Annotated in this window: 38 protein-coding genes and 4 pseudogenes; 28 read left to right on the top strand and 14 right to left on the bottom strand. The window is 60.6% G+C overall.

What is annotated here, in order from left to right; all coding sequences use genetic code 11:
* Window positions 1-309, top strand: a pseudogene (locus AC0L3L_RS32980) (hypothetical protein); the annotation flags it as partial.
* A gap of 249 nt (window positions 310-558) precedes the next feature.
* Window positions 559-1,047: a cupin domain-containing protein gene (locus AC0L3L_RS32975; RefSeq protein ID WP_473641403.1), complete on the top strand. Its 489-nt coding sequence runs from the start codon at window positions 559-561 to the stop codon at window positions 1,045-1,047.
* A 562-nt stretch (window positions 1,048-1,609) separates the two neighbouring features.
* Here the strand turns inward: AC0L3L_RS32975 and AC0L3L_RS32970 are convergent.
* The 3 genes and pseudogenes from AC0L3L_RS32970 to AC0L3L_RS32960 form a co-directional block, all read right to left on the bottom strand.
* A complete protein-coding gene (locus tag AC0L3L_RS32970) occupies window positions 1,610-4,102 on the bottom strand; it encodes a WD40 repeat domain-containing protein (RefSeq protein WP_473641401.1) in 2,493 nt (830 codons plus the stop codon).
* A 348-nt stretch (window positions 4,103-4,450) separates the two neighbouring features.
* The gene (locus AC0L3L_RS32965; protein WP_473641399.1) at window positions 4,451-6,205 is read right to left on the bottom strand and encodes an adenylate/guanylate cyclase domain-containing protein; all 1,755 of its coding nucleotides are present in this window, start codon (window positions 6,203-6,205) and stop codon (window positions 4,451-4,453) included.
* Window positions 6,206-6,441: 236 nt separating this feature from the next.
* Window positions 6,442-6,611, bottom strand: a pseudogene (locus AC0L3L_RS32960) (IS5/IS1182 family transposase); the annotation flags it as partial.
* A 297-nt stretch (window positions 6,612-6,908) separates the two neighbouring features.
* Between AC0L3L_RS32960 and ccoN the strand changes: the two are divergent.
* The 10 genes from ccoN (at window position 6,909) to AC0L3L_RS32910 (ending at window position 15,980) form a co-directional block, all read left to right on the top strand.
* Window positions 6,909-8,546 (top strand): cytochrome-c oxidase, cbb3-type subunit I, encoded by a 1,638-nt coding sequence (gene ccoN / locus AC0L3L_RS32955; protein ID WP_473641409.1) that lies wholly within the window; start codon window positions 6,909-6,911, stop codon window positions 8,544-8,546.
* Window positions 8,547-8,549: 3 nt separating this feature from the next.
* Window positions 8,550-9,302 carry a cytochrome-c oxidase, cbb3-type subunit II gene (gene ccoO / locus AC0L3L_RS32950; protein WP_473641397.1) on the top strand — a complete coding sequence of 251 codons (753 nt, stop codon included), beginning with the start codon at window positions 8,550-8,552 and terminating at the stop codon, window positions 9,300-9,302.
* 16 nt (window positions 9,303-9,318) lie between these two features.
* Window positions 9,319-9,489: a cbb3-type cytochrome c oxidase subunit 3 gene (locus AC0L3L_RS32945; RefSeq protein ID WP_123148490.1), complete on the top strand. Its 171-nt coding sequence runs from the start codon at window positions 9,319-9,321 to the stop codon at window positions 9,487-9,489.
* Window positions 9,480-10,361 carry a cytochrome-c oxidase, cbb3-type subunit III gene (gene ccoP, locus AC0L3L_RS32940; RefSeq protein ID WP_473641395.1) on the top strand — a complete coding sequence of 294 codons (882 nt, stop codon included), beginning with the start codon at window positions 9,480-9,482 and terminating at the stop codon, window positions 10,359-10,361. The genes AC0L3L_RS32945 and ccoP overlap by 10 nt, the downstream gene beginning before the upstream one ends.
* Window positions 10,358-10,546, top strand: a complete 189-nt coding sequence (locus tag AC0L3L_RS32935) for a hypothetical protein (protein ID WP_123148492.1) — start codon at window positions 10,358-10,360, stop codon at window positions 10,544-10,546. Before ccoP ends, AC0L3L_RS32935 begins: the two co-directional genes overlap by 4 nt.
* Window positions 10,547-10,557: 11 nt before the next feature.
* Window positions 10,558-11,376, top strand: coding sequence for a DUF2189 domain-containing protein (locus AC0L3L_RS32930; RefSeq protein WP_473641393.1), 819 nt, complete (start codon window positions 10,558-10,560; stop codon window positions 11,374-11,376).
* Window positions 11,377-11,380: 4 nt separating this feature from the next.
* Window positions 11,381-13,627, top strand: a complete 2,247-nt coding sequence (locus AC0L3L_RS32925) for a heavy metal translocating P-type ATPase (RefSeq protein WP_473641391.1) — start codon at window positions 11,381-11,383, stop codon at window positions 13,625-13,627.
* Complete coding sequence (gene ccoS, locus AC0L3L_RS32920) at window positions 13,624-13,890, top strand: cbb3-type cytochrome oxidase assembly protein CcoS (protein ID WP_258117722.1); 267 nt, start codon at window positions 13,624-13,626, stop codon at window positions 13,888-13,890. The genes AC0L3L_RS32925 and ccoS overlap by 4 nt, the downstream gene beginning before the upstream one ends.
* Before the next feature lie 309 nt (window positions 13,891-14,199).
* Entirely contained in the window at window positions 14,200-14,748 is a 549-nt protein-coding gene (locus tag AC0L3L_RS32915; protein ID WP_473486783.1) for a hypothetical protein, read from the top strand.
* Complete coding sequence (locus tag AC0L3L_RS32910) at window positions 14,745-15,980, top strand: HlyD family secretion protein (protein WP_473641389.1); 1,236 nt, start codon at window positions 14,745-14,747, stop codon at window positions 15,978-15,980. The genes AC0L3L_RS32915 and AC0L3L_RS32910 overlap by 4 nt, the downstream gene beginning before the upstream one ends.
* Window positions 15,981-16,121: 141 nt before the next feature.
* On the opposite strand, the gene AC0L3L_RS32905 is transcribed toward AC0L3L_RS32910, so the two are convergent.
* The 5 genes from AC0L3L_RS32905 to AC0L3L_RS32885 all read right to left on the bottom strand — a co-directional run bounded on the left by AC0L3L_RS32905 (window position 16,122) and on the right by AC0L3L_RS32885 (window position 20,416).
* Window positions 16,122-16,460, bottom strand: coding sequence for a hypothetical protein (locus AC0L3L_RS32905; RefSeq protein WP_473641387.1), 339 nt, complete (start codon window positions 16,458-16,460; stop codon window positions 16,122-16,124).
* A 103-nt stretch (window positions 16,461-16,563) separates the two neighbouring features.
* The gene (locus AC0L3L_RS32900) at window positions 16,564-17,400 is read right to left on the bottom strand and encodes a universal stress protein (protein ID WP_473641386.1); all 837 of its coding nucleotides are present in this window, start codon (window positions 17,398-17,400) and stop codon (window positions 16,564-16,566) included.
* Window positions 17,401-17,479: 79 nt separating this feature from the next.
* Window positions 17,480-18,430 (bottom strand): DUF2950 domain-containing protein, encoded by a 951-nt coding sequence (locus AC0L3L_RS32895; RefSeq protein ID WP_473641384.1) that lies wholly within the window; start codon window positions 18,428-18,430, stop codon window positions 17,480-17,482.
* A gap of 48 nt (window positions 18,431-18,478) precedes the next feature.
* The gene (locus tag AC0L3L_RS32890; RefSeq protein ID WP_473641382.1) at window positions 18,479-19,879 is read right to left on the bottom strand and encodes a DUF3300 domain-containing protein; all 1,401 of its coding nucleotides are present in this window, start codon (window positions 19,877-19,879) and stop codon (window positions 18,479-18,481) included.
* 30 nt (window positions 19,880-19,909) lie between these two features.
* A complete protein-coding gene (locus AC0L3L_RS32885; RefSeq protein WP_473641380.1) occupies window positions 19,910-20,416 on the bottom strand; it encodes a hypothetical protein in 507 nt (168 codons plus the stop codon).
* 428 nt (window positions 20,417-20,844) lie between these two features.
* Here AC0L3L_RS32885 and AC0L3L_RS32880 point away from each other — a divergent pair.
* The 11 genes and pseudogenes from AC0L3L_RS32880 (at window position 20,845) to AC0L3L_RS32830 (ending at window position 30,339) form a co-directional block, all read left to right on the top strand.
* Window positions 20,845-21,253: pseudogene (locus AC0L3L_RS32880) on the top strand (aspartate-alanine antiporter-like transporter).
* Between the two features lie 64 nt (window positions 21,254-21,317).
* Window positions 21,318-21,665 carry a potassium channel family protein gene (locus AC0L3L_RS32875; protein WP_473641378.1) on the top strand — a complete coding sequence of 116 codons (348 nt, stop codon included), beginning with the start codon at window positions 21,318-21,320 and terminating at the stop codon, window positions 21,663-21,665.
* Window positions 21,637-22,725: a calcium/proton exchanger gene (gene cax / locus AC0L3L_RS32870; RefSeq protein ID WP_473486791.1), complete on the top strand. Its 1,089-nt coding sequence runs from the start codon at window positions 21,637-21,639 to the stop codon at window positions 22,723-22,725. The genes AC0L3L_RS32875 and cax overlap by 29 nt, the downstream gene beginning before the upstream one ends.
* A 145-nt stretch (window positions 22,726-22,870) precedes the next feature.
* Window positions 22,871-23,971 (top strand): AI-2E family transporter YdiK, encoded by a 1,101-nt coding sequence (gene ydiK, locus AC0L3L_RS32865; protein ID WP_473641376.1) that lies wholly within the window; start codon window positions 22,871-22,873, stop codon window positions 23,969-23,971.
* Window positions 23,972-24,755: 784 nt separating this feature from the next.
* Complete coding sequence (locus tag AC0L3L_RS32860; protein ID WP_123149399.1) at window positions 24,756-25,328, top strand: hypothetical protein; 573 nt, start codon at window positions 24,756-24,758, stop codon at window positions 25,326-25,328.
* Window positions 25,329-25,343: 15 nt separating this feature from the next.
* Window positions 25,344-26,681 (top strand): Dyp-type peroxidase, encoded by a 1,338-nt coding sequence (locus AC0L3L_RS32855; protein WP_473641374.1) that lies wholly within the window; start codon window positions 25,344-25,346, stop codon window positions 26,679-26,681.
* A 16-nt stretch (window positions 26,682-26,697) separates the two neighbouring features.
* Window positions 26,698-27,714 carry a hypothetical protein gene (locus AC0L3L_RS32850; RefSeq protein ID WP_473641372.1) on the top strand — a complete coding sequence of 339 codons (1,017 nt, stop codon included), beginning with the start codon at window positions 26,698-26,700 and terminating at the stop codon, window positions 27,712-27,714.
* 61 nt (window positions 27,715-27,775) lie between these two features.
* On the top strand, window positions 27,776-28,612 hold the full coding sequence (locus AC0L3L_RS32845) for a bile acid:sodium symporter family protein (protein ID WP_473641370.1): 837 nt from the start codon (window positions 27,776-27,778) through the stop codon (window positions 28,610-28,612).
* A 237-nt stretch (window positions 28,613-28,849) separates the two neighbouring features.
* A complete protein-coding gene (locus AC0L3L_RS32840) occupies window positions 28,850-29,170 on the top strand; it encodes a hypothetical protein (RefSeq protein WP_473641368.1) in 321 nt (106 codons plus the stop codon).
* A 165-nt stretch (window positions 29,171-29,335) separates the two neighbouring features.
* Window positions 29,336-30,133: a DUF2092 domain-containing protein gene (locus tag AC0L3L_RS32835; RefSeq protein ID WP_473641366.1), complete on the top strand. Its 798-nt coding sequence runs from the start codon at window positions 29,336-29,338 to the stop codon at window positions 30,131-30,133.
* Window positions 30,130-30,339, top strand: a complete 210-nt coding sequence (locus AC0L3L_RS32830; protein ID WP_473641364.1) for a hypothetical protein — start codon at window positions 30,130-30,132, stop codon at window positions 30,337-30,339. Before AC0L3L_RS32835 ends, AC0L3L_RS32830 begins: the two co-directional genes overlap by 4 nt.
* Before the next feature lie 831 nt (window positions 30,340-31,170).
* On the opposite strand, the gene AC0L3L_RS32825 is transcribed toward AC0L3L_RS32830, so the two are convergent.
* Together AC0L3L_RS32825 and AC0L3L_RS32820 are read right to left on the bottom strand one after the other, a co-directional pair.
* Complete coding sequence (locus tag AC0L3L_RS32825; protein WP_258116371.1) at window positions 31,171-31,614, bottom strand: potassium channel family protein; 444 nt, start codon at window positions 31,612-31,614, stop codon at window positions 31,171-31,173.
* On the bottom strand, window positions 31,611-32,711 hold the full coding sequence (locus AC0L3L_RS32820) for an AI-2E family transporter (RefSeq protein ID WP_473641362.1): 1,101 nt from the start codon (window positions 32,709-32,711) through the stop codon (window positions 31,611-31,613). The genes AC0L3L_RS32825 and AC0L3L_RS32820 overlap by 4 nt, the downstream gene beginning before the upstream one ends.
* Window positions 32,712-33,014: 303 nt before the next feature.
* Here AC0L3L_RS32820 and AC0L3L_RS32815 point away from each other — a divergent pair, with 303 nt between their 5' ends.
* The 3 genes from AC0L3L_RS32815 (at window position 33,015) to AC0L3L_RS32805 (ending at window position 37,396) form a co-directional block, all read left to right on the top strand.
* Window positions 33,015-34,139 (top strand): HlyD family secretion protein, encoded by a 1,125-nt coding sequence (locus tag AC0L3L_RS32815; protein ID WP_473641360.1) that lies wholly within the window; start codon window positions 33,015-33,017, stop codon window positions 34,137-34,139.
* Window positions 34,129-35,178 carry a DUF2955 domain-containing protein gene (locus tag AC0L3L_RS32810; protein ID WP_473641358.1) on the top strand — a complete coding sequence of 350 codons (1,050 nt, stop codon included), beginning with the start codon at window positions 34,129-34,131 and terminating at the stop codon, window positions 35,176-35,178. The genes AC0L3L_RS32815 and AC0L3L_RS32810 overlap by 11 nt, the downstream gene beginning before the upstream one ends.
* Window positions 35,179-35,521: 343 nt before the next feature.
* Window positions 35,522-37,396 (top strand): adenylate/guanylate cyclase domain-containing protein, encoded by a 1,875-nt coding sequence (locus AC0L3L_RS32805; protein ID WP_473641407.1) that lies wholly within the window; start codon window positions 35,522-35,524, stop codon window positions 37,394-37,396.
* 327 nt (window positions 37,397-37,723) lie between these two features.
* On the opposite strand, the gene AC0L3L_RS32800 is transcribed toward AC0L3L_RS32805, so the two are convergent.
* Entirely contained in the window at window positions 37,724-39,274 is a 1,551-nt protein-coding gene (locus AC0L3L_RS32800) for a CYTH and CHAD domain-containing protein (protein WP_473641356.1), read from the bottom strand.
* Window positions 39,275-39,546: 272 nt separating this feature from the next.
* Here AC0L3L_RS32800 and AC0L3L_RS32795 point away from each other — a divergent pair, with 272 nt between their 5' ends.
* Both AC0L3L_RS32795 and ppk2 read left to right on the top strand, forming a co-directional pair.
* A complete protein-coding gene (locus tag AC0L3L_RS32795) occupies window positions 39,547-41,253 on the top strand; it encodes a SulP family inorganic anion transporter (protein WP_473641355.1) in 1,707 nt (568 codons plus the stop codon).
* Between the two features lie 72 nt (window positions 41,254-41,325).
* Window positions 41,326-42,159 carry a polyphosphate kinase 2 gene (gene ppk2, locus AC0L3L_RS32790; RefSeq protein WP_473641405.1) on the top strand — a complete coding sequence of 278 codons (834 nt, stop codon included), beginning with the start codon at window positions 41,326-41,328 and terminating at the stop codon, window positions 42,157-42,159.
* Between the two features lie 37 nt (window positions 42,160-42,196).
* Here ppk2 and AC0L3L_RS32785 read toward each other — a convergent pair whose 3' ends face one another.
* The 3 genes and pseudogenes from AC0L3L_RS32785 to AC0L3L_RS32775 form a co-directional block, all read right to left on the bottom strand.
* Complete coding sequence (locus AC0L3L_RS32785; protein WP_473641353.1) at window positions 42,197-42,673, bottom strand: histidine kinase; 477 nt, start codon at window positions 42,671-42,673, stop codon at window positions 42,197-42,199.
* Between the two features lie 275 nt (window positions 42,674-42,948).
* A complete protein-coding gene (locus AC0L3L_RS32780; protein ID WP_473641351.1) occupies window positions 42,949-43,581 on the bottom strand; it encodes a hypothetical protein in 633 nt (210 codons plus the stop codon).
* Window positions 43,582-43,730: 149 nt separating this feature from the next.
* Window positions 43,731-43,969, bottom strand: a pseudogene (locus AC0L3L_RS32775) (calcium/proton exchanger); the annotation flags it as partial.
* Window positions 43,970-44,183: the final 214 nt, after the last annotated feature.

The following is a 44,183-nucleotide window of genomic DNA, read 5'->3' as shown; positions in this document are numbered from 1 at the left end:
CGCTTCGGCATCCGCAGCTTCCGGCTGAGCCTGCGCCAGGCGGCGGACAGGCTCGAGACCATCCGCACGGCGGAGGGGACGCCGCTGCCGGACAACACCCGCGCCGAGCTCTACCGCTTCCTTGAGCGGCTCAGCCTGGTGCGCTGCGCGATGGGCCCCCGGCCCATCCTTGACCGTCACTGCGCGCGGCGGCCAATTCGAAGCCAAGGTCGGGACGAGGAGATGGTCACCAACTGGCCGAACAAGGAGATGAGGAAACGAAGCAAGATCAAGCTTGACAATCATCGCCCCATACAGGTGAAAATCTGACGCTTGGTACCCGAGGTTAGACAACCGCTTTGGGTGGGAGATCGCCATTCGGCGGGGATCGGCCGAACGGCTTAGGAGCGCCATATCCTGACCTACACAGCGGGAACAGGTAAGGTCGCCTCACGCCCCGATTCCCGACGGTGGGGGTTGGCTGTGGCGACCACCGATTAGTTGATTTGACAATTGGTCGGGTCGGGCTCTGGGATGATTTGTTCGTGCGCACCACGCACATGCTAAAAGGAGGAAGCGATGAAATCTATGAATCGCAGATCCACACTTGCCTTCGGTATTACAGTTGCAGCAGTTTTGACCGTATGTGGAGGTTCGGCATTCGCGGACGATATGGATGTGACCCTGCTTACGCCTGACAAGCTGGTATGGAAGGATAATCCGGGCCTGCCGAAAGGGGCTCAAACCGCCATCTTGGTGGGCGATCCGGCGAAAGCTGGCGACGTGGTCGTCCTGCGCGCCAAGTTTCCGGCCAACTATCAGGTTCCGCCCCATACTCACCCGTATGCCGAGACCATTACTGTGATCAGCGGTAGCGTCGGCTTTGGTGTTGGGGAAAAGGTCGAAAAGAATGGTGACTTGCTCAAACCGGGCACCTTCTACGCGCAACCAGCAAATCACGCGCATTACGTCTGGACAGCAGGGGAAGAGGGTATCATCGAAGTTCATTTTGTCGGTCCGGGAGGGATCAGCTACATCAACCCGGCTGACGATCCGCGCAAGAAGTGAAATGCGGCTCAGCCGGCTACTTTGCACCTCGCACACCCTTGTTGCCCGGAATAGAAGCGCGAGCTTTACCTGGCGCGGATAAATGCAAACCGCATCAACGGAAGCGGAGCGCTCGGCAGCTCAGGCTCCCTCTCTCCTTCTGCCAAAAATCGTGGCCCATTGGCGATATTAAGAAAGCTGGTCCCGGAGACGTTGGAATTTGCCACTGGGGCATGACCGCCTCGGGTCATTCCGAACGGGAAGGTCGCTCCAAGAGCGGTCTTTCGATGCTCTGCCGCTGTGATTTCGGCTGTCGTGATTGGGTCATTCCTTCCGGTTTGAGAACGGGAAGGTTGCGCCCATCTCGGCCATTGCGCCGGCCCCTCCCATATTCCAAAAGCGGACATCGCTAGTGTCGACATCACGGCCAAGGTTGCGCCACTGCAGTCGGCTGCGAACGGCTCAGCATTGACCGCTATGAGATCCAATACGCGCCTTTGAGACAACGGCGATGGGCTACGGCGTGGCCGTCGAGGTAACGTTACCAGCCATGGGCGTTGGACGACTTCAGCTTGGACAATCGCTAACGTCGCCTTCTACGGGAAGGAAGAAGCGACGCCGTTCGCACGCGGTCAGCTCGCGTGGAACAGTTTGCTTCGCGAAATCGATGAGATCCTGGGGGTGTCGGAAAAACGCGAATGACTCGAGGATCTTGCTTATAGGACACGATCACGATCCTCGTTCCATCCGAATTAAAGGCCGCGCGCGTCAGTGCTGGTCGCTTGTTCTCCTCGTCCGGACTGACAAGTACTGCCATCTGGCGCCCCGATTGAGCTGCCCAAAGACGGACCGTGCGATCCTGGAATGAAGCCGTCACGACATAAAGGCCATTGCCACTGAATTGCGCACTATTCACTCCGCCACTGTGTCCCCTTAGAACTGTTCTTTCCGTTCCTTCCGGGACGCCCCATGTTCGTACGGTGCCGTCGCGTGAGGCAGTCAGCACGGACCGGCCGTCCTGGCTGAAGGACACTGTTGTCAGCTCGTTGCTGTGCCCTTTCAGGATCGCGACGGTGCGTCCGTCTTTGACCGACCAGATCCGCGCCGTGTGGTCGAGCGAAGCCGTGGCAACCAGTTGACCATCCGGACTGAATGCCGCGCCGGTTATTGAGCGCTCGTGCCCGACCAGTTTCTTCAGTTCGGTCCCGTCGGGCTTCACCAGGTGTCCCGCGCTGCCGGTCGCAGCGAAGACGAGATCGCCATCCCGGTTGAAAACAACCTGCGGTAACGTCTCGCTTGAAGGGATGGTGGCGACTTTGGCGCCGCTCGCCGCGTCCCACACCAGGGCGGTACCGCGACCCGAACCCGCCGCCAGAAGGCTTCCCGCCGGGCTGAACTGAATATGACGCAGTCCAATGGGCGATTTGATGGTCGCGAGCTGACGTTTACTCGCAACATCCCAGACCAGAACTCGGCCCGCGCGAGATACGGTTGCGACCCGAGTTCCGTCCGGGCTGAACGTCGCACTGTGGAAGATCTCGCCTGTGTCGAACTTGGCAATCTCGCGTTCGGTCGTGACATCCCAAAGGTGTACTTTGGCGTCCCCGCCTCCAGTCAGAAGATGCACGCTATCGGGACTGAAGACCGCAAAGGTCGGTGGATATTCATGCAGCAGATCCGTCGTCAGAATCCCGTTGACGTCCCAGAGCCGGGCGGTGCCATCGTGCGAAGCCGTGACAAGAGTATTACTGTCGACCGGATTGAACTCCAGGTGCTCAATCAAGCCATCATGGCCAGTAATGGTTGTGAACAGTGACGCTCGACCGACGTCCCAGATTCGTATCGGACCGTCGATGGAAGCGGTGGCAAGAAGGCGATCGTCGGGGCTGAACGCGCTGTTCATTTCCCTGTCAGGGTTATAGGGACCGATTTCAACCAGTTTCAAGTTCGGCGTCTCTTGGCCGAGCACATCAAGCAAGATTCCCGACTTGCCGTCCCAGATCCGTGCGCTGCCATCGAGCGAGGCCGTTGCAATCCGGCGGCCATCGTGACTGAAGATGACACCCTGCGGTTGGGTGTCGCTCTTGTGGCCGGTCAGCCTGGCGATCTCGGTTCCGTTCCCTACGTCCCAGAGGGCGGGGAAACTGCCGTATTCAGCTGTGCTCCACGAGCCTGCCAGCAGTCGGCTTCCGTCCGGGCTGAATGTCAGCGTGGATGGCCAAGTGCCAACGTTCCATTCATGGATCAGAGTGCCATCCGTGGCGTTCCAGACGAAGACCTTCCGCGCTTGTGAAGTCGCAAAGCTGCGACCCTCCGAATTGAAGCCGGCCAATGTATTAGTATCGGCCCATGCATTCTGTCCGGTGCTGGTTACGCTCAGGAGTTTCGTTCCCGTTCGGGCGTCCCAGAGTGACGTGGGACTGTTTTGCCCTGCCGTCAACACCCGATCGCCTTTCGGATCGAACACAGCCGTTGGGTAAAGCCCGACCGGTTCAAGCACAGCACGCTGCTCACCGGACGCGGCATCCCAGATGCGCGCGGTGCCGTCCCTTGCAGCCGTAATGACCCGGCGTCCGTCCGGACTGAATCCGGCTCTCTCCACGGGTCCCTGGTGGCCCTCCAAAATTGCAATACCTCTAGCCTTCGAGACGTCCCAAATGCGTGCCGTCTTGTCGTGGGACGCAGTGACAATGCGATCGCCCGTCCGATTGAAGACGGCCTGCGTCACTTCGGCGTCATGTTTGAACACCATCGTCTGGCGGTGTGCCAGCAGAGCGTTGAAAAGTGCGGCCTCCGCTTCAAAGAGATGTGGTCGCGCAGGCTTCGCACCGCTCTTCGGCAACGCCTCCAGCGCCAACAGGATCGCGGTCTCCGTATCGCCGCTCGCTGCGGTTTGCTTTGAGAGAAGCGAGAGCGAAAGAGACTGGTTGCGGAGCGCCTGGTCTCGTGCTGCGAGGGCGTCCTTTTCGGCCGATCTCGCCTTGTCCGCGCTCTGTTCCGCCAACTCCGCTTGCCACGTTGCTTCCTGTTGTCCTTTAAACCCGAAGAACGCGCCCGCGCAGGCTATGAGAGCCAATACGGTTGCCACGATCGCAGCATAGCGCGTGCGTCGCGCGAGCCGGCCCGCTGCCGTGGCTGCGAGAGTACGGCGTTCGGCCTCGCGCTCCAGACGTTCAGCCTCGCGCTCCAGACGTTCAGCCTCTCGCTCGAGGCGTTCGCGCTTTGCTGCTTCAGCGGCCTCAATCAGTGCCCGCTCCGCTTGCCGGTCCTTCTCCTCCCGCTCGTTCTGGGCACGCGAAGAGGCTTCGATGTATTCGATGACCTGATCGTCGACTTCTTCCCGTCTCGACTGCAGCAGTTCCTCGCCTTCGGCCAGACGCTTGCCGGATGGCAGGAGGAGTTCCTGGTTCCTGTTATCCGAGTGTCAGCGTTGGGCATCGGCCATGAGCCGAGCCCGCGCCTCGAGGAATCTCCTGTTTGCATTAACAATGTTGCCAGCGCGCGGCCACCGGCTCAACAAGGCTTCGTGGGCCACGCGGACGAAGACGTGGCCTGCGGCATCCTCGTCGCTGACGAGCAGGCGAGCGGCGACCAGTGCTTCAACGAGAGCCAATCGTTGAGGTGTGCCCGTGACTTCGGCGCGCAAGGCCGGACGTGCCGCAACGGCTTCATCACCCGGGCGCACCGTGGTAAGGGCACGCAACACGACTGGCAGCTCCTCCTGGATGTCGGGCGGGAGCGCGTCAACGACTTCGTCGGCGCGGCGCGCGATCGCCCCTTCGAAACCGCCAAGTGCCTGATACGCAGCAAAGGTCAAAATGCGCTGCTCCCGCCCCGCCTCGTAGAGAGCGTCGAGCACAAATTCGAGAAGCGGCAAGGATCTGGGATCAGCAGATGCCGCACCCCGCAGCACATCGTCGAGCCGCCCGCGATCAGGACTTTCCTCGAAGCGGAGCCCGGCGGCGCGGGCCGGCTCGCGGATGATCTGGGCGATCTCAGGGCCGGACGGCGGCAAGAGCTCGTAGCTGCCAAGCCCATCTTTCAGCCCCGAGAAACCGGGGACTTCGCCGCAACGGTGAAAGAAATCCGATCGGATCGTCGCAGTCACCCAAGCCAGTCCACTGCCGGCGAGTGCCGCGAGGAGCCGCACCAGCGCTTCGCGCGATGCCGGCTTCTCCTCGGTCGTGAACAACTCCTCCATCTGATCGACGGCAACGATCAGTCGCAGTTGGGTGGGGACCGAAGCTGCGGCGGCCGCCGCTTTGGCGTGGGCCAGGCGCATGAGCGCCAGAGCTCGATCAGGTGAGTTCCAACAGAGTTGAGCCAGCGCTGCCGGTTCGCAACCCAGCTCAGGGAGGGCGCCTTCGCGAAGCAGCCCTGCAGCCAGTGACGTGACCGGATCAGGACCCTCCGACGGGCGGACCAGACAGCGGCGCCAAAAATTGATGCCAGCCACTGCGCCAGGCCGAGTGATGGAAGGCAGTAGCCCTGCTCGCAGGAGAGAGGACTTGCCCGAGCCGCTCATACCATAGATGAGCAGGAATGCCTTGCCATTGGCAGCTTGCTGCCTCAGGCGTTCCATGCACTCGGCAATCGCGCGGGCTCGTCCGAAGAAGAGGTCAGCGTTTTCGAACTCGAAGGGGTTGAGACCTCGAAAGGGCGACGTGACCTGCTCCTCCGAGGCGAGCGGCACGCGGTAAGCGTGTACAGGCCGAGCGATGTTCTTCACCCTGTGCTCGCCAAGATCGATGAATTCGAGGGCGAGCCGATCGCGGGCCTGTGCGTAGACCGCTTCCGAAATGCATATTCCACCGGGGTGTGACAGCGCCTCCAGGCGGGCGGCGACGTTCACACCGTCGCCCATGAGATTGTCGCCCTCTACGACGACATCGCCGAGATTTATGCCGATGCGAAAGCGCAGCCGGCTCGCCTCGGAAAGCTCGGCATTTTGTTTGTCGACCTCGAATTGGATTTCGGTCGCGCACCGAACCGCTTCGACAGGGCTCGCGAACTCGGCGATGACGCTGTCCCCAGCGCTCCCGAATATCCGCCCCTCATGTTTCTCGATCAGCCGGTCGATGGTCTGGCGATGCGCCCGCAGCGTCGCAAGCGTCCCTTCCTCGTCTCTGCCTGTCAGACGGCTATAGCCAACTGCGTCGGCAGCGAGGATGGTAGCCATTCTGCGATGAACGCGATCCAAGCCGGAACCCTCCCGCGATCTCGCAACATCCTAGTGGAAATGGTGCCTTTTGGGGAGGGGCGCCGACCTAACCGCAAGGGGTCCGCTTCCGCCGTGCAACCAGACATCCCGCCTGTGTGGCGGCAATGACTGCGTTGGGTGAACTTATTCCGTAGCGCGAGCGCCTTTCTTCTTCCAAGCATGGCGTCGACCTGCTCCATCCGCTTGCCGACTTAGGCCACGGTGAAGTTCTTGTCGCGGTTGTTCACCGCTTGAACTTGCTGCCGTCGATCGCTACAATGGCACGCGTGAAGAGCTTCAACCGGCGGCACAGTTCGATGAACTGCCCGCACACCGCTCTGATCGCGGCTCCGTTGTCACGCCGGAAGTTAGCGATCGTCTCAAAGATGACTTTCCCAATCGTAGCCCAAAACGACAAAGCGCGAGCAAGACCCGAAGACGTGAAACGCGGTGGCAAGGCAAAAGAAGACAAATTTCTGTTGCACGCTGAACGATGAGCACACATCAAGTTCCCCGCGGCCACAAGCGAAAGATTTGGCAAGAAGCGCTAAAGGCATTTCCATCTTCGTTGAACGGCTGTACCTTAGCCGATGCCGTAGGGCCGTACTCATGAAACTGCTCCCCATCTTACGCAGTTTTGGTCCGTGATGGTCCTGTGCGTGAAGGCAGAGGAGCGGACATGATCCGGCAGCTTACGTCCTCGGAACGCCAGCGCGGCGCAGCTATCGCGCTCGCCGTGGTGATCACTGGAGCGGCGATGGCAGCCTTGGGACGTTCGGACACGCTTGGTGTCCAGGGCGTTATCGTAATGCTGTTCGCAGGCGGATTGCTCTACGGAGTGCTGTCCTCGTTCTACGAGCCGGAGCCGACGGAGGACCGGGAGACGTCGTATTACGACGATCCGATCAAAGTCGGCATTGTGCTTTCGATGGCCTGGGCTGTATTCGGCATGTTCATGGGCGTTTGGGTGGCCGCACAGCTCGCGTGGCCCGACCTTGCCTTCGATGCGGCGTGGTCCAGCTTCGGGCGGCTGAGGCCTGCGCACACCTCCGGCGTCATCTTCGGGTTCGGCGGAAATGCCTTAATCGCGACCTCGTTCCACGTCGTCCAGCGCACGTCTCGTGCACGGCTTGCTGGGCAGATCAGCCCGTGGTTCGTGCTTCTCGGCTTCAATCTGTTCTGCGTTCTGGCCATTTCCGGCTATCTGCTAGGCGTCACCCAGTCGAAGGAATACGCGGAAGCCGAGTGGTATGCCGACTTGTGGCTGGTGATCGTGTGGGTGACCTACTTCATCCTCTACATCGCTACGATCGCGCGACGGAAGGAGCCGCACATCTACGTCGCCAACTGGTACTTCATGGCGTTCATCCTGGTCGTCGCGATCCTCCACATCGTGAACAACCTCGCCGTTCCCGTCTCATGGGGGCACGCCAAGAGCTACACGATCTGGCCGGGCGTCCAGGATGCGATGGTCCAGTGGTGGTATGGCCACAACGCGGTCGCCTTCTTCCTGACTGCGGGCTTCCTCGGCATGCTCTACTACTACCTGCCCGTCAGGGCGCAGCGACCGATCTTCTCCTATCGCCTGTCGATCCTGAGCTTCTGGGGCATCACCTTCTTCTACATGTGGGCGGGTTCGCACCACCTGCACTACACCGCGCTTCCGCACTGGGTGCAGACGCTCGGCATGACGTTCTCGGTGATGCTGCTCGTGCCGTCCTGGGCTTCAGCAGGCAACGCGCTTCTGACCCTCAATGGCGCATGGCACAAGGTGCGCGACGACGCTACGCTGCGCTTCATGATGGCCGCCGTGGTATTCTATGGCCTTTCGACCTTCGAAGGCTCGTTCCTCGCCATCCGGCCGGTGAACTCGCTGTCTCACTATACCGACTGGACCGTCGGGCACGTTCACGCAGGCGCCCTTGGCTGGGTCGCGCTGATCACCTTCGGCTCGCTTTATACGCTCGTGCCCAGCCTCTGGAAGCGCGAGCGCATGTACTCGGCGACCCTCGTCGAGGTGCACTTCTGGCTGGCGATTGCCGGAACGCTGATTTACGCCTTCGCGATGTGGAATTCAGGCATCATCCAGGGGCTGATGTGGCGGACCTACACGGAAGACGGCGCGCTCGCCTATTCCTTCGTCGACTCGCTGGTGGCGATGTACCCCTATTACATCGCCCGCGCCTTCGGTGGGCTGCTCTTCCTGCTGGGCGCGGTAGTGGGCTGCTATAATATGTGGATGACGGTCCAATCCGCGCCGCTCGCTGCGCCGCGCGAAGCAGACGTGCCCGTAGTCCCGGCGACCATTCCGGGGGAATGACGGATGCCTGAACTCTTCCACCGCAAGCTCGAGCGTTCTGCCATCTGGTTCGTTATCGCAATCATCGCGGCGGCGAGTGTCGGCGGCATCGTCGAGATCGCGCCCCTGTTCACCATCGATGAGACGGTGGAAGAAGCTCCGGACATGCGGATGTACACCCCGCTGGAGCTCGCCGGGCGCAACATCTATATCCGCGAGGGCTGCTACGCCTGCCATAGCCAGATGATCCGGACACTCCGGGACGAGGTGGAGCGCTATGGGCCCTACTCGCTCGCCGTAGAGTCCCGGTATGACCGCCCGATGCTCTGGGGGTCCAAGCGGACGGGACCGGATCTCGCCCGTGTCGGCGGCAAGTATTCCGACTTCTGGCACGTCGCGCACCTGACGAACCCTCGTGACGTGGTCCCGGAGTCGAACATGCCCGCCTACCGCTGGTTGGCCCGTACGTCTCTGAAGATTGAAGACCTGCCCTTGCACCTGGCGGCGCAGCGGGCGCTCGGCGTACCCTACACGGACGCGATGCTGGAGAACGCGGCGCGCGACGCCTATGGCCAGGCGACGCCGGACACGGACTTCGCCGCAGGCGTCACTGAGCGTTACGGCGAGGAGACCCAGGTAAGCGCGTTCGACGGAGTGACGACCGACGTCACCGAGATGGACGCACTGGTGGCCTATCTCCAGGTCCTGGGGCGACTGACGGCAGCAGCGTACGGGAATACCGCGGCCCCTGAAGAAGAGCCGGACCCGGAAGGCTAATGGCGGAGGCTATCGGATGGACCTGGATTATAACGCCGTTGTCGCATTCTCGAAGAGTTGGGGCCTTTTTTACCTGATCGCGTTCGCACTCGGCGTGCTCGTCTATACCTTCTGGCCTTCGAACAGGAAGCGTTTCGACAGGGCCAAGCACAGCATCCTCGACGAGGACGACAAGCCATGGAAGTGAATGAACGGGACCCCGTCACCGGCCGCGCGACCACCGGTCACGAGTGGAACGGCATCAAGGAGTTGGATACCCCGGTCCCGCGCGGCGTGCTCATGTTCCTGATCGTAACCCACGTCTGGGCGATCGCCTGGTGGTTTCTCGTTCCATCCTGGCCGCTGGGAACGACCTATACGAGGGGCCTTCTCGGAATTGACCAAAGACAGACGGTCGAGGCGCGCCTCGTCGAGGCGCGGCGCGATCGGGTGAACTGGATGAATCGCATCGAGACGGAAGGCTACGATGTGATCCTCGCCGACGAGGCGCTGATGCAAACGGTTCGCAGCACCGGACGGCAGCTGTTCGGCGACAACTGCGCGGCATGCCACGGCAGGGACGGCAAAGGCGGAGCGAACTATCCCGACCTTACGGACGACGATTGGCTGTGGGGCGGCGGCCCCGAACTCATCGAGCAGACGATGCGCGTGGGCATCAACACGCGGCACCCGGAAAGCCGGATCGGACAGATGCCGGCTTTCGGGCGCGATGAGATGCTCGACCGCGAACAGGTCCGGACCGTGGCCGCCTACGTCTATTCGCTGACGCACCCCGACTACTCTACCCATGAAAACATCAAGCAGATAGAAGCAGGGCGGGAGGTATTCGTCACGACCTGCGCGACCTGCCACGAGGAGAATGCCAAGGGGAACCGGGATGTCGGCGCTCCAAATCTCACGGACTCGCACTGGATTTATGGTGAAGATCTGGACACGATCATCGCGTCCGTGCACGGCGGACGGCAGGGTCACATGCCGACCTGGGACGAGAGGCTGACGACGGCCGAGATCAAGACGCTCGCGCTCTATGTCCACGATCTTGGAACGCAGCAGCCATGACCACAAAGATATCCCACAGCAAAGCATGGATAGCCTGGGTGCTGGTTCCAGCCGGGTTGCTGATTTTTGCCGGGGCGAACGCGCACCTTGTCTATGTGGCGGTTCAGTCGCAACCGGACTGCGTGGAGCACTTGAAGGCCGGGGGCGAAGGCGAAGGCTACCGCGCGGCGAAGTCAGCGTGCTGAGGAGGAGTGAGATGAGCGAGACCGACAAGTCGTATTGGCTGCTCAGCGAGACCTCGGGCATTGGCGAAACGCGCGACCGGCGCCTCGAGCGGGGACTGCCGCTTTTCGAGGGACTCCGCTGGCTCTCTGCGGGCTGGCGGGATTTCTGGATCCGGCCCGCGTCGAGCCTGGCCTATGGGATTGTCGTCTTTCTCCTATCCGTCGCCTTCGTTTGGACGCTTGTCGGATTCGGTCGTGACTACATTCTGTTTCCGGCGCTTGCCGGGTTCATGATCGTGGCCCCCTTTTTGGCGCTAGGCCTGTATGAAAAGAGCCGGGCAATAGAGGAAGGACGCGCCATCGGCCTCGCCTCGATGCTCCTGGTGCGCCCCACCGGCGGCGCACAGGTCTTCTTCACGGGCCTACTACTGTGTTTGCTCCTGCTTCTGTGGACGCGTGCGGCGGTGCTCCTCTGGGCGCTCTTCTTCGGCGTGACGCCCTTTCCCGGATTCGACCGCATAGTCGGAGTGCTCTTCGGCACCGCATATGGGTGGGCGATGATTGCGATCGGGACGGCGATAGGAGGCCTCTTCGCGGCCTTCGCTTTCGCCATCAGCGTCTTTGCAGTGCCGATGCTGCTCGACCGGCGCGTGGACGCGCTGACGGCTATGGCTATCAGCGCGAAACTGGTGTGGAACAACCTTCCGCCGATGCTGGCCTGGGGCGCCTTGGTGCTCCTGCTCTTCGCAGTCTGCGTGGTCACAGGGCTTATCGGGATGATCGTCATCTTTCCTCTGCTGGGGCACGCCACCTGGCATGCGTACAGGGCGGTCGCACGTCCAGAGGGGTGAGACCATGAGTTGTTGCGCGCCGGGAGCCGAAGCCGCATTGCTGCTGGCGCCAGGGCGGGAGATTGCCGAGCGCGAAATCGTGCTCGCCAGCCGCGACATGGGGGATGGCGCTTTCCAGACCCAGTTTTCGGTACCGCAAGCGCATTGCGCTGCCTGCATAGCTGCGATCGAAGGCGCGCTGCTAAGTCTCGACGGAATCATCGCGGCACGCGTGAATCTCACGTCCCGACGCGTCGCCGTGAAGTGGAGGAATGAAGGTCGTGTCCCTCCGATGTTCGACGCCCTGAAGGCTGTCGGATACGATGCCTGCCTCGCGGAGACGGAAGACGGCGCATGCGATGCCGAGTTGTCGCGGCTGCTGCGGGCCACAGCCGTGGCGGGATTCGCCGCCATGAACATCATGTTGCTGTCGGTGTCCGTCTGGTCTGGCGCAGATCAGGGAACTCGAAATGCATTTCACTTGATCTCGGCGCTGCTGGCCGTCCCCACCGTCGCCTATTCCGGGCGGATATTCTTCGTTTCGGCGTGGAATTTGGCGATGAAGCGCACCGCCAGCATGGACTTTCCCATCTCAGTCGGAATCCTGCTGGCTCTGGGCTTGAGCCTCTACGACACGTCTGTCGGAGGACCTCACGCCTATTTCGATGCAGTAACGTCGTTGATCTTCTTTCTGCTTGTCGGGCGCACGCTTGACCATGCGATGAGGCGGAAGGCGCGGAACGCCGTCATCGGTCTTGCCCGCTTGATGCCGAGGGGGGCGGCGGTGGTCGGGGCGGACGGAAGCCGCGAGTTCCGCGACCTGACAGAAATCGAGCCGGGCGACATGATATTGGTAGCCCCCGGAGAACGCATTCCGGTGGACGGGACGGTTGTCATGGGCGCGGGCAGCCTCGACGTTTCGGTGGTGAGCGGTGAGTCCAAGCCCGAACGCGCGCAGCCGGGCAGCGCCGTTCTTTCGGGAGCGCTAAGTCTTGATGGCGCGCTTACTGTCCGTGCCGAGCGGCGTGCACGGGATTCCTTCCTCGCCGACGTGGTCAGGCTGATGGAGGCGGCTGAGCACGGCCGCGCCCGCTATCGCCGCATCGCCGACCGCGCGGCCGCGCTCTATTCCCCTGTCATCCATCTGCTGGCGCTTGCGACTTGCGCCGCCTGGATACTGCTTACAGGCGACTGGCATCGATCGGTTACGATTGCGATTTCCGTCCTCATCATCACCTGCCCGTGCGCGCTCGGCCTTGCCGTGCCGATGGTCCAGGTCGTGGCGGCGCGCCGGCTGTTCGATCTCGGCGTCACCCTCAAGGATGGCAGCGCGCTAGAGCGCCTTGCCGTGACCGACACCGTGGTCTTCGACAAGACGGGCACGCTCACGACGGGCGCCGCCCGCGTCGAACGGCACACGGTAGCTCCGCAAGATGTTGTGGCCGCCGCAGCACTCGCCTCCTTTTCCAGGCACCCGGTGGGGCGCGCGGTGGCCGCGATGACAGTCGCAAGAGTGGCTATCGAAGGGTTCCGCGAAGTTGCCGGGTACGGGATCGAAGGGCGCGTTGGCGAAGCGTTTTACAGGCTAGGAAGGAAGGATTGGGTCTCCGCAAGCGTGGCCAACGTCCCGAGTGAAGCCTCCACGTGGCTTTCGAAAGACGGAAAGCTTGCGGGTTCATTTGCGATTGCCGACGAAATCCGTCCTGGCGCGACGCGTGCCATCCGAAAGCTAGCTGACCTCGGGTTGGCGACAGAGGTGCTGTCCGGCGATCGAGTGGAGGAGGCTTGCAGGGTGGCGGCTGCGTTGGGAATCCCGGAAATCCGCCACGGTGCGCTTCCCGAGGACAAGGTCGAGCGTCTGGAGGAGCTGGCGCGGTCCGGCCGCCGCATCCTTATGGTTGGAGACGGGCTGAACGATGCCCCCGCGCTCGCCACCGCGCATGTCTCAATGGCGCCCTCGTCGGCGGCAGACATCGGGCGGAATGCTGCCGACCTTGTCTTCCTGGGCACGAGCCTGGAGGCCGTACCACATGCCATAAGAGTCGCCCGGAACGCATCCCGGCTGGTGCGGCAGAACCTCGCCCTTGCCATCGCCTACAACGTTCTGGTCGTGCCCCTCGCTGTGATGGGCCATGTTACGCCCCTTATGGCCGCTGTCGCCATGTCGACGTCATCGATTCTCGTGGTCGGCAACGCATTGCGCCTTCCGGGCGAGCCTCCGCCCGCAGGATCTCCGGCTCTTCGCAGGCTCGACTTGGCGGAGGCGGCATGAACTATCTTGTCTGGCTTGTTCCAATTGCCTTGGGCATGGGCGTCGCGGGTCTCGCGGCGTTCCTGTGGTCGATGCGCAGCGGCCAATATGAAGATCTCGACGGAGCCGCCGAAAGGGTGCTGCTTTCAGACGCCGCGGACGTTCCCCTTCGTCAGTATGGGTGGAAAAGCGAGGCGGCCGCTCATGAGGCTCGCCCCAAGGGCGGGAAGGCGCCGACCGCCGACGGCGTTTTCTCAAGGAGCAGAACGGACGGAAGGGTTTGACAATGTCTCAAGCTGGTGACAGGCCGTACGACTGGGTGGCGGCGTTGGCTTTCTACTCGGGAGCCGCCGTGCTTGTCCCAAGCCTCGCCGCCTTGGTCGTTAGCCTTTTGGCGGTCGCCTTGGCATTGTTATAGCAACGAGATGGCTGTCCTGCGTAGCGCGGCGGCTCCGCGACTGCTGGCCTCTTCAACTGCTGGCCTCTTCAGTTGCATTCGGATGCGGACGGAGTATCCTTAAGTTTGGGCGCTGGATGTTGCTGCGCCTAGTGCTCGGGCGTCCTCGCACGAGCGAAATTGGGGAGTGGCAGGCATGTCCGAGGCAATGCATCCGGCGGCGCCTCATTATCTTCCGCCCTTCATAACGGCCCCTGGCGAGACCGATGTGTTGCTCACAGGGACTGTCATCTTCCTTGTATTGGCCGTTATGGGGATCGGAAGTTTGTACTTCTGGCTCCACTCCTTGCCGGAGCGCATGTCCCACGGCGCCAGCCAGCATCAGTTCCAGTTCGTGGCGGTGCTGTCGCTGCTTGCGCTGTTCACCCACATTCACGCGTTCTGGATTGCCGCACTGTTTCTGGCGCTGATTCCTGTGCCCGACTTCTGGACCCCCCTGGCCAGCATGGCCGACTCGCTCGCCAGAATGGCGACGGGGCGGTCTCGTTCTCCGGCTGCCGCAGCGCCATCGGAGCAAGCGCCCGAGGTGGTTTATCCATTGCCCGTTAGAGTCGAGATCGCACGTCCGCCGGAGCCGAAGGAGACAGCCAGAAACGGTCCTTTTGACGAAGCTGCCAAGGCGCACGCGCCGGCCCCATCCGAACATCAGCGTCAGGGCGTGTCGACGGGAGGACCTGAGCGATGATCGAAGTTATGCTTTGTTCGGTGCTGACCATCCTGCCCGACTTTCTCGTCCGGCGGTTTGTACAGGGAAAGAGGATCGGCCAAGAGATCACGCTCTATTCGATATGGTATGAGCTGCGATACGGAATAACGGCGTGCATAGGTCTGACCATAGTCCTGCTGACGCTCATTCTTTACTATCATCCGTCGACGTCCAGCGCGGTTTCGTTCTTTCGCACCATCCCCATTCTCCCCGAAGGCTCCGGCCGCGTCGAGGAAGTCTATGTGGGCATAAGGGACAAGGTCGAGGCTGGCCAGCGCATCTTCAGGCTTGACAGCTCGGAGCAGGAAGCGGCGCTCGAGACCGCGCGACGGCGCATATCGGAGATAGACGCGGCGCTCGAATTGGCAAAAACCGAGCTGGTAGGGGCCGACGCCCGCATTCAGGAAGCGCAAAGCTCGTACAAGCAGGCCTTGGACGAACTCGAAACCAAGACCGAACTTCAACGGCGAAACGCCAGCACGGTCGCGCAGCGCGAGATCGAAAAGCTCGCCAACATCGTGGAAGGGCGGCAGGCCGCCATTTCCGCGGTCATGGCGAGCAAGCAGTCCGTCGAATCGCAGATTTCGTCCGTGCTGCCGGCGCAGAAGAAAAGCGCCGAGGCGGCGCTTGCCCAGGCCCAGGTCGAACTGGACAAGACCGTCGTCTACGCCGGGGTCGCCGGCACTTTGGAGCAATTCACCCTGCGCAAGGGAGACATCGTCAATCCCTTTATGCGGCCCGCCGGCGTTCTCATACCGGCGGAAGCCGGAAGGAAGGCGCTTATAGGGGGCTTCAGCCAGCTCGAAGCCCAGGTCATGAAGGTCGGCATGGTTGCCGAAGCGACTTGTATTTCGATGCCTCTGACGATCATTCCGATGGTGGTCACCGAGGTTCAGGATCTCATCGCGACCGGTCAGGTTCGGGCGTCGGATCAGTTGATCGACGCCCAACAGGTGGTCCGGCCCGGAACAATCACCGTCTTTCTGGAGCCGCTGTTCGCGGGAGGGTTCGATGGCGTGCCTCCAGGCAGCAGTTGCATCGCCAACGCCTACACCAACAATCACGACCGACTTGCCGAGGAAGATTTGGGCACAGCGCACAGGCTGTTCCTGCACGTCATAGATACGGTCGGGCTGGTGCATGCGATCATATTGAGATTCCAGGCGCTCCTTCTTCCGGTGCAAACACTCGTCTTTTCGGGCGGGCATTGAGGAACCGACGCGCCGTCGAACATGCGGCCAAAGGAAAAATTTGCACCAAAGTGCGATCTTAAGCTCGCTATGGCCGTTCGTGCTTAAATGGAACGGGATTTGAACCGACATAACGCGGAGCAACAACGACGTCTCAAGGGATCAATGCGGCAAGTCATACGCTTGGCCCGCCGACCTTAGTTGCTCAAGTGTTTTTCCGGCGCAACTTCCCGACCAATCTCCGCCAACTGGCTCGGCCTTGCCTCGCATGGTGATTGTGCCGGCCTGATTGTCGGGGGTTATATAAACGGCAACCCCGTCTGGACCAATTTTGGACAAGTAGTAAGCACGAACGATGCCGCTTAATTCACAACGCACCAAGAAAGGAAAGTCCTCGAACGATCCCTCTTGGGCATGTGCTTCAGGGCTATACATGCAGGCAAGCGACGATTGCGCAATGACAGCGAAAACTGTTCCTGTAAATAGCCGACGAGCCTTCATGCGAATATCCTTCCTAGGCCAAATATACACCATTGATTGCCGTTCCTTGACCACCCGGTTCCGAATAAGCTCGATGGCGCTTCGCCACTCGTCACCGACACGATCAATGCGAAAGCATTATCGGCAGCCGGACGTCCGACAGGATGCCTTTCGTAGCCCCACCGAGCACGAAATCCCTCAGTCTGGTGTGACCGAACGCTCCCATGATCATCAGGTCGGCGCCGATTTCGATCGCTCGCTCCTGAAGCGACACCTCGACCGGGCAATCCTCGGATACGAATGGCATGGCCTCGGCTGACAGCCCGCGTAGGTTCAGCCCTTGAGCCAAGCGTTGGGCGGCGTCCGTCTCCTGCAGGGACTTCTCGCCCGTCACGGTGAGCACCGTAATCCTGGAAGCGCGGCGCAACACCTGATGTGCATCCGCCACGGCGCGAGCCGCAACACGGCTGCCGTCCCAGGCAATAGCAACGCTGTGCAGCTTCGTGACAGGCTCGACCTCTGGCAGAAGGATCGTCGGCCTTCCCGACCCGAAGATAATGGCCTGCGCGGTCGTCCTGCTCGTGGGGTTGTTCGCCTCGCAGGCGCAGAGAACGAGATCATAGTAACGCGCTTGAATTGCAGCGGTGTCATTCAGCAAGGGAGCGTTCGACGCGACCGCGTCTGTGGTTGAGTCCACGCCTGCCCGTTTCGCTTCCAGCACAACCTTTGCTAGAAACGCTTCGCCGCGATCCCGGCACAGCGCTTCGGCCTCCCGCGTCATTTTGGGGACGTCGACCAGCCTCCGCGACAGCGCATTCGAGACGTTTCGGATCTCTACGTTGATGGCCAACGCATGCAGTTGCGCGCCGAGGGCCGCCGCCATCGCGACCGCCCTGGGCACTACCATTTCAGGGTTGGGTTCGGGATAGGTGATAACAGGAAGCAGGGCTATCGTTTTCACTAGGGGCCTCCCTCTGAATGCAGAGTACGCGACAGCCATCTAGTCCCAAAACACTCATCCGGGATGTGCATGGGTCCGCTCACTCGCCCGGATCGTTGACCACGGCCCAACCGTCATCGGGATTGAACGCCGTGATCTTTTCGGCGAGCGCCGCCGTATCGGGCCCGAGATCCTTTTCGTAGACTGTGCCGTACTGGTTTACGACGAAGGTCATGATGCCTGTGCGGTCGTATTCGGCAGGCATCGCGATCAGCCCAAAGCCGGCGATCATGTTGCCGTTGATGACGTAGTCGTACTGGCCGCCGGCGACGTTAGCGCCTTGGCCGTTCAATATGCGGTAGCGGTATCCGAAATAGCCGTCCTCGGCGGCCGTCGCCAACTCGGCCTGGCTGATCAGCGAACCGAACGGGCTTTCCGGCACGCCGTCGCCGGGTTGCCAATAGAGCCCGTCATATTTCCCGGGCGTGCTGATCAGCTTCTGAGCATATTCGCCGACGCCATCCTCGTCCCAGTCGGTTTCCTTGTAATCCTCCTGGGCGTCGACGTAGGCGCGCAGGTTGGCGACGGTGGTCAGCTCGTTCTCGCCGATCCTGCGGTTGATGACTTCTTCCAGCCCGGCGATGGTATCGAACGCCCATTTGCCCTCTGTCTGCACGATAGGGAATGGAAACGGCCATACCTGGTTACCAAGAAGAAGCGAGCGGCGGTCGGTTGCCAGTTCCTTGACGGCGATGGCCTTCGCCGCCTCTTCGCGGATTTCCGGAAAGCTCGCCTCCACTTCCTTCGACTTCAGCACTTCGCTGGGCGACAGTCCGAGAAGCGAGGCGACGGCCTCCTTGTCATCTTCCTCCAGCGCTTTGCGGAACGCCTCGACGAGTTCGTCGACTGTTGCGAACGGCGTGGGCGTCTCGCCGATGAAGGCATCGAAATCCTGCGTGGTGCTGGTCTGTGCTTCCTGGGCGCCGCCGGCCGAAAGTGCGGGAACGGCGAGCGAAAGTGCGAGAGTTGCGGTAATGAGGTATCGGATCATGATCATGTTCCTGAAATAAACCGGATGTCGCACACGATACGGCGGTTGCTACCGGCGTCTCCCCCCGCCTCCGCCTCGCCCGCCTCCGCCCCGATGCATCTGGCGTCCGCCCCCGCCCCGGCTCATCTGGCGCTGGCCGCCACCCCGGCTATAGGCGCCGCGGTTCGAATGGTTGGTCGCAACCCTGCCGGGCCGCGGATTTCCCATCGCCGAAGGCTTGCGCGGACGATTGTCGGCGCGCGCCGCCGGCTTTTTCCTGGAGGACTTTTTCTGAGCGACTTTCTTGGCCGCGGGCTTGTTGACCGCCGGCTTCGCCTTTCTGTGCTGGTCCGAGACGCGTTTTGCGTCGGGCCGCTTCGTCCCCGACTTCGGCAGCTTGGCCTGCGGCCGGTCCTTCAAACCCTCGGCGACGTTCTTGCGGACATCCTTGCCCTTGAGGTCATGCGCCCGCGCCTGCTTGCCCTTGCCCGACTCCCGACGGTCCTTGGCCTTGCTGGCAATGTTGTTGAAGTCCTTGCTCTTCAGGTTCTGCTTGAGCTTGTCGCGGTCGATGTTGGCGTTCTTGAGATTGATCTTGTCGCGGTCGATATTCTTGAGGTCGAGGTCCTTCAGTCTGTCGATGTCGATATTGTCGATGTCGATATTGTCGAAATCGACATTGATGTTGTCGCCGATATCTACGTCGAGATCCACGTCGCCGCCCCAGGTTCCCCAGTCGTCCCAGTCGACCACGGCGGCCCACATCGCACCGGTAGCAAGCGCGGCCCAGTAGGGCGCCGTGGGATAGTAGTAGGAGGGGTACGGGTCGTAGGAGATCGGGTCGCCCGCTATGACGTAATCGGGCTCGTACAGCATTTCGGGGGGGTAGGTCGGGATATAGACGGTCTGCGGATCGGCAGACCTGATCACGACCTTGTCGCCTTCGTTGACAACCTGCACCTGCTCCGTCGTCTTCAGGTAGTCCTTGGCGACCGCCTCGTCGCGCAACTGCTGGATGGCGACGAGCAGATCCTTCTGCTGGTTGGCGGCCGCGGCCCCCAACTGCTCGGTCCACTCGAGATCGTCGTTCATCATCTTCACGATCTCGGGATAATTGAGCAGCGAGATCACGCTGCCATCCCATTTGTCGCTAGGCTCGAGGTCGGGAGACTTCGCCTTTTCGTCGAGAAAGCGGGCCGCCTGCACGATCTGCAACGGATAGAGCGACGCCGCAATGGTGAGCGCGACGAGATCGTCAGGATAAAGCGCGATCGGCGCGGTCAGAACCTTCAATTCGTCGAGCGTGAGAGGAGCAGGCTCCTCGGTGGCGGCGGCCGGTTCGCTGTCGACCGCCGGTCGGGGAGTGGGCGTGGGCGTTTGTGCGTAGGCTGGCGCACCCACCGCCGGCGAAAGCATCAGGAGGGCCGCAAGGCCGACTGAAACGAGGCCGAACCTGGAACAATGGGTCATCTGGCTGCTCCTACGGTAGCGATCGCCGAGCTATTTCTTTTGCACGGTGTTGAAAGTGTCGACGTAGCTCCGCCCAACCGCGCGGACGGCGCGACCTATGTCGTCATGGATATCGTCCTGGAGATTGACGAAGGAGACACGCACGCTCCAGTTGGGAGCATCGAAACCCCCGCCATTGAGCAGCACGATCGAGTGGTTTTCCGCCAGGCGATAGACCAGGTCCAGCGAATGAACATTCTTCTTCAGCCACGTAACCATTTCCTCGCCTTGGCATTTGCGCAGCCAGAGCTCGAAATCGAGGGTTCCGCAGTACGCCGCAGAATTCGCGTTGGGCTGAACATCCAGAGGCGGTCCTTGCGCGTCCGATCTGCATCGGTCGGGCATTCCGGCCGCGCCACCGCTGTCGGAGCCTTCGCGAATATGGCTTGCACTGGAAACCGTTTGCGCGGCATCGATATGGTTTAACCGGTCACACGGGGTGAGCCGTCGCTTCAAGCTCGGAACAGAGCCAAACTCACTGGAAAATTGATGCGCCACAGGAACACCCCTTCAATGGCCCTCAACTCTCTATTGTCAAACTACTTTCTCGCGCAGTTTTTAGACACACCATAATTAAAATAAGCTTTGAATTATCGTCCCTCCGCGCTCGCTCACGTCTGTTGTTAAAATGTAACCATAGTAGTAGTCTACGTCAAAAAAATCGAGACTTCAATAACATAGCGATGCAGTTGTTCCATGATAACACCTTGAAATAAGGCACGCAAGGGTGTATTGTACGACTTCAAATTAACTGAAATTACAATCAGCGGTTTCATTGGGACAATTATCATACAATTTACCTTAGCGGCGGAAGCAATCGGAGAACTTATGGCCGCTTGTTCTAGTATTGAACCTGCAACAGGAGGGTATCGTGGTAGAATGGGTTCGTGAGCACGCTTCGCAGCTGTCCTGAAATCTTGACCTTCATGTCTCTAGCCATTTGCTATTATTTCTGCCCCTTTATGGATGAAGATCTCGGCTTAGGAGCGGTGACAGCGACCCCCATTGCAGCCGTCATCGTTGGGCAGCTTGGGATCACGATTTCTCCGTCGCTGAAGGCGCTGCCGGCAGGACTGGTTGTCGGGCATCTGCGTATGCGCTTCCCTCTCTTTGGTGGGGCCGGGACTGTACCTCGGGCACTACCTGCTCCGTATGAACCCCATACTGCTCCTCGGGGGACTGGCTGGGGCGCAGACCATGACCGCCGGCATGGCGGCGGTGCAGGACCGCTCGGGTAGTCCGGTTGCCGTCCTTGGCTATACGCCGGCGGTTCCGATCGGCCACATCCTGCTCACAACCTGGGGGACGGTGATCGTGGGCGTGATGGCGAACTGAAACCCGACCTGAGAAAGGGACTTCGGTGGCAGTAGGATTACCCGGCAAGCCCCGATCGCGGCAGTTGAGACGCAGCTTCTTTTATGCGCTCGTGCAGCAGCTTCGCGTGGTCTGGCCGATCTTCTCCGGCATCCTTCTCGCCATGGCGGGATGCGGGCTGATCATCGGGCGTATTGAAAATTGGCGCGTCGACGAAGCTCTGTACTTCACCTTCGTGACCGGTCTCACGATCGGCTACGGCGATTTCACGCCGAAACACCTTCTGACGCGGTTACTGGCGATAGCAATCGGTTTTGCCGGCATAGTGATGACAGGCCTCGTTGCGGCGGTCGCCGTGCAGGCGCTGAGGGCGGCTGACCGCAATCTCCTGAATGAGGCTGGAAATGGGCCCCTTGATCAAAGAGATCCGTAGCAACGTCGTTCTCTGGCTTTTGGCGTTTGTTCCGGTGGTATTCGTCGTCCGGCAATTGGAGCCGGAAGCGCACACGCTGCTCTTTGTGCTCTCTGTGCTGGCGATTGTACCGCTGGCCACCTTGCTGAGCGCGGCTACCGAGTCGGTCGCGTCCAAGACGGGCGATACGGTCGGCGGGCTGCTGAATGCCACGTTGGGAAACCTGACGGAACTGGTCATTGCGCTGGCTGCGCTGCAAGCCGGCCAGTACACGTTGGTGAAGGCTTCTATCGCCGGAGCAATCGTCGTCAATACTCTGTTCATGTTGGGCGCCTCGTTCCTGCTAGGCGGTATCAAGTATCATGTGCAGGAGTACAACAGGGTCAGCGCCAGGCTGCAAACCAGCCTGCTGTTCCTCGCTACGATCGCGATGGTGACCCCGTCCATGGTGGCGCAAGTCGATTCTGTTGTCACGTCCGCGTTCACGCAGAAGCTGAGCGTTGGATTGTCGGTGCTGCTCATCGGCGCCTACGCGATGGGCCTGGTCTTCTCGCTGAAGACCCATAGAGAACTTTTCAGCGGTACGGCCCATGCGGAAGACGGCGAAGCGTGGCCGATGGGCCTGGCTCTCGGAACGTTGGCAGGGGTGACAGTGCTTGTTGCGCTGGTAAGCGAAGTGTTCGTCGAGTCGGTGCAGGAGGCTGCGGTCGCGTTCGGCATGACGCCGGCCTTCGTGGGGTTCATCGTCGTTGCGTTGGTGGGCGGTTCCGCCGAGATGGCGGCGGCGTTTGCCGGCGCACGGAGGAATCGGCTGGACCTGAGCGTGGGCATTGCGCTTGGGGCCGCGTCACAAATCGCGCTGTTCGTCGCCCCGATGATGGTGCTCCTCAGCTATGTCATTGGCCCTGCTCCGATGGACCTTCTGTTCTGGCCGGGCGCGGTCGTCATGGTGCTTATTGCCACGATAACGGCGTTCCTGATGACCAATGGCGGACGTTCCGCATGGTTCGTCGGAGTGCTGCTGCTGATGGTCTATCTGATCTTCGCCATGACGATCTATCTTCTACCGCCGCAAATCTAGGCAGGTAGGCGGGCCGTGGTTCCGTCAGGGCGAATACCAGAGGTGAACACCAAGGATGGGCTGACCGCAGGTTTGGGCGCGCCAGGAGCGGACTTGGAGAACATGACGTGAGAAAGATAGGCGAGCGGCGTTGGGCGGGCAGATAATGGATTCGGACGGTTCGCGTCCCCTCGTCCATCCTCGTCAGGATCTCACCCGCGTGACGCTGGCGGTGCTGTTCATCGGCAGTCTTCTCATCGCCAGCGTCTGGGTGATGCAGCCGTTTCTGCCGGCGATCGTATGGGCCACGACGTTGGTGCTTGCCACCTGGCCGCTCATGCTCTGGTTGCAGCGCCACACCGGCAACCGCCGCGGCCTTGCCGTCCTGATCATGACGCTGACCTTGCTGCTGCTTGTGATCGTGCCCTTCTGGCTGGCGCTCAGCACGGTCATCGCGAACATCGACAAGGTTGGCGACCTGGTCCGGACTATCCTGTCGATGCGACTGCCACCGCCACCCAGCTGGCTGGAGGGAGTGCCCCTGGTTGGAGCACGCGCTGCCGAAGCATGGGAGAAACTGAACTCGGCGGGCGTTCAGGAACTGGTCCAAAGACTGACCCCTTATGCCGGAACGCTGACCTACTGGTTCGCGTCAGCCACCGGAAGTTTGGGTGGCATGTTCATACATTTCCTGCTGACGACCGCGATTGCCGCGGTCATGTATTCGGGCGGTGAACGGGCCGCCGCCACCGCAATTCTCTTCGGTCGCCGGCTGGGCGGCGTTCGTGGAGAGACCGCGGTAAAGCTAGCCGGCCAGGCGATCCGAAGTGTGGCCCTGGGCGTAGTGGTTACCGCCGTTGCGCAAAGCGCTGTAGCGGGTATCGGGCTGGCCGTAGCCGGCGTGCCCTATGCCGCCGTGCTCATGGCATTGATCTTCATTTTGTGTCTGATCCAGCTCGGTCCGGTCCTGGTAATGGCTCCGGCAGTGATCTGGATGTATTATTCGGGCGACACGCTTTGGGCGACGGTGTTGCTGGCCTTTACCATCGTCGCCGCGACGATGGATCAATTTATTCGCCCTGTTCTCATCCGCAGAGGCGCCGACTTGCCTATGCTGCTTATCCTGGCCGGGGTCATCGGCGGCCTGGTAGCGTTTGGCATACTGGGCATTTTCATAGGCCCGACGGTTCTGGCGGTCGCCTATACGCTCTTCAACACGTGGATAGGGGACGGTGATGATCAAGAACCGCCTGGGGCAACGCCATGAAGGCGGCTACGCGTGCGCGCTTTGTGGTGGGCGGCACACCAAGGCCAAATCGGCGGCTAGAGCTTGATGTCGCCGCGGCGGGCGGTTCACCCTCCAAGCGCTATAGTAGTAATATCCAAGACGCTACCGATCACCGCCATGGCCAGAGCCATCGGCCAAGGTTCTGCCTATACATTTGCCAACCCGTGCGCCGATCAAAAACAGCATGGTGACGGCTACCGTGTTCGACACGCGCATTGCACGTCGGCAGATCACCGATGAACAGGAACGGCATGCTGGGCGGAAGCGTCGATACGACGACCAGGGAAGTCGTGATCCCCATGTGAGACATAGGCCAGTCACTTACTAAGCCGCGGCAAGTTCACTCTTGCCCTTCCCAGCTGCCTGGTTTTGGGCTATCATGATTGTTGGCCTTCTGAACCAGGAGAGTACGGCTTTCGCCCCTTGGTTTGCAGCCTGCGGCTGCACCTACTCGATGCCGCGTCCAGCCGCCGGAAAAACTGCCGACCATCGGGACTTATCAGTCCCGCTACGCCTTCGGCCGCAAAGCCGTTGGTTGCTGCCTCTGCAAACGGGGGCGGCTTCGGCTGAACCGAGGACCGAATCCACTGATATCGAAGTCGCCGGCGGAAGGCCGGATCGCGCGCTTGCCAGAACTTGCGACGAGTTCGGCTGCCGGTTGAAGGTAGATATTGTCATCACCTATGGAGCACCGCCACTGTCGCAGCCAATGACGCAACTTCGGTTCATCACAATCTAGCTGCGCGAATGGAAGGAGGAAGATATGTCTGACACATCGAAGCAAGGCGACTGGACCAAGCCCGCGGCCATGGCGATTCCCAAAGGGGGCTTCTTCGAGGATCAAGTTAAGCAAGGCAGATACGGTCCGGTCTTTCCCCAGACTCCGGCTTGCTACGGCTTCAGCGTCATCGCGAAGGTCATCCCGGGAAGGGAAGAGCACTTATACAACCACGCCAAGGTCATAGAGAAAGCAATCGCAAACGACCCTACCACCCTCGCCATACTCCAAGCGCATTACCTGAGATGGGTGATCTTCACCATCAAGGGTGAGAGCTATATGATGTATCAGGGCATCTTTGACACCGACTTCGACAAATACTGCGAAGACGCCTCTTTCCTGTTCGGAAAGACGGGTATCCAGTCTGCCTTTGAGGCCCTCGAAGGCTGGCCGGAGGACTACGCGACAAATCCTGCGTCGATCGTCAAGTTCTTCCGCGACCACCATTGGCCGAGCTTTCTCGAATACAGCGAACATCCCTATGTAAGTTGCGAAGAAATCAAGAAAGCACTCAAGCTCAAAGCGGCATTCTCAACCGCGCTCGACCAAATGCAGTGAACTGGGCGCAGGCGCATGCTTGAATTCGACGACATCCAACACATCGTGCTGACGCGCGTGCCCGCGCTCACGGGGCGATACGAATTCCTTTCATTTCGCAACGCCGCGGGCGGACGCGCCTGGCTATCCGCGATTCTTGAAAAGGTGCAGTCGGCCGCAGAGGTCCGAGAGGCGACAGAGATAGGCGACCATTGGGTGAGCGTAGCCTTCACCTGGAATGGATTGCGGTCCCTCGGATTGGACGCGGCTTCGCTCGCCACGTTCCCAGACGAGTTCAGGCAAGGCATGGTCGCTCGCGCGGAGATGCTCGGCGACACCGGACGGAACCATCCTGACAACTGGGTGGGCGGCCTTGCCAGTCAGGATCTCCACGCCATCGTTATCTTGTTTGCACGCGCTGCCGAGGAGCGCGATCGCTGTGAGGTCGAACATGCAAACCTCGTGGCACGGTGCGAAGGCGTTGGGGTGCTATCAACGCTCGACCTAGAGGCGACGCCGCCATTCGACCATGCACATGATCACTTCGGCTACCGCGACCGGCTCAGCGAGCCGGTCATGGAAGGCACCGGAGAGATCCCGACACCCGGCTCCGGGGCACCCCTCAAACCCGGCGAATTCATCCTAGGGTACCCGGACGAAGACGGACCACCCTCCAAATTGCCGCAACCTGAAATTCTATCCCGCAACGGCAGCTACATGGCTTATCGCCGGCTGGAAGAGCATGTCGGCAATTTTCGTGAGTTCCTGCGCGAGCATGGAAAGACACTCGACGAACAGGAGCTGATTGCGGCAAAGCTGATGGGCCGTTGGCGCAGCGGCGCACCGTTGGTGCTGTCACCCGACAAGGATAATCCGGCGCTCGGTGCGGATCCGCATCGAAACAACGACTTCAACTATAAACAGATGGACCCGCATGGCTATGCGGTGCCGCTCGGCGCGCACGTGCGGCGCATGAATCCCCGTGACACGGCGCCCAATATGAACCGCCGCCGCATGATCCGCCGCGGCGCCACCTATGGCCCTCACCTGCCTGAGAGCGCTGCCGAAGACGGGGCCGAGCGCGGCATTGCCGCTTTCGCGATCTGCGCGAGCCTCATCCGGCAGTTCGAGTTCGCACAAAACGTGTGGGTCAACGACAAGAACTTCCATGAACTCGGCAATGAGCGCGACCCGATAATCGGCAACCAGGACGGTACGCTCGAGTTCAAAATCCCCAGACGCCCAATCCGCAAAAAGATCACCGGCCTTCCAGCATTCACCACCCTCAGGGGCGGCGCCTACTTCTTCCTTCCTGGTATTAAGGCGTTTCGATACCTCGCGGCGCTCGGCGACGCCAAGTCAGCCCAGCCATAAATGCGGGAGAACGACCATGAGCACATTGCCACCAGCTCGCACCTACAACCAAGAGCACATTGCCCGCAAATACACACCGGGCAAACGCCGCATGAGCATCTACTGGACGTGGAGTTACCCTTGGGAATCCCAGCGCGACCCTGCGGCGATGGAAAACCGCTTCTCGACGATGACCGAAGTCCGCACCGTCCTGTGGCCGAATTACGAGACGCCGGAGTGGAGCGCGGCACAATTTCTACAAGGGATTGCGGGTACGCTGGAGCTTTTCCACCGTTCCACGCTCAGCTTCCAGCGGATTGCCGGCGAGGCCACCGGTCACCCGGTCGCCGTTTTCCAGCGCATTGACCAGGCGGGTTTCAAGCTGCCGATCGACGAAAGGATTCTGGCAGATACCGACACGCTCATGGTGTTTGGACTCGACCACATCCTCTCCGAGCAGGAAGCCGCGCCAGAGGAAGTCGCCGCCATCGGCGAGTGGCTCAAGCGCGAAGGCACCTGCCTGCTGCTCGCGCCGCACCACGATGTCGGTTTCACCGATGACCTCGAGCAGCGCCAGATGGAATACCGCCACCACCGCGATGCACTCGTGCCGCGCCAGCAACGCTTCGGTCAATATACCCGTTCGCTGATGAAGGCTCTCGACGTCCCAGTGCATAACATGTGGGGTCTCAGGCCAGCGCTCGTCAAAGGCACGAAGGAGATCGCACCGCTTACAGCCTTTCGGGACATCGACAAGCTGGGTCTGCTCAAAAACGTCCCTACACTCAATTTCCATCCACACCTGCCGCACTATGAGCTGACCACCAAGGACACCAAGTCGGTGCATTTGCTGGCGCGCCAGCCTATTGATCGCGACCGTCCCCATCCCTTCACCGCAGCCGGCAACACTGAGTTCAATTGCCTGCTCTGGATGCCGCCAAATCAGCAGCGCGTCGGCGACATCGTGCTCGTGGACTCGACGAACTTCACCACCCTGTTCGGCGGCACGGACAGTCTGGCGAACTTTTGGCGAAATCTCGCACTGATGAAATAAGCGCCGCTCGGTCGTTGCCAACGGCATTGACCGCGTACGCGGCTCCGTACGGAGACAGCCCATGCTGATGGACTTGTTGAACAAAGCGGTCACTGTGGCCATGCTTGGTTTTGTGGTTTCAAGCATGCTGGCAATGGGTTCGGGGCTCACCATCCGGCAGATCGTTGAACCGCTGCGCAATGCCCGTCTGGTCCTGCTTGCGCTGTTGGCCAATTTCGTCTTGATGCCCCTTGGCGCGCTTGCCTTGGCGAAAGTGCTCTGGCTCGATAACCCCTTCGCAGTCGGACTGTTGGTACTCGGGTGCGCGGCGGGAGCGCCGTTCTTGCCGAAGCTCGCCGAACTTGCCAAGGGCAACCTCGCGTTCTCCGTTGGCGCGATGGTGCTTCTGATGGTTGTCACGGTCGTTTACCTGCCTGTCGTCATGCCCTTGCTGCTCCCGGGGGTCACTGTTGATCCGTGGAACATTGCTCGCTCCCTCGTTCTCCTCATGCTACTCCCGCTCGCCATCGGACTTGCCCTGAAGGCGCGATACGAAGAATTGGCCAGTCGGGTGAAGCCCATGCTCGACTGGATTTCCAACATCAGCCTCATCCTGCTGATGTTGTTAATCACTGCAGCGAACATCGACAAGGTTCTACAAGTCTTCGGCACACGAGGAATTCTTGCAGGGCTTCTGTTTATCGCATTGGGCTTTGGGATTGGCTGGTTGCTCGGCGGTCCTGAGACCGACACGAGACGGGTCATGGCGCTCGGTACTAGCCAGCGCAACATTGCCGCTGCACTCGTGGTCGCGAACCAAAGCTTCAGCGACCCACAAGTGGTCGTAATGGTAATTGTTGTCGCGATCGTCGGATTGATCATCCTCATGCCGCTTTCTCGTGCGTTGGCCAATCGTTGAGCCAACACGGCATGGTCGCCCAGCGATCGATGGGTCGTCCGCAGTGCCGCGTCGCGGCTCGCCGCCGATACCGCCTACGGCGATGGCAGGTTCCTCGGCTGGCTCGTCGATCAGAACATCGCGCCGCACATTCCGGTCTGGGACAAGAGTCAGCGCGATGACGGGACCTTCAGCCGCGCTGACTTCATCTTCGATCCGGACCAGAACCAGTTCACCTGTCCCGCCGGCAAGCTGCTCATGCAGTATCGCCGCAACTTCACGGTTCCGCGCGCGGACAATGCGAGCGGTGGGAACCGGAACTACCGGGCCAGCAAACGAGACTGCCACCTGTGTGACCTCAAGACCCGCTGGCGTCTGAAAACGCCGGTGCGCGATATGCTACGCAGCGTCCATGAAGACGCTCGCGACCACGCGGTCAGTTGGCAGATACGCCCGAGTTCGAGCAATCGCCGCAACGAGCGAAAGAAGATCGAGATGATGCCGGAAATGGCGCGACCGAACCGGCCGAAGGATTCGGTTCCGCCGTACAGCCGCGACGCGGGTTTGCCCTTCGGATGATGTCGAGTTTTCATCGGTTCCCTGACGAGAACCGCCTCGACATTAGCGGCTGACCTCCGTTCCTGCCTGTGATATCGTCAGTTACCTTCCGTGCCGAAGGAAATGCGCCAAACCTCGGTCCCTCGGCAGTGACACGTCCCACTGGACGCCAGAGGAGCGCCTTCGATGACAAGCAAGTCACGAAACCTCTTAATGCCCTTTCAGGTGTCCGCCGCGGCGCTGGTCCTTGCAACTGGATTGGGAGGATCCGCCAGTGCCGATGACGCGGAGGCTAGGCACCTGCTCAAGGCGATGTCGGACTACCTCGCAGCGCAGAAGGCTATATCGTTCGGATACGACACCAACCTCGAGGTCGTCACCAAGGATGGCCAGAAGCTTCTGCTGGCGAGTTCCGGCGCGGTCGATCTCGCCCGGCCCGACAAGTTCCGCGGCAGCCGCCACGGCGGGTTCGCCAATGTGGAGATGGTCTTTGACGGCAGGACGCTGACGCTGCTGGGCAAGGATGCCAACCAGTACACCCAGGTCGATGTCCCGGGCACGTTGGACCACCTGGTCAATGAACTGCGGGACAAGTACCAGAGGCCGATCCCGGGCGCCGACCTTCTGCTGTCGAACGTCTATGACGAGCTGATGCGTGATGTGACCGATGTCAAGGATCTCGGCAGCGGCGTGATCGGCGGCACGGAGTGCGATCACCTGGCGTTTCGGACGCAGGAGGTCGACTGGCAGATCTGGATCGCCCAGGGCGAGCATCCCTATCCCTGCCGCTATGTCATTTCCAGCAAGTCCATCGATCAGGCGCCGCAATACAGCATTCAGATCACGGACTGGAAGACCGGCGACGAGGTTGCACCGGACGATTTTGCCTTCAAGGTGCCGGACGGCGCCAAGAAGATCGATCTGAAGGAACTAGCCGACATCGACGAGTTGCCGGCACATCTCTCGCCAGGAGGCAGCAAATGACCATTTCAAGAAGACTGAGAATTGTGCTGCTTGCCGGCACCGTCGGGTTCATGGGACTCGAAGCCCCATTGCAGCTTACGTTCCCCGGCGCGAATGGCATTGTCTCCACAGCCGAGGCCAGAGTCGGGCGTCCGCTCACGCCGGTCAGCGTCGCCGGGGTGGCGAGGCGGTCGGCGCGGCGTTGCGCGGCCGGAGTGACCTGCTGAAGACCTGAACGAAAAAGTGCGGTCGGCGTCCTGATCGGACTTCGGAGAACGGGTTGCTGTCACGGTCGAAAAGGACGTGACAGCAACCACGATCCTCGCGAAGCCTGGCGCGGCGCGCCATCTCATCCACACTTGCCTCATCCTTCGTTTACGCAATTTCAAGCTTGTAGCCGATGTAGGCCTTGGAAAATTGCCACAAAAGATCCGCTACTAGACTAGCAGAACCGTGACGCCGTGCAGGAGGCCTTCCACCAACCGCGACCATGGTTGACTGGACCGCCCGACGAAAACCAGCCAGCCTACGGCCGCCGCTATCACGAGCGCCGGACCTCCCCGGACGATCAATACCTTAGAAGCGTGCTGGCGAGCGTGACCGGTCCGCATTTGCTGGCGAGAGTTTGCGCTGCGCGACCTACCCCGGCGACAATTTTCGGTAGCAGGAGGGCGTAGATGCCGATCCACAGCAGGCCTCGCATTTCTGGATCGTTGAAGGGAACCGGCCGGGCGATTTCGCGACCTATCTGATCTCCGACTTCTTGTGGCAGCGCTTCAGCGCCATCTCCCTCTGGATACTCATCAGAGAGTCCGCGTCGACGTCTCCGGGATTGATCTCGCGGGATGATTTTCGACTGGTCGGCTGTTGCGTTGTTCGAGCATGCCAGCGACCTTGTCCAAGCCTGCCAGTCGACCTCTGCGTCCCTCACGCAGTAAGGGATCTTACACCGCGCCAGGAAACGGCCCGATACGGCAGGGGGGGTATGCAGCTAGTAAGATATTACTGTCGAGATCGGTGATCCACCGCTTACCTTTTGCTGACGCCGGACAATTGGCCTACGCGCGGGTTGACTGCGCGGCGATCCATTTGGCGGTGACCTGCTGGACAGCGGAGATGAAGAGGGCCGTGGTGATCCCGAACATCATCAGACCATTGGCAGCCTGAAGCGGTCCAAGCAGCCGCATCCGACCATCTAGCACGATGTCACCATAACCGAGCGAGGTGAAGGTCACGCCCGAAAAATACATCGCCGTTTCAAAGTCCTCAAATGCACCGAGCAGTTTGTAGAGCAATGCCCAAAACGCAACCTGGACGATGTTGCCGATCATGAGCACCACCATCAGAATCGAGAATTGCAGGAAAATCCCGCGCAACGGCTTTGGGCCGAGCGGTTGCTTCGAGGCCTGGGCGAAGTAACGCGCGGCGAACACCGATGCCAGCACCTGAAGTGCAAGGCATGCCAACATCGCCAGCAGGCCGAGTGTAATAACCGCGATCATGGCGACGGATCGTCAGTCTGCGGCCCGCCCGGGCCATGCCGCAGCCACTCCATGAGCAGGACGTAGCCAACGGCGAGGAGAACAGGGCCTACAAACAGGCCGAGAAGGCCGTCTGCGACCATGCCGCCAATCACACCAATGAGAATGACCGGCATTGGAACTTCAAGTCCGCGTCCGAGCATCAATGGTTTGAGGAGGTTGTCGCTGAGCCCGGCAATGACGGTCCAGATCGAAAAGATGATCGCCGGCGTGGTCGCTTCGGTCGCAAGAACATAGGCTATGACAGGCAGTGTTACCAGCACTGCCGGCACCTGCACGATGGCAAACAATAGCACCACGAGCGTCAAAACACCGGCCGATGAAAGACCTATGGCAAAAAAGCCTGCCCCAATCAGCAGCGACTGGATGACCGCTACGCCCACGACGCCGACCGCCACACCGCGGATCGTAGCGGCGGTCATCTCAACCAGCCGCGGGCCTTGTGCCTTGCTGCCAGTGATACGTTCCAACAGGCGACTGGCGAATTCGGTAGCGCCGTCGCTATAGGCGATGAGCACGGCAGCGACTGCGAACGAAAGTACGAAAGACAATTGACCGGCGGCTAAACCGCCCGCGAACGACGCCAGCCATGCTGCAATCCCGCTTAGCTGCTGGCCGTACTTGGCAAGCGCCGCAGGCATGTTTGTTGCCACGAGTGACCATGTCTCTGTTAGCTTTTGGCCGACCAGCGGCAGGTCTGCGAGCCGCGGAGGCGGTGGCGGCACGGTCAGGCTGCCGTCTTGCAAGCCCGAGACGAACGCAAGAATGGACGATCCAAGCGACGTCACCACCATTACCAACGGCACCAGCATCAGCGCAACGCTGACCAACCCGATCAACATCGCTGACCAGCGATTGCCGACCCGGAGGACCAAGCGTCGGTGCAGCGGATAAAGCATCACCGCGAGGATCACCGACCAGAGCAGGATGCCAGTAAAGGGCAATATGATGCGGCTACAGGCAAAGATCAGTAAGGCTACAAGTGCGATCTGAAGCACCGCGTCGAGCATTCTCAAGAGCGACGGTGGGCGCTCAGGGATTGTCACGTTCGGGTCCATGTAGCTGCCCCCCTTCCCAGCCATCTGGATTTCCCAGGTAGCTCCGTGCTCCGCCTGACTATTTACCTGTTTCGGCCTTCCTGCAAGACAGCCGCAAAAATGCTCGCTGGCGCCTTGGACAGGCCATTGAGAAGCCCGATGAGCCTCAGCCTGGCGCGGTTATGTGGACGGATTCCTTGAATTAGGCATCGCATCGGTGCCCGTTGCGATGGCGACAGCTGAGGACTAAATTGCCATTCCAACACAGGTGCCGGCGCAAGCAAAGCCGCGGCGCGACGGCCGTGATCTTAGAGGGGAAACGTCATGGCATCGGATGCAACTGGAGCCTCTCGCGATCATTCTCCAAATGCAGTGGGCGCGCCTCTGAAAGAGAGGAACCCGCAGCGCACGGTCGCAATTACCGTATTGCTTGTGGCTTTCCTTTTGTTCGTCGTGACGGTTTTCATGGAGCGGCGCACTCCTTCATCCTCGCAGGCGACCGTCAGTGCATATGTCGTTGGCGTAGCGCCGGAGGTTACCGGGCGGGTCATTGAAGTGGGCGTGACTGACAACAGCGCCGTGACGCCCGGCCAGATGCTGTTTCGCCTGGACCCGGAACAGTACCGGCTTGCCGTTGCGGAGGCGGAAGCACGCCTTGCAGGGGTAGGTCAGTCGATCGGCGCTTCGACTGCGGCCGTCGATGTCGCCCAGGCTCGGGTGGTGGAGGCGAAGGCAGTCCGCGTCAACGTCCAGGATCAAGCCACCCGCGCGATGGAACTTGTCAGGCGCGGTGTCTATGCCCAGGCGAAGTATGATGAGGCCGCGGCCGCGCTGGTTCAGGCAGATGCAGGTGTGGATGCAGCCGAAGCCGACCTCGCGCGGGCTCAGGAGGAGCTTGGACCCGCAGGAAAGGACAATCCGCAGTTGAAGGAGGCGCTTGCGGCGCTTGAAAGCGCTCAGCTTGATCTGCTGCGCACGACGGTTTCAGCGCCGGCGGAAGGCGTGGTCACCAATCTTCAGCTTTCCGTCGGAGGCATGGTCAGCGCTGGCGAGAGTGCAATGACCTTCATCGATACCGGCACGATTTGGATCACGGCCGCGTTCAAGGAAAACAGCCTCGAGATGGTTGCCGCAGGCGACCGTGCGGAGGTGTTTTTCGATATCCTCCCCGGTCAGATTTTTGCCGCCACCGTTGAGGGCATCGGGATGGGGGTGGCTCAGGGAAGCGTCGACCCAGCGACGGGCCTGCCGAAGATTTCCACAGACACTGGATGGGTGAGAACACCGCAGAGCTTTCCCATCCGCCTGGTTCTCGACGAAGGGCGGCCCAAGGGCGTGCGGTACGGTTCGCAGGCGAATGTGGTGATCTATACCGGGGACCACCCGGTCACCAATGCGCTCGGCAGCATCTGGATCCGAGTTCTGTCGATCCTTACCTATGTCAGTTGACACGCATCTTTTGTACGAGGCGGACCGCGTTAATGTAAGGCGCAAGGGTCTGCGCATAGCGCTTGCCGTTGCGGTCGGCTTTTCCTGGTTGGTCTATTCGGGGGCTATCATCCCCTTCCTTGGGCCGTTGTTTGCGGCACAGTTTCTAATCTCCAGTTCCCGCCCTATGCCGTTGCAAAAGGCGTTGGCAGTCACGGTGCTCATTCTTGTTGTCGGAGCACTTTTGCAATTCGTAACGGTGCTGACTGGCGACCGGCCGCCGGTTCTGCTGCTGCTGCTCGGGCTGATTTACTTTGGATGTTTCTACCAGCAGGCGAACGGCAAGGGCGGCCCCACAATCTTTCTTGTCCTGGTCATAGCGGTTATGGTGCCGCTCCTCACAATTCTGAACGAGGATCTCGGCGACACCATTCTTATGATCCTGGTTCAGAGTGTGGTGACCGGAATGCTTTTGATGTGGCTGGCCCATGTACTAATCCCGGACAGAGGTAGCCCCGCCCTTAAGGCCGCGACGGCGACGACATATCCGCATGCGGCACGCTACGCTGCCGCCAACACCGCCATACTCCTGATCGCGGTGGTTGCCTGTCTGACACGCGAAGGGCTGGCAACGGCGATTGTCATTCCGATAACAGTCGTGTCACTGCTGTCCCAATTCGACGTCGCAGCCAGCACGCGCGCGGCCTTGGGGATCGTGATAACCAATGTTACTGGAGGCTTGGCCGGGTCCGTCGCATTCGGATTGCTTCAGGTATGGCCGTCCCACATTTTCCTCTTTCTATTGGTACTGCTGGCCGGGTTGGTGTTTGGCGGTCGTGCTGCCATGCGTGCGCCGGCCGCCAAACTTTACGCTGGCGCCTTGACGATCTTCCTCCTCGTATTCGGAACAGGCGTGTCACCGCTTCCGGGGTCTGCCGCCGAGTCCTTTTCCACCCGGGCCACTTACATACTGGTGGCCATCGCCTATGCGATCTTCATGACAACGTTGCTTTGGCCTCGGCAGGAAGACAGTCGCGATCGAACGCTTGTCGGCGACTGACGTGCGCCACTTCGGGTACGAAGCGGCTGCTCAGCCTGGGCTTCGACATTTTCGGGCCAACGCTGCACCCTCACCACGGGCGCCATTGCCCCGCGAGCGGCTTAGTCCAAGGGACAATTCTTCCGGTCTGCGAACAGGAAGGACGCGCCATTTCTTGGCATTCCCGGCGCTTCTCCGAAGCTGACCTTCGCGCAAGGGCTCGAGTCGACCCGCTCCAGTCGTTCGAACTCGAGCGCCCAACGGCGCAAGTCGATCAAAACGTGCAATCCACGGGCCTCTAGATAGCGTTAGCCAATAATTGCGAAGGCTAGTAGAAATGGACCCTGGAGGTACCAGCACAGCCATGGGCGAGGAGTATGTTGAGCGTCGGCTGGCAGCCATACTGGCTGCCGACGTCGTTGGCTACAGCCGGCTGATGGAGGCAAATGAAGAGCGCACTTTGGAAGCGCTCCGCCAGCATCGCCGTGAGTTCTTCGATCCTACCGTCGCCAAGCACGGTGGGCGCATCTTCAAGGTGATGGGCGACGGCTTTCTGGTCGAGTTCGGCAGCGTCCTCAACGCAGCGCGCTGTGCTGTTGAAATCCAGCGCGGCATGCTCGAGCGCAATGCCGGCGTCCCCGAGGACCGGCACATCAAATTCCGCATCGGCATCCATCTGGACGACATTATCGTCGACGGCGAGGACTTTTATGGCGATGGCGTCAACTTGGCGGCACGGCTCGAAGGTCTTGCCCGCCCGGGCGGGATTGCCTGCTCGGCGGTGGTGCGCAACCAGGTCGGCCACAAGCTCGAATTGGAATTCGTCGACCAGGGTCAGAAGACCGTCAAGAACATCGTCCAGCCCGTGCATGTCTATTTTGTCAATCTTGCGAGCCCACCTGCGGATGGCGCCCCCCGGGCCGCGACGGACAGTCAGTCACGGATGCGCTCCGACAAGCCGTCGGTGGCGATCCTCCCCTTTACCAACATGAGCAACGACCCTGAGCAGGAATTCTTCAGCGACGGCATCACTGAGGACATCATCACCGACCTCTCGAAGGTTTCGGGCCTGTTCGTGCTCGGCCGCAACACGGTATTCACCTACAAGGGCAAGGCCGTCGACCTGGAAGGCATCGCCAGGCAGCTGGGCGTTGCGTATCTGGTCGAGGGTAGCGTCCGCAAGGCCGGAAACCGTGTCAGGATCAACGCCCAGTTGATCGACGGCTCGACCGGCGGCCACCTGTGGGCGGACCGCTTCGACCGCGACCTCTCTGGCATCTTCGCTGTTCAGGACGAGATCACCCACGCCATCGTCGAGCAACTCAAGGTCAAGCTTCTGCCGCAGGAGAAGAAAACAATCGAGCAGTCGCCGACCGACAGCGTCGAGGCCTACACTCATTATCTGAGAGGCCGCCAAATCTTTCACTCAGGGACAAGATCGTCGCTGACGCTTGCCCGACGAATGTTCGCAAGAGCTGTCGAATTGGACCCGCGCTATGCCCGTGCTTATGCCGGCATCGCCGATTGCGATTCGCGTCTCTATTCCAAGCACGGCGTCAGGATGCCCGTCGATGAAATCCTGGCGACCATTGACAACGCCCTGGCAATAGACCCGAATCTAGCTGAGGCCCATGCCGCGCGCGGCTATGCCCTGATGGTAGCCGACCGCCGCGCCGAGGCGCCCTCCGCTTTCCAGCGGGCGCTTGCCCTCGACCCCAATTGCCATGAAGCGCATTATCATTATGCGGACTTCTGTGTGACCGCAGGTGACTTCCAGAGGGCTGCGGAGCACTACATTCGCGCTCTGGAATTAAAGCCCGACGACTATCTTTCCCCTTGTCTCCTCTTGAATACCCTGCGATCGCTCGGGCGCACTCAGGAAATGGAAACTTATGCGCGCCTCGGCTTTAAGCGAGCCAAAGAGGCTCTCAACCTGCATCCGGAAGAATCCAAGGCTGCACAGATGGCCGCAGCTGCGCTCGTGACATTGGGTGAAAGCGACCAGGCGAAAGAATGGCTCGCGCGAGCGCTAGCGATCGATCCCGACGACAGTGGTGCTCGCTACAACGCTGCTTGTGTCTATTCGTTGCTGGGGGAGCCCGACCGAGCGATCGACCTTCTGGAGACGTACTTGCAGCAGGTGGGGCCTGACCTAAGGCTGCGGTTCAAGAACGATTCCGATCTTGACCCTATCCGTAGCCATCCCCGCTATCAGAAGCTGCTCGCACTGGCGGGATAGCGAAAGGCGAACTGAAATGCCTCCTTATTGCCGCTTCTCGCTCCGTCTTCCCGAGAAGGCGAACGACGACCTTCCACGGCTTTCATGACCTTCTGCCAGGAAAATGGAAAGGCGAGGTTCACGATTTCGCGTCGAGCAATGACGCGATCGCGCCTCATTGCCGCCGTTGCCTGATGTCTTCCGAGAACGTGCCTATCTTAGGCTAGAGCCCGTTATGCCGGGCGGTCAGAGGTACGGTTCGGCATCAAGCTGCGATTGCTGCTCATTGTGGCCTTGCCGGTGTTCGGAAAGTTACCACATAGCAGCATCAGGCAACAAACCAGCCCGTCACTTCCAGAAGGCGCGGGTCTCTTCGAGGTTTCGCCACAAGGCCTTTGCGCCGACCCAGCCAAATTCGGCGCGCGCCTGGCTCGCCCCGATCACCCATCCGACGGCACGCTGCGTGTCCGGACCACCAGCGCCGGGCGCTTCCGCTCCCGACAGCATGGTTCTGACGGTCGCCGCATCGTTCAGATCGCCGAAGACCGTCTGAAGTTTCTTCAAGCGTTTCAGGAATGGATCGACACGCTTGGCCGGGTACAAGGGAGAGAAGAACTCGACCGCATAGCGCAATTTTTTTAGCTCCTTCCGCAACTCGTGGCGCTGCTCCACTGTCAGTGTCTCAAGTCCGCGTGCACGCTTGCCAACCTTCTTCCAGCGCTTGCCGAGCGCCTGGCTGGCCAACTCCGCGACCGGCGCCGCCAGCCGTCCGGTCTGGTCGAAATCCTGCGGAACGAGCCAGCCTCGGGTCTCCACGAACCGCGCCAGATCGATCAGGAACGCCTGTACGCGCCCGGCGGCCAGAAGTTTGCGAAGGGGCTCGCGCAGCTCCGCCGCTTGCTGTGAGAGCGCATGCGAAAGGGCGGAGAGTCCGGCTTCATCCGGATGAGCCACTGCCTCTCGCTGCACGATATCGTTCGCCACCACGTCGAGATCCCTGAGGCGCCCGACCTCCTGGCCAAGCCAGCGCGCCTCGTCATTGAGACGTGCCGTTTCCGGACTCCTGAGCACGGCGGCGAAGACGGAATACACGCTGCGCAAGCGGCGCAAACCAATCCGCAACTGATGCGGTCCCTCGGGGTCATCCAGTTGCCGAACCACCGTGATATTCGTGGCGATCTGGTCGAGGCATTCGCGCAGCACGTCGCGCGCCGCCTGCTCGGCGACCTGAGCCGGATCGAGCGCGACGTTTACCGCGTTTCGGGGTGCAAGCGGCAAATCGATCCGTCCCTCTTCGGCGAGCAGATAGCCGCGCGCCGCCTTGGAAAGCCGGGAAAACCTCAAGCCGCCATCGGGAAACAGCACCTGTGCGATGTCGAACAATCCGCCGGGGCTGCCCTCGATGAGTTCGATCTCCACTTCATGCAACTTGGCCGAGCGCTCGCCGGCGCGGATTTCGCCGACGTCGATTGCCAACTCCGCGCGTGTGCCGTCGTCAAGCGAAAGTTCGCTGGCGGAGCGCCTGATCACGGTCTCGCAGACCGGCTGAAGCGGCGCGCCACTCACGCGATGGACGACCTCCTCTCGGACTGCTGCGTCCGGAATCGCTTCGAGACACAGCCGCCCACCCGGAGCCGGGTTCTCCACCTCGCCAACCTGCGAGAGGCCGCCATGCAGCTCGGCCCTGGTCTTGACAGTCTGTATCCATCGCCGCCCGTCGCGCCGGAGCCTTAACGCGATCCCCGCCTTCTTCAGCGCGTGTTCGGGAGTGTCCAAATAGATGCTTCTGAGCGTTCTCGTTTTTGGGCTGCCGCTGGCCAGCTTCCGCGCCTTCGCGCGCCCCCAAAGCTCGCTCGAGGTCAGTTCGTCGAGGAGAAATTTCAACTCAATTTCGCGCATATGACAGATTTGCGACAGCTTTGTTACAGCCCTAACGCATCCGCCACGCACCCGCAAGCGACGGCAGGGTGTAGCACGGGAAGCTGTCGCGTGCTGCACGACTGGCAGTTGTGGAGGCCGATCTTGTATGGCGCGCCGGAGAGGATTAAACTGAGCACTGGAGCGTCTTTTCTTCTCCGATGAGATCGTCCGTAGAGGTCCGCTCATGATGCAGTGGACGGCTCTTCGACAAGGGTTCAGCCTCTTTTGGCTGAAGGAAAGGTTGCTGATACATGCCGGCTAGTAAGGACGCCACTCGGCGGGCCTTGCGCTTCCCAGTGCTCGCTAGCCTTTCAGGCTATCAGCCGGGCTGGATCCGAAGCGATGTCTCCGCCGGGCTCGCCGTTGCCGCAGTTGGGCTTCCCAGTGCCATCGCTTATCCGGCGATAGCGGGGCTGCCGCCTGAGACCGGCATTTACGCCAGCATAGCGCCGCTGATCGCCTACGCGTTCTTTGGCCCCTCGCGTCAGCTCATAGTCGGTCCGGACGCGGCAACGATGACGGTGCTTGGGGCGGCATTGGTCGCCGTTACAGCGAGCATACCAGCCGGACTTGCAGTGGACCGCACTGCGGTCGCTGCAATCCTCGCGCTTGGCGTGGGTTTGTTTTGCTTGGCGGCGTGGGTGCTTCGGCTCGGCGTTCTTGCGACCTTCCTGTCGCGTCCCATCCTGACGGGATTCTTCATCGGCGTCTCGTTTTCGATCCTGGTTGGGCAGATCGATCGCTTTACCGGGGTGGACATTGAGGCGGAAGGCCTGCTCAGACCGGTCCTCGAACTTCTGCGCAAGGCCGGATCGATACATTGGCCGTCTCTCGTGCTTGCCTTGGGGATGTTCGGTTTGTTGCAGATCGTGCGGATCATTCGTTTTCCGGTTCCCGGGCCAGTGCTGGTTGTGGTGCTCTCCGTGGTGCTTTCGGCGGTCTTAGACCTTGAAGGACGCGGCATCGCTGTGGTCGGCGATATCCCTACGGGTCTGCCCTCGCTGACGTTGCCACGGATCGCTGACCTTCCGTTCGAAACGTTGGCCCTGGGCGCTGCGGCGATCTTCCTCGTGAGCTACGGTGCGGGCGTTATTACGGCCCGCAGCTTTGGGGCAAAGGGCGGCTACCCGGTCGATCCGAACCGCGAACTCATCGGATTTGGTGCTGCGAATATAGCCGCTGGCCTTTTCGGCGCCTTCCCTGTTACAGCTTCCGACTCGCGCACGGCAGTCAACCTGACCGTTGGCGGGCGCTCGCAAGTGACAAGTATTGTGGCCGCCGCGACGTTGATCGCGACACTGCTGTTTCTCGGGCCGGCCCTCAGGATTATCCCGATCCCCGCGCTCGGTGCCATTCTAGCGGCAACTGCCATCAACCTGATCGACCTCGCCGCCCTTCGGCAGATTTGGCGCGTCAGCCGCATTGAGTTCGTCTTCGCGATCATTGCGATGTGGGGACCGATCAGCCTAGGCGTCCTCAACGGCGTTGTCATCGCGATCGGTGCGACACTGGTCTATGTTCTGCGCAAGCTCATGTTTCCCCGCGACGCCATGCTCGGCCGCGTTCCGGGCCGTGGCGGCTTCTACAAGCTGCATCGAACGCCCGAGGCCCGTCAGGTGCCCGGCCTCGCCGTTTGCCTCATTCAAGGCAGCCTGCTGTTCTTCAACACCGACTACGTCGCATCGCGGCTGCGGTCCATTGCCGAGGAATTGCCGGCCGACACACGCTGGCTGCTGATTGATGCAAGTGCAATTTCCCAGATCGACAGCTCGGCAGCGGCAATGCTGGAGGAGCTATGTGACGAATTGCGCAATCGCGGGATCAGGCTTGGCGTAGCGGAGCTTCACGCCGAAGCGCGCGATATCCTTGTTCGCGCCGGCGTGATCGAGCGCATTGGCTCCGACATGGTCTTCGACATTCTCGAAGAGGCGTATCATGCGTTCGAGGCCCAAGCGTGACAGTTCAGGGACTCTCCTGCTGTCACCCAACTGTCATTTTAATGGCTGCGTGCCAGTGGAGTGGAGGAAGACATGAGTAAGAAGAATAGAGACAGGGCGGCGGCTACGATATCCGAACCGGCGGAGGAAGCGAAATCGGGAGGAAAAAAATATGCGAAGGAACTCGCCCGGTTGCATGTTGAGCTTGCCCACCTTCAGGCCTGGGTGAAGAAGTCTGGTGCCCGCATCGCGATCATTTTCGAGGGCCGTGACGCCGCCGGGAAAGGCGGCGTGATCAAGCGCCTGACCGAGCGGGTCAGCCCACGAGTGTTCCGCGTCGTCGCCCTGCCGGCTCCGACCGATCGGGAGAAGACCCAGATCTACATGCAGCGCTACATCCAGCACCTGCCCGCCGGAGGCGAGATCGTGATATTCGACCGCTCCTGGTACAACCGTCCTGGCGTCGAACGCGTCATGGGTTTCTGTAGCGACAAGCAGGCGCGGCGCTTTCTCGAACAGGCACCGACGTTTGAAACCGCCCTGGTCGAAAGCGGCATAACGCTGCTCAAATACTTCCTCGATGTGAGTGAGGAAGAACAGGAGCGGCGTTTCCGACAGCGGGCCGACGACCCCCTTCGACAGTGGAAACTGAGCCCGATGGATGTCGAATCGTACAAGCGCTGGTGGGATTACACCCGCGCTTACGACGAGATGATCCGTGCAACAGACACAAGGCATGCGCCCTGGTGGATTGTGCCGTCGAACGACAAGAAGCGCGCGCGCATCAACTGCATTTCGCACATTCTGAGCTCCATCCCCTATGAGCGCGTCGAGTTCGAAAAACCTAACTTCAGCAAACGCCAGAAGCGGCCCGACGACTTCGTGGACGATGCAACTCCGCGCAACGTGGTGCCGGACGTGCTTTGACCCAGCTATACACGCAGTTCAGAACCATTACCGGTTCCTATTTGGTTTCGGGCTCCCAATTTAAGAAGAAGCCGACGTCGCCAGGGATTCCACCGGGGAAGTTAATAATCATGGCCTTGAGTTTGTAACCTTGCGGCTTCGCATTCTTAACATAACGTTCGTACAACTGCTTGGCCTTACCCTGTAGCGTTTCAGTCCATTGCGGATCAGCACTGTTGATAGCCCGGCCGCTGTCGGTGCAAAGGTCCGACGGAAAGCTGTATACTAGTGCTTCGTACTTGCCATTCTTGACGGCATTCATCACGAGGCGGCGAACCATTGCAAGTTCATCATCACTCACTTGGTCCTTTAGGAAGCTGTTTGTGAACTTCGTGAGTTCCTCATTCTGCCGCGCTCGCAGCTTTTCTTCCTTGTCTGCCTCCGCCATCTGCTCCTCTAGGAGAGCCATTCGCAGTTGCTCAGCGCTCGGCGGCGCCACATTTATGTCTAAAGCTGTGTCTTTGATGTTGGCCATTTTCTCCTCCACTCGAAACCGTTCGAGAATAGAACACAGGGGCAGATCGACGTCTTGCCAATCTCGTTCGTTGGGCTCAATTCATGCCCACCCAACCGCAAGACGTAAATCAGCAGGGTAGTCGACTGAGGCAGGCTGCCAGCCGCACGTTGAAGGGATCGGCCGCCGCGGCAAGAAGTCTTGTCTTCGCAGTCCAGCTACCATTCGATGATGCCATGTGGGCACATCAAGGTCAAATTCGCGATAGGCGGTAGAATGTGTCGCGACAGGCCGCGCTAGTAGCAATTACCGGAATCGGCTTCCCGGGGCGAGCATGGGCGATAGGACCTGTTTGAGTGATACCCATTGCCATAATACCGGTCGCCATAATACCGGTTGCGGTAATACCGGTCGCGGTAATACGGTTCGCCATAATAGGATCCGCCATAATAGGATCCGCCATAATAAGGTCTGCCATAATAAGGTCTGCCGTAATAGGGTCCGCCGTAATACGGATCGCCGTAGAAGCCGCTTCGGTAATACCCGCCGTAGTAGCCGTTGTTGTTGGCGATCATGCTGCCGAGCAGCGCTCCAGCGACAAATGCGCCGGCGGGGAACCAAAAGTCGTTGTGCCTATGGTATCCCGGACGATAGTGGCGGTAGCCGCGATAACCCCTGTACCAGCCATCTCGAATTTGGATGACATCGGACTGCGCGCTTTGTGCCCTGGGCACGAAGATCGGTGCGGCATCAACTGGAACAGTGCTCGTAAGTGCAAAAGTGGCGACCAGGGAGGTCGCTATGCCTGACAGGAACCTCATGATCGCGTCCTCGCTGGTGGCAATGTTTGCCGTATGCGAAACGTCGACATTAACTGGAAGAAACGTCGTCGATCCAAATTTGTTCCCGAGACCGGCAAATTGTCTCAAGCCGCTCCGAACCTTTGACGGTCAGACAGGCCGCCGTCCCCAGAGCTACGGGCGCCGGCAACATCGATTCGCCTGCGTCCGGATGGGGATCCCCGCCGCCGAAAAAACTCCCGATGCGTTTTAAGCGAGAATACCAGACCCAGTGAGTAGATGATCAGTTCGGTGAGGTTGCCCAGCGTCGCATTGAGAAGGCCGCCCACCCGTATCGCCCGTCTTGGTCGCCACCGACTCGGTGGCGTAGCTCAGCAGCGCGGCCAGCGGCACGATCGCCAGCACGGAAAGCACAAAAAGCAGCGTGTGCTTCGGGCTCGAGTGCCTGGGCGACGAACACCGCAGGCACAAAGGCCAACAACCAGAGAACGGGATCGTCACGGATTTCTTTGAGCAAGGGGGGCCATGGATACGATCAGCGAAATACTGCTTGTCTTAGAACGAGCGCTGGCTGGTCCATGGCTTCAACCCCGCTAGCAGGCTTCCGAGCCATCAGTGCTGGTTGCCAAAAATGTCAGCTATCAGGCAGCGAAAGATAGTGTCCTGAAGGTTCTGCAAAAAGCTTTGGAGAGAGAACGGCCCTTGCTCTGAGGCGAGGGGCGGCCATGGCA

The organism is Mesorhizobium sp. WSM4849 (genome assembly GCF_055811385.1).
Note: the sequence above shows the minus strand (reverse complement) of the source record. Positions and strands in the feature narration are given on the sequence as shown.

Bases quoted from the DNA above. Each gene is read 5' to 3' on its own strand.
- AC0L3L_RS32975 (WP_473641403.1), top strand. From the start codon at position 559: ATGAAATCTATGAATCGCAGATCCACACTTGCCTTCGGTATTACAGTT.
- AC0L3L_RS32965 (WP_473641399.1), bottom strand. From the start codon at position 6,205: ATGGCTACCATCCTCGCTGCCGACGCAGTTGGCTATAGCCGTCTGACA.
- ccoO (WP_473641397.1), top strand. From the start codon at position 8,550: ATGCCTGAACTCTTCCACCGCAAGCTCGAGCGTTCTGCCATCTGGTTC.
- AC0L3L_RS32945 (WP_123148490.1), top strand. From the start codon at position 9,319: ATGGACCTGGATTATAACGCCGTTGTCGCATTCTCGAAGAGTTGGGGC.
- ccoP (WP_473641395.1), top strand. From the start codon at position 9,480: ATGGAAGTGAATGAACGGGACCCCGTCACCGGCCGCGCGACCACCGGT.
- AC0L3L_RS32935 (WP_123148492.1), top strand. From the start codon at position 10,358: ATGACCACAAAGATATCCCACAGCAAAGCATGGATAGCCTGGGTGCTG.
- AC0L3L_RS32930 (WP_473641393.1), top strand. From the start codon at position 10,558: ATGAGCGAGACCGACAAGTCGTATTGGCTGCTCAGCGAGACCTCGGGC.
- AC0L3L_RS32925 (WP_473641391.1), top strand. From the start codon at position 11,381: ATGAGTTGTTGCGCGCCGGGAGCCGAAGCCGCATTGCTGCTGGCGCCA.
- ccoS (WP_258117722.1), top strand. From the start codon at position 13,624: ATGAACTATCTTGTCTGGCTTGTTCCAATTGCCTTGGGCATGGGCGTC.
- AC0L3L_RS32915 (WP_473486783.1), top strand. From the start codon at position 14,200: ATGTCCGAGGCAATGCATCCGGCGGCGCCTCATTATCTTCCGCCCTTC.
- AC0L3L_RS32910 (WP_473641389.1), top strand. From the start codon at position 14,745: ATGATCGAAGTTATGCTTTGTTCGGTGCTGACCATCCTGCCCGACTTT.
- AC0L3L_RS32905 (WP_473641387.1), bottom strand. From the start codon at position 16,460: ATGAAGGCTCGTCGGCTATTTACAGGAACAGTTTTCGCTGTCATTGCG.
- AC0L3L_RS32895 (WP_473641384.1), bottom strand. From the start codon at position 18,430: ATGATCCGATACCTCATTACCGCAACTCTCGCACTTTCGCTCGCCGTT.
- AC0L3L_RS32890 (WP_473641382.1), bottom strand. From the start codon at position 19,879: ATGACCCATTGTTCCAGGTTCGGCCTCGTTTCAGTCGGCCTTGCGGCC.
- cax (WP_473486791.1), top strand. From the start codon at position 21,637: ATGGGCCCCTTGATCAAAGAGATCCGTAGCAACGTCGTTCTCTGGCTT.
- ydiK (WP_473641376.1), top strand. From the start codon at position 22,871: ATGGATTCGGACGGTTCGCGTCCCCTCGTCCATCCTCGTCAGGATCTC.
- AC0L3L_RS32860 (WP_123149399.1), top strand. From the start codon at position 24,756: ATGTCTGACACATCGAAGCAAGGCGACTGGACCAAGCCCGCGGCCATG.
- AC0L3L_RS32855 (WP_473641374.1), top strand. From the start codon at position 25,344: ATGCTTGAATTCGACGACATCCAACACATCGTGCTGACGCGCGTGCCC.
- AC0L3L_RS32850 (WP_473641372.1), top strand. From the start codon at position 26,698: ATGAGCACATTGCCACCAGCTCGCACCTACAACCAAGAGCACATTGCC.
- AC0L3L_RS32845 (WP_473641370.1), top strand. From the start codon at position 27,776: ATGCTGATGGACTTGTTGAACAAAGCGGTCACTGTGGCCATGCTTGGT.
- AC0L3L_RS32840 (WP_473641368.1), top strand. From the start codon at position 28,850: ATGCAGTATCGCCGCAACTTCACGGTTCCGCGCGCGGACAATGCGAGC.
- AC0L3L_RS32835 (WP_473641366.1), top strand. From the start codon at position 29,336: ATGACAAGCAAGTCACGAAACCTCTTAATGCCCTTTCAGGTGTCCGCC.
- AC0L3L_RS32830 (WP_473641364.1), top strand. From the start codon at position 30,130: ATGACCATTTCAAGAAGACTGAGAATTGTGCTGCTTGCCGGCACCGTC.
- AC0L3L_RS32825 (WP_258116371.1), bottom strand. From the start codon at position 31,614: ATGATCGCGGTTATTACACTCGGCCTGCTGGCGATGTTGGCATGCCTT.
- AC0L3L_RS32820 (WP_473641362.1), bottom strand. From the start codon at position 32,711: ATGGACCCGAACGTGACAATCCCTGAGCGCCCACCGTCGCTCTTGAGA.
- AC0L3L_RS32815 (WP_473641360.1), top strand. From the start codon at position 33,015: ATGGCATCGGATGCAACTGGAGCCTCTCGCGATCATTCTCCAAATGCA.
- AC0L3L_RS32810 (WP_473641358.1), top strand. From the start codon at position 34,129: ATGTCAGTTGACACGCATCTTTTGTACGAGGCGGACCGCGTTAATGTA.
- AC0L3L_RS32805 (WP_473641407.1), top strand. From the start codon at position 35,522: ATGGGCGAGGAGTATGTTGAGCGTCGGCTGGCAGCCATACTGGCTGCC.
- AC0L3L_RS32800 (WP_473641356.1), bottom strand. From the start codon at position 39,274: ATGCGCGAAATTGAGTTGAAATTTCTCCTCGACGAACTGACCTCGAGC.
- AC0L3L_RS32795 (WP_473641355.1), top strand. From the start codon at position 39,547: ATGCCGGCTAGTAAGGACGCCACTCGGCGGGCCTTGCGCTTCCCAGTG.
- ppk2 (WP_473641405.1), top strand. From the start codon at position 41,326: ATGAGTAAGAAGAATAGAGACAGGGCGGCGGCTACGATATCCGAACCG.
- AC0L3L_RS32785 (WP_473641353.1), bottom strand. From the start codon at position 42,673: ATGGCCAACATCAAAGACACAGCTTTAGACATAAATGTGGCGCCGCCG.